The organism is Humibacter soli (assembly GCF_054779035.1).
This window is the reverse complement of the sequence record NZ_BAAGYX010000001.1, coordinates 1,648,129-1,705,799: the sequence shown is the minus strand read 5'-3', so window position 1 is coordinate 1,705,799 and position 57,671 is coordinate 1,648,129. Positions and strand designations below refer to the sequence as shown.

Sequence of the window (57,671 nt, the reverse complement as noted above, 5' to 3'; positions counted from 1 at the left end):
TGGCTGAGCGGCAAATACGAGCGCGACGTGCCGCCGACCGGTGCGACCAGGCTCGGTGAGAACCCGCAGCGCGGCATGGAGGCGTGGCAGGCACGCAACGACGACCCGCGCACGTGGCGCATCCTCGACGTCGTCACCCAGATCGCCGACGTGCTCGACGCGTCGAGGTCGCAGGTCGCACTGGCGTGGCTCCTCGCGCAGCCGGCGGTGACGAGCGTCATCCTCGGTGCCCGCACGGTCGAGCAGCTGCACGACAATCTCGGAGCAGGTGACCTCGAGCTGACGGATGACCAGCTCGCAGCCCTCGACGAGGCGAGCGCGCCCCGCGTCGAGCCCTACCCGTACGGCGAGCCCGCCGTTCGGCAGCGTGACCGCCGCATCGAGGGCGGTCGCTGAGCCGGCGCCCCTGACGTAGCCGCAACGGCCGACGTCTCTCCCTCCCGAGAGGCGGCGGCCGTTGCGTTGTGCACAGCTCCGCGGGATGACGGTGGCCGGCGCTAACGTGGCGGCATGTTCCTCCTCGACGACGCCACCGTGGTTCTGAGCCCGAGCGATCTCACGACGGCGTCGACGTGCGAGTTCGACTTCCTCCGACGGCTCGACGGTCGGCTCGGCTGGGGGCCGCAGGTCGTGCGGCCGGCCGACGCCATGCTCGAGCGCACGTCCCGGCTCGGCGACGAGCACGAGCGCCGCGTGCTCGATCGGTACGTCGCGCAGTTCGGCGAGGGCGTAGCGCGTTTCGAACGGCCGGAGCACCCGGACGCGGCCCAGCTGACCGCGGCGGCGGCTGCTACGGCCGAGGCGTTCCGATCGGGCGCTCCCGTCGTGTACCAGGGCGTGTTCTTCGACGCGTTCGATGACGCCCCCGACGACTCGGCCGATCAGGATGCAACGCCGATCGCCTTCGTCGGCTACGCGGACTTCATCGTGCGTGAGCCCGACGGCAGCTACCGGGTGGAGGACACCAAGCTCGCCAGACGGGCCAAGGTGACGGCGCTGCTGCAGGTCGCCGGGTACGCGGGCCAGCTGGAGCGCATCGGTATCCGTCCGGCAGACGAGGTGCTCCTTCTGCTCGGCGACGGGAGCGAGAGCAGGCACCGGCTCAGCGACATCGTTCCGGTCTATCGCAAGCGCATCGAGCGGCTGCACGGCATCGTCCGCGAGCACCTCGCCGATGGCGTGATGGTGCGGTGGGGCGACGAGCGGTTCGCGGCGTGCGGCCGTTGCGACACGTGTGCGGCCGAAGTCGAAGCGACCCGCGATGTGCTGCTGGTCGCCGGGGTGCGCGTCACGCAACGACCGCACCTGCTGGCGGCGGGCATCCGCACCATCGACGATCTTGCCGCTCGCGACGATGGAACGGAGGTCGAGGGCATCGCCACTGCGACGCTCGACGCCCAGAGCGAGCAGGCCAGGCTGCAGCTCTCTGCGGTCCCTGGCGGTCCGCCGCCTGTCCGCGTCTACAACGCTCCGGCGCTGGCCGCGCTCCCGGAGCCCGACCCCGGAGACATCTTCTTCGATTTCGAGGGTGACCCGCTCTACACGGAGCCAGGATTCGAGGGTGGCTCGTCGTCACGAGAGCAGTGGGGATTGGACTACCTCTTCGGTGTGCTTCAGACAGACGGCGCGTTCCTGCCGTTCTGGGCGCACACCTTCGCGGAGGAGCGCGAGGCGCTGATCGCCTTCCTCGACGATGTCTCGCGGCGTCGCAGCGAGCATCCCGGCATGCACATCTACCACTACGCGTCGTACGAGCGAACACACCTCCTGCAGCTGGCTGCACGGCACGGCGTCGGCGAAGACGCAGTGGATGACCTGCTTCGCGACAACGTGCTCGTCGATCTGTACCCGATCGTGCGCAAGGCGCTCCGAGTGGGTTCGAGGTCGTACTCGATCAAGAAGCTCGAGCCGCTCTACATGGGCGCGCAGCTGCGCAGCGGCGAGGTGCAAGACGCCGGAACGTCGATCGAGGAGTATGCAGCGGCGCGCAGGCTCATGCTGACGGGTGACATCGCGACCGGGCAGCGCATGCTCGACGCGATCGCCCACTACAACGAGTACGACTGCCTGTCGACGCTGCGCCTTCGCGACTACCTGCTCGGCCATGCCAGAGAAGCAGGAGTGCCGATCGGGCTTCCTGCTCCCGAGCGTCATGTGCAAGAGCTGGAGCCGTCGACACTGCGCGACGACCTGCTCGCGCTCGCCGGCGAGCCCGCGGCGCCGCACGAGTGGGGCCCGGATGCCACGCGGCCGCACGGAGCCGATCTCGCGCAGTCCCGCGGCGCCGACCAGACGGCGGCCGCATTCGCAGCGGCGACGCTCGACTACCACCGCCGCGAGCAGAAGAGCTTCTGGTGGGGACACTTCGCCCGGCTGGCCGAACCCGTCGAGGCCTGGGCGAACACGCGAGACGTGCTCATCGTCGACGGCGGTGTCGTCGAGCGGGACTGGTACCAGGAGCCCGGTCAGAAGGTCGACCGACGGCTGGTGCGGCTGCACGGGCAATTCGGCCCTGGCAGCACTTTCAAGGCGCGAGCGGAGCCGTACGCCGTCTACGAGTACCCGGGGCCGTTCCCGGCGTACGGCGGCGAGCCGGGGGCGCGGAGCGCGCGGTCGGTGACCGCCGTCGAGGTCGGCGACGACTGGGTGCTGATCGAAGAGAGGCTGCCTGCCGGCACGGATCCGTACGACGTGCTGCCCAGCGCGCTGACCCCTGGCCCTCCGCCTCGTGCCGGCGCACAAGACCAGGCCATACGGTCGTGGGCGCAGTCGATCGTGGATGCTCAGCCGGAGTGGCCGCGCGACCCGGTGACCGATCTGCTGCGGCGGGTCCCGCCGCGGCTGAACGGAGCACCTGTGGCGGACCGTGCAGAAGGGGCAGCCGCAGACTCACTGGTGCGCGTGGTGACGGATGCCGTCGGCGGCCTCGACAACTCGTACCTTGCGGTGCAGGGCCCGCCCGGAACGGGCAAGACGTACCTCGGTGCGCACGTCATCGCGGCGCTCGTTCGAGACCGGCACTGCAAGATCGGTGTCGTGGCGCAGTCTCACGCTGTCGTGGAGAACCTGCTCGCCGAGGTCGTCACGACGGCCCAGCTTGACGCGGATCTGGTCGGCAAGGTGCCGCAAAGCGGTTCGGAGCCAGACGCGTCGACGCCCTTCACCGTGCTGGAGAAAGACGGGCATCTGGATTTCGCCCTCGACCACCTCGAAACGGGCTTCGTGATCGGGGGAACGGCCTGGGACTTCAGCAACCCCGCACGCGTTCCTGCCCGCAGCCTCGACCTGCTGGTCATCGACGAGGCCGGCCAGTTCTCGCTCGCCTCCACGTCGGCGGCAGCCGTCGCCGCGCGCAACCTGCTGCTGCTCGGCGATCCGCAGCAGCTTCCGCAGGTGAGCCAGGGGCTGCACCCCGAGCCCGTCGACCAGTCGGCGCTCGGCTGGATCAGCGCGGGCCACGATGTGCTCCCCGGCGAGCTCGGCTTCTTTCTTCCGCAGACCAGACGCATGCATCCAGCACTCGCCGAGCCCGTCTCGCGTCTGTCCTACGAAGACAGGCTCAGGGCGCACCCCCACGCCGAAGCCCGCCACCTCGAGGGCATCGAGCCCGGTCTGCACCCGCTGCCCGTCGTGCACGACGGCGACTCCACGTCGTCACACGTGGAGGCCGAGCGTGTCGTCTCCCTGGTCGCCGACCTCGTCGGGAGACGTTGGCGATCGGAAGACGGCGAACGGATGCTCGCCGATGACGACATCATCGTCGTGACCCCCTACAACGCCCAGCTGAGCCGCGTGCACGACGCCCTCATGGCCGCCGGATACGACGGCGTGCGGGTCGGCACGGTCGACAAGTTCCAGGGCAAGGAGGCCGTGGTCGCGATCGTCTCGCTCGCGGCGTCGTCAGCACTCGACGCGCCCCGTGGCATGGGATTCCTGATCATGAAGAATCGGCTGAACGTCGCGATCTCGCGTGCGGAGTGGGCTGCGTTCCTGATCTACTCGCCGCAGCTCACCGAGTACCTGCCGCACCGGCCGGAGGGCGTCGCGGAGCTGAGCGCGTTCATCACGCTCGTCGAGGGATGATCAGCGAGGTCCGTTGCCCGCGTTGCTGCGCTGCTTGCGACGGCGACCGATGTAGATGCCGATCAGAACCGCGCCAAGCGCCGCGACGACGAACCCGGAGGTCTGCAGCCAGCCGACGCCCTTCGTGGGCAACCCCGTGCTGATCGCGACGATGATCTGGTAACCGAAGCCGCCGAAGAGGCCGATCACGACGAGCACGATGCCGACGGGAAGGAGCGCTTTCACGGCTCACAGCCTAGGTCACGCCGTTCTCACGTGCTTTCAGACACCGAGCCCTCAGAACACAGGACTGCAGAACACCAGGCCCGTCGACCTCAGGCCGCTGCCGCGGGCAGCGCTGCCTCGATGGCTCCGATCACGGACGGGTCATCCGGCTCGGTCTTCGGGCGGAAGCGGATCACCTCGCCGTCGGGGGTGAGCAGGAACTTCTCGAAGTTCCACGTGACGCGGCCGGCCTTGCCTGCGGCATCCGGTGTCTTCTTCAGCTCCTGGTAGAGCGGGTGCGCCGACTTGCCGTTCACCTTGATGCGCTCGAACATCGGGAAGGTGACGCCCCAGGTCGTCGAGCAGTACTCCTTGATGGCATCCTCACTGCCCAGCTCCTGCAAGAACTGGTTGCTCGGGAATCCCAGAACGGTGAAGCCGCGATCGGCGTACTCCTCCTGCAGCGCCTCGAGCTTGCCGTACTGCGGCGAGAGCCCGCAGCGGGAGGCGACGTTCACGATGAGGAGCGCCTTGTCGTCGTAGGCACGCAGCGAGGTGGTCTCGCCGTCGATGGTGGTGAGCGGGATGTCGCGCACGGAGTCGGTCACGTTGGTCATGTTCGCCAGCGTAGGACGCGTGCCCCGAGAAGTGGCACGGGGTGACACATGGGAGCATGAGACCCATGGCATCCCCCTTCCTCGAGGACTTCAGCGCGTTCGTCCAGGCAGCACCGTCGTCGTATCACGCAGCAGCAGAAGCGGCGAGGAGGCTTGGAGAGGCCGGGTTCGCCCGCGTCGACGAGTCCGGCGCCTGGCCGGCGCAAGAGCCGGGCGTCGCCTCCCGCGGCGTGCTGGTGCGAGACGGCGCCGTGATCGCCTGGGCGATCCCCGCGGACGCCACACCGACGACCCCGTTCCGCATCGTCGGCGCGCACACGGACTCGCCCGGATTCAAGCTCAAGCCGCTTCCCACCACGGGCACGGCTGGATGGCTGCAGGCGGGCGTCGAGGTCTACGGCGGTCCGCTCCTGAACTCATGGCTCGACCGCGAGCTCGAACTCGCCGGCCGAGTCGTGACCGCCGACGGCACGGAGCACCTCGTTCGCAGCGGTGCATTGCTGCGCATCCCTCAGCTCGCCGTGCACCTCGACCGCGGCGTCAACAACGACGGCGTGAAGCTCGACAAGCAGCGCAACACGGCCCCGGTCTGGGGCGTCGGCGAGGTGCACGAGGCCGATCTGCTCGCGCAGATCGTGCGGGAGAGCGGAGTAGAGGCATCCGACATCGCCGGATACGACCTGGTGACCTGCGACACGCAGCCGCCGCGCGTGTTCGGAGTGGACGGCACCCTGTACGCGTCGCCGCGCCTCGACAACCTCAGCTCGGTCTACGCCGGTCTGCACGCGTTGATCGAGCAGGCAGGCGACGGGCGTGACCCGCAGCCCGGCCACATCAGCGTGTTCGTCGCCTTCGATCACGAGGAGCTCGGCTCGGAGTCGCGCTCCGGCGCGAACGGGCCCATCCTCGACGATGTGCTGACCCGCATCGGCGCTTCGCTGGGCGTTGCGAGCGGAGCGGATGCCGGCACGACGGTCGAGGACAGGAATCGGGCGTTCGCGGCGTCGTGGTGTGTCTCGGCGGATGCCGGCCACGCCGTGCATCCGAACTATCCGGAGAAGCACGACCCGGTGAACCGACCGATCGCCGGCGGCGGGCCGCTGCTGAAGATCAACGCCAACCAGCGCTATGCGACGGATGCCCACGGTGCGGCGCTCTGGGCACGCCTGTGCGACGCGGCTGACGTGCCGTACCAGGAGTTCGTCTCCAACAACGACGTGCCGTGCGGCACGACGATCGGCCCGCTGACGGCGACGAGGTTGGGCATCCGCACCGTTGATGTCGGGGTCGCCCTGCTCTCGATGCACTCGGCCCGCGAGATGTGCCATGTGGACGACCCTGAGCGACTGGCTCGGGCCCTGTCGGCGTTCTTCGGGGGGCGCTGAGGCTCAGCGGATCTCGAAGCCGGACGCGCCTTCCGGCGGCTGCTCGGTGAGCTCGACCGAGAGCACCTGCGCTCCGGCTGGGCCGTGTCGCAGCCATGACGTCATGGCGTCAACTGCGGAGGGGGAGCCCTCGAACGCGGCTTCTACGCTGCCGTCCGCCCGATTGCGCACCCATCCGGCGACGCCCGCCTCGCGAGCCGCCAGCACGCAGGAATAGCGGAATCCGACGCCCTGAACACGGCCGACCACGCGGGCGAGAATGCGCCTGCGTTCTTCCGCCATCCGACGTTCCTTCCCTGTGCGCGCCGCCTCCGCAAACGACTCCAGATGTGCCTCCGCCCGCTTCGACGGGGCGCTCGCTGCGAGCTCTGACGCACCGCCTTAGGCGGTCCTCTTGAGGGGGATCGAAAGATAGGGCATCCGCCCGATCCGGAGCCCCTACCTTAGCCGCGAGCATCGTCTCATAAGCACAAGACGAAGGTGAAGACGATGTACAACGATGCTCATGTCGCGGCTCTGAACTCCGACCGCGAGCGGTACTACGCCCAACTGGAGCGCGAGCGCATGCAGCGCGAGACCCTGGCTCAGCGGGTCGCGGCGGACGCCGAGCCGGAGGCCGGAACGACCCGCAAGTCGGGCTTGCGAGTGGGTGGGCGGCTTCGGATCGCCCACGCCTCGAGGTGAGCCCTTCTGCGCCGAAGCCGCGACTCGGTTTGTCGGTGGTCCGTGGCACCATCGACTATGTGAGAACACCGATCAGCAGCGCAAGAATGATCGGGCGAGAGGCCGATCTGGAGGCGCTCCGGGCAGAGTACCGGCGCAGCGCTGACGAGCCACGAGCCGTCGCGCTGGGCGGTGAAGCCGGCATCGGCAAGACCCGGCTGGTCAGCGAGTTCGCTGCGGAAGTCTCGGGCGAAGCGATCGTACTCACCGGCAGGTGCGTCGACTTCGGCGCGGAGAGCGCGCCGTACGCGCCATTCGTCGCGATCATCAGAGAGCTCGCCGCCGCCATCGGCACCGACGCGTTGCTCGAGGCCGCGGGTCCGGCGAGGGGTGTGCTGACGATCGTGCTGCCCGAACTGTCCTCGGCAGAGGGCATGCCGCAGCGCACCGGCTCCGAACGCCTGTACGAGCTGATCGCCGTGCTGTTCGAGAACGTGGCGCGTGAGCACAGGCTGGTGCTCATCGTCGAAGACATCCACTGGGCCGACCGGGCCACCATCGAGCTGCTGCGGTTCCTGGTGGGCATGCTCACGGGGGCAGGCATCCTGATCATCGCCACGTACCGCAGCGACGAGATCGTGCGCGGGCATCCGTTGCGCCCGGTGCTCCCCGAGCTCGAGCGCACCCGGCGGCTCACTCGCTGGGAGCTCTCCAGGCTGACTCGCGAGCAGGTCGCCGCCCAGGTGGCGGAGATCGTGTCATCTGAGACCGGCATCGAGGCTTCGGAGATCGACGAGCTTTTCGAGCGTAGCGAGGGCGTGCCGTTCTTCGTCGAGGAGCTGGCGGGCATCGAGCGTGGGCGGCTGCACTCCGGAAACCTCCCCGAGACGCTGAGAGAGCTCTTGCTCGCTCGCTACGACCGGCTCGACGAGCCGACGCAGAGGATGCTCCGCCTGCTCGCGGTCGGCGGTCTCTGCGTCGACCACGATCTGCTCGACCTCGTGCATCAGGGTTCCGCCGACGAGCTGGATGCCGCGGTCCGCTCAGCGGTAGACGGCGGCCTTGTGGTGGTCTGCGAGACGGGCTACGACTTCCGGCATGCGCTCGTGCGAACGGCCATCCTCGGCGAGGTGCTGCCGGGGGAGCGGGTGCGCTACCACACGGCATTCGCGGACGCCCTCGAGTCGATCGATGCCGGGGGTGGCGCGGTCGCTCACGAGATCGCCCAGCATCGGCTTCAGGCGCACGATCCGATCAGCGCGTTCCCTGCGACGCTGGACGCGATGCGTCAGGGGCGCAAGGCATACGCGTTCGCGCGTGCGGCGAAGATGGGTGAGCAGGCGCTCGAGCTGTGGGAGCACGTTCCCGATCCGGCATCCGTTGCCGGCATGAGCCATGTCGCGCTGCTCGAAGAGACGGCGCTGTCGCTGCGCGACGCGGGCGACGGCGAACGTGCGCTCGCCGTCATCGACGAAGCCTTGCGCGAGTGCGATCCGGCCGATGTGGAACTGCGCGCCGAGCTGCTCGCCGACAAGGCGCGCTACCTCGCGGCCTTGAGCCGTCCGGGATCGACAGCACTGCTCGAAGAGGCGCTTGCGAGCCTCGACGACGACTCGTGCTCCGACACGACGGCCGTGGTGCTCAACGATCTCGCGGGGCGCCTGATGCTCGAGGCCCGGTATCTCGAGGCTGTCGACGTGGCGTCCCAGGCGCTCGAGCAGGCGCAGCGCGCCGGGTCGCTGTCGAGGCAATCCGTTGCGCACAACATCCGGGGTGTCTCGCTCGTCGGGATGGGACGGATCGACGACGGCCTCGCCGACCTCCAGCTGGCGGGCGAGCTTGCCGCGACCCGCGACGGTGCGATGCTGCGATATCGCGTGAACACGTCAGACGTCATGCACCTGATCGGCCGCTACGGCGACGCCGTCGAGCTCGGCAACGCAGGGGCGGAGCGGGCGAAGCAGCTCGGCGTGCAGCGCACCAGCGGGGTCATCCTCGCCTCGAACACCGTCGAGCCGCTTGCCGCGCTCGGAAGGTGGGAAGAAGCCGTCGCGCTGCTCGAGCCGGCTCTCGCGCTCACGCCGCCGCCAGGGTTCCGCGTTCACCTGCAGCGCATGAAGCTGTGGTTGCTCACCTGGTCGGGCGATCCCGAGGGTGCCGACGAGTTGTTCCGGGTGTGGAATCCGACCATGAGCGTGCAGTCGGAGATCGAGGTGCAGTCCCGTCTCGGCGGTGCCCGGGTCGAAGCGGAGATCGCGCTCGCGCTTGGAGATGTGGAGCGCGCCTGGCGAGCCGTCAGCGTTCTGCTGCACGATCATCGCGCCATGAGCGGATACGACCTGCCGCTGCTTGCAGACGCCGCACGGGCACTGACACTGCTCCGCTCCGCTGCTCGTCGCGAGTCAGCGGGGTCGAACGGCGACGTCGTTGAACACATCGACCTCGATTCGGCGGAGTCGGGGCTTCGAGAGGTGCTGGCATCGGCAAGCCAGTGGCCGACCGCGCCGGTGTGGGTGCCGTTCTTCGAGGCGGAGCTCGGTGACGGGGGAGCACATGTCGAGGCATGGCGGCTTGCCGTCGTAGCTGCGATGTCGCCGCTGGCTCCCGCGCACCTCGAGCCGTACGCGAGATTCCGTCTTGCTCAGGCACTGGTCGGGCGCGGTGATCGCCACGCGGCGCAGGAGGAGTCGTCGAAATCGCGAGTTCTCGCGCAGACACTCGGCTCAGGGCTCATCGTGCGCTGGCTCGACGAGTTCGCCGATCGCGCGGGGCTAGAGTCCGGAAGCGAGCTGGTGAATGCTCGCGACGTGACATCGCAGTTGACCGATCGTGAGCGCCAGGTGCTCGATCTGATCGCGCAGGGGATGACCAACAAGCAGATCGGCGAACGCCTCTACATCAGCACCAAAACCGCAAGTGTGCATGTGTCAGCCATCCTGCGAAAGCTCGGTGCCACGAGTCGTACCGAGGCGGCCTATCTGGCACGCAGGGAGCCGACGCCTGCGTAGCGAGCGGTGCCCACCATTGGTTTTTGCCTAGCGCTCCTGGGCGCGGCGGGCGTCATCCGCCTTCTGCTGCTTCACCCTGGCGTTCTCGGTGCGCACCGCGGCCTGCGTCGCCCGCTCGCGTACGAGCCACTCGGGCGGCGCGGCGAGGAGCGTGCGGATCTGCTCGGTGGTGAGGGCATCCGTCATGTCTGCGCGGGCGAGCCCGCTCGCCGACACGCCGAGCTTGCGTGCGACGACGTCGCGGGGGTGCGGTCCGTTGAGGCGCAGCTCGACGAGCCACTCCGGCGGGTCGGACTGCAGCGCGGCGAACTGCTCGCGGGTGATCGCGGACGCCTGGAAGTCCTCGGGTGTCGCCGGCAGGTACACGCCGAGCTTCTTCGCGGCGGTCGCGGGCTTCATCGCGCCCGGCCCGGGCTGCAGTTGGTCGCTCATCCCTCAAGGCTACCGAGGGTGAGGCCCGTCCCACTCGTCGAGTTCTGCTCCGCGCCCGGTCGAATTGTGGCCCCCAACTGTCGCCTCGCCGCTGCATGACGACGATTGCGACCCACAATTCGCAGGGCCGCGCCGAATTGTGGACCCGTCGTGCCGTCACTCCGAGGCATTCCGACGAGAAGCGACCCGACGTCGAAGTCCTCTCGTGGCGACGGAGGGCGCGATATCGTGGGCGGGCCGCCGCGCTCAGCGGGCGGGCGGGTATCGCGACAGGGGAGGCAGTAGTGGCGCCGTTCCGGTTGGCGTATGTGCGCGGCGTGACCCCTGCCAAGTGGGCGCGCATCTGGGAGGACCGGATGCGGCGTGTGCCGCTGGAACTCCTCCTCGTCGACGAGCCGGATCAGATCGCGGTGCTGCGCGACGGACGCGCCGACATGTCGTTCGTGAGGCTCCCTATCGACCGGGTTGGGCTGCACGCCATCCCGCTCTATGAGGAACAGCCCGTTGTCGTCGTACCGAAGGACCACGCGATCGCGGCCGCAGACGAGGTAAGTCTCGCCGAGGTGCGCGAACTCGGCGGGCCCGTGCATCCGTTCGATCCGCAGGTCGAGGACACGCTCGCACTCGTCGCGGCCGGGGTCGGATGCACGGTGCTGCCGCAGTCCGTGGCGCGGCTGCACGCCAGGCGAGACCTCGTCGCCCGATCGGTGAGGGATGCCGACCCCACCACGATCGCACTGGCTTGGCTGAGCGATCCGAGCCCGGCGCGCACCGAGTCGGAGCAGTACCGCATCGACACCTTCATCGGCATCGTGCGGGGTCGCACCTCGAACAGCTCGAGGCGCTGAGGTCCAGAGCTCCGATGTCAAGTCTCCTTGACTCGCGCCGCGAGCCGACCTACCATAGAGACATGACAAGCGACCTTGACACCGGCGGAGAGTCACCCACCGAGCTCCGTCGACGGCGCGTGTTCCGCATCCGCATCTGGGTCGGCGCGGCCTGCTACCTGCTCGCGAATCTCGCGCTGTACCAGTTGGGGCACACGAACAGCCCGTGGCGCGTCGTCTGGGTGGTGCTGCCGCTGCTCTTCATGGCGTGGATGGTCGTCGTTGTGGTGCTGCGCGTTCGTCAGCTGGACGAGTACCAGGTGAAGCTGTTCTTCCCCGGCTTGGCCGTGGGCTTCACCGTGACGGTATTCGCCGCCGTGACGGTCGGCACCCTCAGCGCGGCCGGACTCCCTGTGCCCAACGCGGGATGGCCCGTCGCCCTGCTCGGAATCGTCGCGTGGGAGTTCACCAACCTCCTGACCGGTGCTCCCAAGGCCTGATCGAGCACGACCGAATGGAGAATCTGATCCGCTCGGAACGGGAAGCACGCGGCTGGACCCAAGCGGCCCTAGCGGAACATCTCGGGGTGTCCCGGCAGACGGTCGTCGCGCTGGAGACCGGGAAGTACGATCCATCGCTTCCGTTGGCGTTCCGCATCTCGCACCTCTTCGACAAGCCGATCGAAGGGCTCTTCACCCCGCCAGGAGGCTCGGCGGCGTCCGGCCGGTAGCGGACGCGGCTTCGGACCGGTAGCCGGGGAGAGCGTCGGGTCGGTAGTCGGGACGGAGTCAGTAATCTGAGGGGGTGAGCCCGGCCGAGAGCATCCGCGTCGACGGGGAGACAGGGCTCGAGGAACGCGTCAGGCTGGATGAGCGGGTAAAGGGTCTCGCCTCGCCCGACGAGGTCTTCGACGTGTTCGGCGAATGGGCGGCCGAAGGCGGCATCACTCTGTATCCCGCGCAGGAAGAAGCCCTGATCGGCATCGTTTCCGGTGCGAACGTGATCGTCTCCACACCGACAGGCACTGGCAAGTCGCTTATCGCGGTCGGAGCGCACGCTGCAGCGCTCGCCGACGGCAGACGCACCTTCTACACGGCGCCCATCAAGGCCCTCGTCTCGGAGAAGTTCTTCGCGCTCGCCGACACCTTCGGGGCGCAGAACGTCGGCATGATGACCGGCGACTCGCAGGTGAATGCGGATGCCCCCATCATCTGCTGCACCGCGGAGATCCTGGCCAACCTCGCCCTGCGCCTCGGACCGGATGCACCGGTCGACCAGGTCGTCATGGACGAGTTCCACTTCTACGCCGACCCCGACCGCGGATGGGCGTGGCAGGTACCTCTGCTCATCCTGGAACGCGCACAGTTCGTGCTGATGAGCGCGACCCTCGGAGACGTGAGCGGTCTCGCGGATGATCTGTCTCGGCGCACCGGCCGGGAGACCGTTGCGGTCACGGGCGTCGAACGTCCGGTACCCCTCGACTACGAATACGTGCTGACGCCGGTGCACGAGACGATCGCCGAGCTGCTGGATGACGGCAAAGCACCCGTCTACGTCGTGCACTTCTCCCAGAAAGAAGCACTCGAGCGGGCGCAGGCGCTCGCAGGGGCATCCATCGCCAGCCGCGAGCAGAGGGATGCCATCGCAGACGCGATCGGAGGATTCCGGTTCTCCTCGGGATTCGGCCAGACTCTGTCGCGGCTGCTGCGGCTGGGCATCGGAGTGCACCACGCCGGCATGCTGCCGAAGTACCGCAGGCTCGTCGAGCAGCTCGCCCAGCGAGGCCTGCTCCGTGTGGTCTGCGGAACCGACACGCTCGGCGTCGGCATCAACGTGCCGATCCGAAGCGTTCTGCTGACCGCGCTCACCAAGTTCGACGGAACGCGCATGCGGCAGCTCACCGCTCGAGAGTTCCACCAGATTGCAGGCAGGGCAGGTCGTGCCGGCTATGACACCGCAGGCACGGTGGTCGCGCAGGCTCCGGAGCACGATATCGAGAACGCGCGCGCCGCGGCGAAGGCGGGCGACGACCCGAAGAAGAAGCGCAAGATCGTGCGCAAGAAGGCCCCTGAGGGGTTCGTGTCGTGGGGTGAGCCCTCGTTCCAGCGCCTGATCGCCGCCGAGCCCGAGACCCTCACGCCGCACATGCAGATCACGAGCGCCATGATCATCAACGTCATCGCGCGCGGCGGCGACGTGTTCGGCAACGTGCGGGCCCTGATCTTCGACAGCCACGAGCCGTGGAAACGACAGCTCGAGCTCGCGAGGCGGGCGCTCGGGATCTACCGGACGCTCGTGACGGCCGAGGTGGTCGAGAAGGGCCACGACGGAACGCCCCGTCTCACTGTCGATCTGCAGCCGAACTTCGCGCTCAACCAGCCGCTGTCGCCATTCGCGCTCGCCGCCTTCGAGTTGTTCGCGGCCGAAGAGGATGTCGAACGCTCGGCGACGACGGGGGAGCGGTCGACTACCGCCGGTGTGGGCACAGGCGACTACGCGCTCGACGTCGTCTCGGTCGTCGAGGCGACCCTGGATGACCCACGACCCGTGCTGATCGCCCAGCAGCACCTCGCACGGGGTGAGGCCGTCGCCGCCATGAAGGCCGAGGGCATCGAGTACGAGGAGCGCATGGAGCTGCTCGAACAGGTCACCTGGCCGAAGCCGCTCGCCGACATCCTGCAGCAGTCGTTCGAGACCTACAGCGCCAGCCAGCCGTGGGTGCGCGACTTCGAGCTGAGCCCCAAGTCGGTCGTTCGCGACCTCTTCGAGCGGGCGATGACGTTCGCGGAGTTCGTGTCGTTCTACACGCTCGCCCGCAGCGAGGGCGTCGTGCTGCGCTATCTCTCCGACGCGTTCAGGGCGCTACGCCAGACCGTGCCGGACGAGGCCAAGAGCGACGAGCTGCACGACGTGATCGAGTGGCTCGGCGAGCTGGTGCGCCAGGTGGACTCCAGCCTGCTCGACGAGTGGGCAGAGCTGGTGCATCCCGACGCCGCCCGCCACGCGGAGGAGACCGCGATCGTCCCCCCTGCACCGCGCACCGTCACGGCAAACCGGCGGGCCTTCATGGTGCTGGTGCGCAACGAGCTGTTCCGCCGGGTGCAGGTGGCCGCGCTCGATCGCGCGGACGAGCTCGGCAGGCTGGATCCGGAATTCGGTGAGGATGCCTGGGCCGATGCCCTCGACGCGTACTACGCCGAGCACGACGAGATCGGCACCGACGCCGATGCCAGGAGTGCGGCGATGCTCATCGTCGACGAGACCGATGCCCGGGCATCCGACTCGGGCGCCGACCGGGTGTGGCACGTGAGGCAGATCCTCGCCGACCCCGCTGGGGACCACGACTGGGGCATCGCTGCCGACGTGGACCTCGCAGCGTCGGACGATGCGGGCGCCGCGGTGCTGCGCGTGACCGCGGTGAACCGTCTCTAGCGTTTTACGACCGTCCACTCCGATGGTCGAAGGGCGCGCCGGAATGCCCCAGATATGGCGGGTGGACAGGAACGTCTGCGTGCATTCGGAGGAGAGCCGGGTCTACGCTTTCCCGCGTATGACCGCCTGACGCCCGTCGTGCAACGCCGCCCGACCCGGATCGGCAGCGTGCGATCCCGGGACCAGTGTTGGCTCCGGCATCCCTTCTGGAGGAGCGATGAGTGAGCATGACAATCTCCGCGTCAGGCTGAGGTTCGAGCGATGGTTCGAAGCCGAGGTCATCGAGCCGATGAACGACTTCGCAAACCCGCGGCAGGAGTGGCGACGTCTGTTCTCGGAGGTGTACGGCACGTTCCTGCTCGTGATCGTCGCGGCGGGCGGCGGCATGATGAGCCAGGCGTTTCCCGGCACGATCAGCCGCACCGCAGCGGTCGTCGCACCCGGGCTCATGGTGCTGGGCATCATCCTCTTCATGGGCAAGGTCTCGGGAGCACACCTGAATCCCGCGGTCACCCTCGCGTTCTCGTTGCGCGGCGACTTCCCCTGGCGCCGTGTGCCGGGCTACATTCTGGCGCAGCTCGTCGGGGCGACCCTCGCGGCGTGGCTGCTGCGCGGCGTGATCGGGGTGTCGGCGAGCTATGGCTCCAACTATCCGGCGCATGGGTACTCGTCGGTGCAGGCGTTCCTCATGGAGGCGCTCCTCACCCTCGGACTCGTCAGCGTCATCCTCGGCACCGCGTCGGGCGCCCAGAACCTCGGTGTGATCGGCGCTCTCGGTGTCGGCGGATACATCGCGCTCGCGGGCCTCTGGGGGAGCCCGATCTCGGGCGCGTCCATGAACCCGGCTCGCACGTTCGGTCCCGACCTCGTCGCGCTGAACTTCAGCGACTACTGGGTCTATGTGGCCGGTCCGGTGCTCGGCGCCTGTGTCGCCGTCGTGCTGGCGTTCGTGCTCCGCGGCTACGGCGGCGGCCGCAGTGGTTCCGCGGCCGCTCAGGGCGGTCTCGACACCGAGTTCGAGCGGCCGGACCAGGCGTGAGTTCGACCCGCACGCCTCACGTGCTCCACCCGCTCCCCTGAGAGAAAGGCATGCTCATGCGCTCGCCCGACCGCAGCCAAGCACTCGATCACGTCGTGGTCGTGATGTTCGAGAATCGCTCCTTCGACAACCTGCTGGGGAGGCTCTACGAGCCCGGTGAAGTCGACTCGTTCGAGGGGGTGATCGGCCGAGACCTCTCCAATCCGATTCCCGAGTGGGCCGAAGATGGCGCCGAGCGCGGATCCGTCCCGTATGGGATCGCGGCGACGATGGACACCCCGAACCCGGATCCGGGTGAGGAGTATCAACACGTCAACACGCAGCTCTTCGGCCTGATCGATCCGCCGGACAACCGAGAGGTGCTGGCGGAACGGATGACCGCGCCGTACAACCTGCCCTCCGGCACGCTGCCCACGCCGTCGATGGACGGGTTCGTCATCGACTACATCAGCGCCTTCACGGCGGAGAACGGCAGACAGCCCACCTACGAGCAGTACGCGCAGATCATGCAGGGCTACACCCCGGAGCAGATGCCCGTCTTGTCGACGCTCGCACGAGGCTTCGCAACGTTCGACCACTGGTTCGCCGAGGTGCCGTCGCAGACGTTCACGAACAGGTCGTTCTTCAACGCGGCGTCGGCCTCCGGACTGGTCGTCAACTCGCCGTACAGCAGCTTTCCCGGCAGCAACACGGCCGAGACGATCTTCGAACGACTCGAGTCCAAGGGGCTCACCTGGAAGGTCTACGTCGATCCCGGCAACCCCGTCTCCTTCACGGCGCTCATCCACGCGGCCCGCCTCAAGAATCGCTTCGCGACCAACTTCGTCACGACCGATCAGTTCTACGAGGATGCCGCGAACGGCACTCTGCCCACGTACTCCTTCATCGAGCCGAACCTGCTGCACGGCCACAACGACATGCACCCGCCGTTCGCAGCGCTCATCCCCGGCCTCGTCGTCGACGCACCGTCATCCCTGCTGGGCGGAGAGGCACTGCTGGCGAAGGTCTACAACGCCGTGCGCGACTCGTCGGGCGACGAAGGCTCCAACTGGTCCAACACCCTGCTGATGGTCGTGTTCGACGAACACGGGGGCACCTACGATCATGTACCGCCGCCCGCCGCGCCGATCCCCGACCAGGATGCCGGACCAGGGCAGTTCGGATTCGCGTTCGACCGCATGGGAGTCAGGCTTCCTGCGATCGCGATCTCGCCGTGGATCGACGAGCGAACGGTGATCAACGGATTCCACCAGCACACCTCGGTGATCCGCACGCTGCGCGAGCGCTGGGACCTCGGCGCACCCCTCACGGCGCGTGATGGGAACGCACCGGACCTGCGACCGATCTTCACCCGAGACCGCCCCCGACGGCCGGAGGATTGGCCGCGCGTGCTGCCGCAGCCGGTTCCGGACTTCGACGAAGCCATGCTTCCCCCTGATCTGCCGCTCTCTCCGCTCGCAAAGGCATATGTCGGTGGGGCCGACACGCTGATCCACGGACTTGATCCCGACGCACCGAAGATCGGCAACCTCAGCCATCTGAGCGGTGCGGAGGCCATCGCCAGGCTCCGCGAAGCCCTCGCGTACATCTTTCCCTTGCTCGCCCGAGACCGATGACGACGAGCCTCGAGGCTCAATCCAGCTCGCGCGCTCGCTCCCAGTCGTCGACCACCGTCGCGAGGCTCGTGTCGTCGCCCACGTTGCCGGCGAAGACTACGTAGGGGAGCCCGGTCGCGGGGCCGGAGGCCGCCTGCCAGACCGACACGATGCCTGGCAGCATCGAGCCAACGACTCGGGCGCGGGAGATGCCGAGCGCGTCGGTCGCGATATCCGACGAGGTGATGCCGCCCTTGGCGATCACGTAGGCGGGACGGCGCTCGTCGACGACCCTGCGCACCGTCTCGGTCAGCGCTGCGCTCACCCGACGGGAGAGGTCGAGGCTCGTTGCGGCATCCGCGCCCCTGCGCAGGCCTCGCGAGGTGCTGATCATGGTGACGCAGTCGTCGAGCCTCGCGGCCGCGAGGGAGGCGATCTCCGTGATGTGCGCCTGCGCGTCGTCGCCCAGAATCCGCTCGACATCGAGCTCGATGGCGTGCACCTCACGGGACGCCGTGAGGGCTGCGAGCTGCCTGTTCGAGAGGTCGACGTGGGATCCGACCGCGACGAGTCCGTGTCGAGCGACGGTCGCGGAACCGCCTGCCGTCTTGAGAAGGTGCGCGAGCTCGAGGTCGTCGAGCGGTGGCTGCGATTCCTGGCCGAGCCTGGCGCGCACGAACGACGGTCCTACGCGGTAGACGATGCGGATGCCGGAGGATTCGGCATCGAGCGCCGACAGGACCGCCGACCGCAGGTCGTCATCCGTGACGGCGTCGATCACGACGACGGCTCCTCCACGGGATGCACGCAACACCGATGCCAGCGGCGCCCCGGCAGACCGGATCGCGTCCAGCCCCACGACGGTCACCGCGTCGGCTGCGATACGGCCGTCGCTCTTCTCGGCGACCCACTCCGGCAGCCACGATGAGCGGTAGCCGAACGTCGCGTCGCGGGCGAACTCGCTGTCGCCCACCGGGTGCAGGCCCTCGGCGTCGCGAAGCCAGTGCGTGCCGTTCAGGGTGATGCGCCCGGCGTCGAGGTAGGCAGGGGCGAGGAGCACGGCATCGACGGGCGTGCCCGTGCCGGCCGAGATCTCGGAGAGCACGTCGGTCTCGAGCGGGAAGTGCCCGCGCAGGGTCGAGTCCCCGCGGCTCGCGAAAGCGATGTCGATGCCGCGTCGCCGGGCGGCCGCGTAGCAGGCGGTCGCGACCTCGCGGTTGCGCTCGGCGGCGTCGCCCTCGCCGAGGCTCCGCGTGTTGGTCAGGATGAAGAACCCGGCGCCGCCCTGGTCGAGCGCCCACTCGACATCCTCTGCGCGCCACGAGGTGAGCACGGGTACGTCGCGCACGGTCTGGGTGCCGGTGGGGTCGTCGTCCAGCACGATCAGCCTGCGGGCGCCGCTGAGGCGGGCACGTACGTCCTCCGCGGAGACGGACAGCGGATCGGGAAGATGCTCGGCCCAGGCCGGACCCCGCTCGGTGGGAATGTCGTCGCGCATGGGCTCAGCCGACCTCGGTGTTGACGGACGCGTAGCGACCGACGGCGGACGATGAGAGGTCGGGATGCACGAGCTCGGTGATCCCGCGCGCGGCGAGTGCAGCCGCATCTGCGGCATCCGTCGAGGTGACGAACGCCGGGTCGGCCCCCGACTCGCACAGGTCGACCCAGGTCTGGAAGATCGCCCCGCCGGGGCTCATCGCGGTGCGGCTCACCGGGACCCCCGCCTCGTCGACGTCGACGACGATGCCTGTCGACCGCGTCGCGAACGCCGGACGGCTCTCGCGCAGCTCTGCCGCGACCTCGGCGAACCGGCGCCCGATCGCCTTCACGCGGTGCTGCTGGTCGATCAGTCCGAGCGAGTACTCGAGCTCGGGGAAGTCGGCGAGTCCGCGGCCGACGTCGTGGGAGCACCACCACGTCACTCCCCAGAGGTCGGCGCATCGGGCGACCGCACGCACGGTTGCCTCGAGGAAGTCCGGCGTCTCCTCGTCGCGCAGACAGTTGGACGGCGCACCGACCTCCTGCAGCCAGATCGGATGCCCGGGCGAGGCGCCGGGGGAGGACTGGAACGCACGTGACAGCTCGACCAGGTACTCGGCGTGACGGTCGGATGCCGTCGAGCGTCCGCCGTAGCGCTGGGCCGTGCCGTTGAAGATCCACGAGTGCACGGTGGTCAGCGCGCCGAGACGGCTGGCGTGCTCCGGGGTGAACGGATGGTCGTCGAGGTACCAGACCGCGTCGTACTCGCTGTGCACGTGCTGCGCGGCGGGGGCGGCCTCGCGCGCGGCGCCCAGCAGCGTCTCGAGCCATCGTGCGGCATCCTGCTGCGTCGCCGGCCATGGCGAGGGGTGCGGGCGGTCGGAGAACTGGTTCACCTCGTTGCCGAGGGTGAGGCCGAGGAAGTTCGGCGCATCGGCCAGCCGAGCGCCGAGGGCGCGCACGAGATCGGCCTCTGCCGCGACGACCTCGGGGTCGGTGAACATGTTGCGGTCGTGCCAGGTGAAGAGCCACGACGGAATGAAGTCGAAGCTCGACAGATGCCCCTGGATGACGTCGACATTCGCATCGAGGCCGAACTCCGCGGCGATGTCGACGACGGCGCGCACATCGTCGAGCGCGGCCTGGCGGATCAACGTGCGGTTGGGCTGCAGGAGAGTCCAGAGCGGGAAGAGGCGCACGTGGTCGAGTCCCAGCTCGGCGATGTCGGCGAAGTCGCGCCGCACGTCGTCGGGGTTCAGCGACAGCCAGGAGTGCATCCAGTCGTGCGACGGCGTGTAGTTGACGCCGAAGCGCAGGGGAGCCGGGACGTTCGCTGTGCGGGGCATGGCTTAACGCTACTGAGAGCGGGATGACCCGGCGAACGCGCTGCGCGGAAGAACCGCTCGCGCGATAAGCAACACGGGTTGCTTCCTGACGATATCCTGAAATTAGGCAACTTGAGTTGACTACATTGGATGAGCAACCTAGGTTGCTTAATGTGAATCCAGTACGCATACCATCGCCAGTCGGCGGCGCAGCCGATCGGCTCGCCGCTGTCGTCGCCCTGCGCGACCTCGCGGACCGCCTCGAAGACGCCGCCGTGGAGAACGCTCTGCGCGACGGCTGGAGCTGGGGTCAGGTCGCCGAGGCGCTCGGCGTCACCCGGCAGGCCGTGCACAAGAAGCACCTCAAGCGTCTCGACGACGCGGACATCGACCTGAGGAGGCGTCGTGGACGTTGATGTCGATCGCATTCCGCAGCCGCTGCGTCCCGTCGTCGCCGCGGCGGTGGAGGAGGCTGCTCGCCGCAGCTCGTCCGAGGTCGGGCCGGAACACCTCTTGCTCGCACTCGCACGCCTCGAGGACAGCCCGGCGGCAGCCATCCTCGCCGACGCCGGTCTGTCTCACGCTGCGCTGGATGCGGCGCTGGATGAGGAACGCACGCGGGCGCTCGCGGTGTTGGGCATCCACGACCTGGATCCCGAGCTCCTCGCCGCGACTGCCGACCTTCGCCGCCCGTCATGGGCGTCGTCGACCAGGGAGGCGCTGCGACGTTCCCAAGGGGCCGGCGCCCGTGGCCGTCGCCGTCGCACCTTCGACCTCGACGTGCTCTACGGCATCGTCACCGCGAACGTCGGCACCGTCCCTCGCGCGCTCGAGTACGCGGGCGTCGACCGGGATGCCCTGATCGGAAGGGTCGAACGCGAGCGACTGGCGGCGGAGCGCGACCTGCCGCGGGGTTCTCGCTGACCGCGCCTGTAAGCGCCGTGTAAGCAGCACGAAAGTGCCTGCTCGCATCCTGATCAACGACTTCACACGCAATCGCATACGAAGGGATTTCAGTCATGAACGCACAACGGCACAACGCCGGCGCGGTCGCGGACTGGGCCATCGAGGCCCACGGTCTCGTCAAGACGTTCGGCAGCAACCGGGCGGTCGACGGCGTCGACCTGCTCGTGCGACCCGGCAGCGTCTACGGCGTGCTCGGCCCGAACGGCGCAGGCAAGACCACCACCATCAACATGCTCGCCACCCTGCTCAAGCCCGATGCGGGCAGCGCTGCGGTGTTCGGCCACGACGTCATGAAGGAGGCGCAGATCGTGCGCCAGCTCATCGGCGTCACCGGGCAGTTCGCCTCCGTCGACGAGACGCTCTCGGCCACCGAGAACCTGGTCATCTTCTCGCGGCTGCTCGGTCTCGGCCGTGCCCAGTCCAAGGCGAAGGCTGAAGAGCTGCTCGAACGCTTCGGACTGACGGATGCCGCGAAGCGTCCACTCAAGAAGTTCTCCGGCGGTATGCGCCGTCGCCTCGATCTCGCGGCGTCGCTCATCGCGCAGCCTCCGCTGATCTTCCTCGACGAGCCCACGACGGGTCTCGACCCGCGCACCCGCGGTCAGATGTGGGACACCATCCGTGAGCTCGTCTCCAGCGGATCGACCATTCTGCTGACCACGCAGTACCTCGACGAAGCGGATCAGCTCGCCGACCGCATCGCGGTGATCGACCGCGGACGCGTGGTGGCCGAGGGCACAGCCGACGAGCTGAAGGCATCCGTCGGAACCTCCGCCCTGCAGCTTCGGATCGAAGATCCTGCAGACACGGATGACGCACTTCGCGCCATCGAGCAGGTGCTCGGCGTGCGGGGAACGCTCTCGCCAGAGGCAGCTCGCATCACGGCCCCGATGGCCGACCCCGACCGCGTCACCGACCTGCTCGTGACGTTCCGCGAGGCCGGCATCCACCTCACGGAGATGAGCGTGCAGAAGCCGAGTCTCGACGAGGTCTTCCTCACCATCACCGGCCACGACGCGGCCGATCAGAACGAGTCGACGCCGGACGCCGACGAGAAGGAAAAGGTGAACGCATGAGCACCATCACTCAGCCGGCTGGGACGCGATCACGCATCACGCCGCCGTCGGAACGCAAGCTCAAGAACTACACCAGCCTCGCCCAGACCGTGCGCAACACGTTCACGATGGCGTATCGCGGCCTCGTCAAGATCCGTCGCACGCCGGAACAGCTCGTCGACGTCACGGTGCAGCCGATCATCTTCACGCTGATGTTCGCCTACCTGTTCGGTGGCGCGATCGCCGGGAACGTGCAGAACTACCTGCCGACGCTCATCCCCGGCATCCTCGTGCAGACAGTCATCACCACCTCCGTCGTCACAGGCGTGCAACTTCGCGAAGACATGGACAAGGGCGTGTTCGACAGGTTCCGCTCCTTGCCGATCGCCCGTATCGCCCCGCTGTCCGGAGCGCTCCTGGCCGACACCGTGCGGTATGCGATCGCCACGACCGTCACGTTCGTCGTCGGCTACATCATCGGCTACCACCCGGCGGGCGGCATCGGACCTGTGGTGCTCTCCGGCCTGTTGGTCATCGCATGCTCGTGGGCGATCAGCTGGATCTTCGCCTTCTTCGGCGTGATCGCACGAACGGCATCCAGCGTTCAGGGCATCTCGATGCTCATCCTGTTCCCCTTGACGTTCCTCTCGAACGCGTACGTGCCGGTGAACAGCCTGCCTCCGGTCCTCCAGTGGTTCGTGAACGTGAACCCGATCTCGCATCTCGTCACCGCGGTGCGCGATCTCGCTAACAATGGGACTGTCGGCTCCGATCTGTGGATCTCACTGCTCGGGGCAGCCATCATCGTGGCGGTCTTCGCGCCGCTCACGGTGCGCGCGTACATGCGCAAGGCGTAGAACGTCGACATCAGCGTTCAACAAAGGAGCGACATCATGACCTCCGCCGAGCCGGCAGGGCGCATCTCGCGGATCATCCACGACCCTGTCGGCCGCCCGAGCACCCGCGCGGTGGCGTTCTGGACCTGGAACGCCATCGTCGGGTGGGTCGTGTTCGTGTGCCTCCAGCTGGTGTGGATGCTCATCGCGAACGCCTGGACCGCGCCTCTGCACCTCGCCGGTCTCGCGCTGACATTCGTGGTGGCGGTCGTGCACGTCTCGATCATGCCGAAGTGGCGCTATCGGGTTCACCGCTGGGAGATCACGGATGACGCCGTCTTCGTTCGCAGCGGATGGCTGACCCAGGAAACCCGCGTCGCGCCGATCGCGAGGCTGCAGACGGTCGACACGCGGCGCGGGTTCCTTCACCGCATCTACGGACTCACCACCGTCACCGTCACCACCGCGTCGTCGGCCGGGGCTCTCAGCATCCACGCGCTCGACGACGCGGTGGCGCGCGACGTCGTCGCCACCCTCGCGGCCGTCGCCCAGCAGACCAAGGGCGATGCGACGTGAGCGACCCGCTGGCCGCCGAGCCGGCCGAACCGGAGACGGCGGGGCCGGAGAACGCGGCGCCGGTCGAGGGCGCGCATGACGACGACGCGACGCCATGGCGCCGCCTGAACGCCCGCATGCTGCTCGTGCACCCGGTACGCGAGCTCATCAGGTACCTGCCGATCCTGCTGCTCGCCGTTGTGGCGGGCTCGGTCGGCGGTGAACCGTGGTGGACCTACGCGCTGTCCGCCCTCGGCGTCGTGGTGGGCATCCTGCGCTGGGTCACGACGAGCTATCGCATCACGCCGACCCACGTGCAGGTGAGACGGGGGCTTTTGAACCGAAGGATGCTGTCGGTTCCGCGCGAGCGCGTTCGCTCGGTCGACGTCGATGCCACCCTCCTGCACCGCATGGTCGGCCTCGCCGTCGTGAAGGTGGGCACCAGTGCCTCGCACGGACAGGACGGCCTCGACTTCGACGGGATCGCCGCAGGTGATGTGCCGGCTCTGCGTTCGGAACTGCTGCGGGCGCTGGAGCTAGGAGGGGAGGCCATTTCTGGCCTCCCCCGCGACGCCAGCGCCGACCGCCGTCTCGGCGGTCGGGTGATCGCGGACGACGAAGGCCCGGCTGAGGCGGCCGGGCGGAATTTCAGCGGGTGGCGCTGGTCGTGGGCACGATACGCCCCGTTCACACTCACCGGGGTGGCATCCCTCTTCGTCGCAGCGTTCTTCGTGCTCGAGCTGCAGTTCTTCGATGGCGGCCTGCTGCTGAGGCTGCAGGTCGTGCGCGACTCGATCCACACCGTGTCGCGCATCCCGCTTCTCGAGGCGATCATCGGCGGTGCCTTCGTGCTCGTCGTCGCCGCGTCGATCATCGCCCTGGTGCGCTACGTGCTGGCGTTCAGCGGCTTCGCGATCTGGCGGTCGGATGCCACGACGCTGCACGTCAGCCACGGTTTGCTGCGCACGCGCCAGGTCACACTCGACGAGCGGCGCCTTCGGGGCGTCAGCCTGGGGGAGCCGCTGTCGCTGAGGGCGGTGCGCGGGGCGTCTGCTCACGCGATCATGACAGGGCTCGGCCGAGAGCGCGCCGGTATCATGGTGATCGAACCGGCCGGACCGCGCGACGACGCGATGCGCGTCGCAACGGCTGTGCTGGGCGACGAGACTCCGCTCACGTGCGAGCTCACCCCGCACGGGCCGCGCGCACACCGCAGGCGATACACGCGTGCGACGACCGGCGTCGTGCTGATCGCCGTGATCGCCCTCGTGTTGCAGCTGCTCGGCTACGTCGGCCCGCTCGTCTGGATCGCGTTCGCCCTGATCGTCCCTGCCGCGATGCTGCTGGCCGAGGACAGGTGGCGCGGGCTCGGGCACGGGCTGATGCCCGGGCTGCTCATCGCTCGATCCGGGTCGTTGAGCCGCAAACGCGTCGTGCTCGAGACCTCGGGAATCATCGGCTTCACCGTGCGGCGCTCCCTGTTCCAGCGTCGCGCAGGGCTGGCGACACTCATCGCGACGACCGCCGCAGGGCGGCACAGGTACTCGATCCCGGATGTGCCGATCGAGACCGCGTGGAGCATCGTCGACGAGGTGATGGTGCGCGAGCCGGTCCCTGCGCAGCGGGCCTGATCGGCACGCGGTCCTGACACGCACATCCGGCACTGCGTGCAGGATGGAGGGCGAACCTTCGACAGCAGGAGTCGCATGCCCGAGCCGAGACAGCTCTTCGTCAACCTCTTCGAGATGGCCTGCGTGAGCCACATCACGCACGGTCTCTGGCCGCTGCCCGGCAACAACCGGGAGCGCTTCGCCGACCTCGACTACTGGCTGGAGCTGGCTCAGCTGGCAGAGCACGGCGGATTCGACGGCATCTTCCTCGCCGACGTGGTCGGTGCGTACGACGTCTTCCGCGACGGGCCGGAGACGGCTCTGCGCGAGGGACTGCAGATCCCCAATCTCGACCCGCTGCTGCTCATTCCCGCCATGGCGGCGGTCACCGAGCGACTCGGCTTCGGCGTCACGTTCTCGACCAGCTACGAGCCGCCGTTCGCGTTCGCCAGGCGCATGTCGACTCTCGACCACCTGACGAAAGGCCGCGTCGGCTGGAACGTCGTCACGTCGTACCTGCCGAACGCCGCCCGCAACTTCGGCCTCGAGGGCGAGATCCCGCACGACGACCGCTACCGCTACGCCGACGAGTACCTCGACGTGCTCTACAAGCTGTGGGAGGGATCGTGGGATGACGGCGCCGTCGTCGCCGATCGCGAGGCCAAGGTCTTCAGCGATCCGACGAAGGTGCGGTACATCGACCACGTGGGGGAGCGGTACCGCGTCGCCGGACCCCACCTCGTGCATCCCTCGCTGCAGCGCACGCCCGTGCTCTTCCAGGCGACCGGGTCGCCCGCCGGCATCGAGTTCGCGGGCAAGCACGCCGAGGTCGTCTTCACGGGCGGACGCACCAGTGCGGACTTCCGTCGGAACGCCGACGGGATGAGGGCGGCAGCCGTGCGCAACGGACGAACGGATGACGCGGTGAAGTTCATCGCGATGGCGGGCGTCATCGTCGGTCGCACGCAGGAGGAGGCCGAGGACAAGTGGCGGCTGTACCGCGAGAACGCCAGCCTCGACGGCATTCTCGCGCACAGCAGCCTGCCGGTGGATCTCACGGCGTTCCCGCGTGACATCACGGTCGCAGAGGCGCTGGAGCGCGCCGCGTTCCCCGCTGAGAAGGTGCCGTTCCTGCCCATGGACAAGACGGTGGGCGAAGCGCTGGACTTCATCGCGGGCAACCGCAACGACCGCTTCCTGGTGGTCGGCGACGTGAAAACGGTCGCGGACGAGATCGAGCGCTGGCTCGACGAGGACGGACTCGACGGCATCAACCTTCGCCAGTACCACACGTTCGACACGGCGCGGGATTTCGCCGAGCTGGTCATCCCTGAGCTGCGGCGTCGAGGACGGATGCCCGCAGAGGGCGAGCGCAGCGGCACGTTGCGCGAACGGCTGTTCGGCCCGGGGAACGCGCGACTGCCCGAGTCGCACTTCGGCGCCCGCTACCGCGGCGGCGCCCACCTGCACGACCGGGCAATGGATACGACCGCCTAGCGCTCCCACCGGCGATCAGCGGAAACTCGCTCCGGTTCACTGAAAATGGGTGGTGTCGGGGCAACCTCCCCCTGCCATACTGACACCGCGCGAAAGTGCCGCGCATGCAAGGGGGAGCCTTCCATGACGACCACGACGGACGCGCCGGCGAAAGCCGGCGGCATTCTGGCGACACTCATCCTCGTGGCCGCGGTGGCCAACCTGCCGCTCTCGGTCGCCAACGTCGCCCTCCCCGACATCGGCAAGTCCTTCGACGCCTCGCAGACCGAGCTCAACCTCGTCGCCGTCGGCTACTCGCTGGGACTCGCGGCATCAGTGCTCTGGCTCGGAGCAGTCGGCGACCGCTACGGACGCAAGATGATGCTGCTGATCGGCGTGCTGCTGTCGCTGCCCGCGTGCCTGCTGGCGGCGTTCGCGTGGAACGTCGACGTGCTCATCGTCGCTCGCATCATCGGCGGGCTCGCAGCCGGCATGGCATACCCGACGACGCTGGCGCTCATCACCGCACTCTGGTCGGGGGCGAAGCGCACCAGGTCGATCGCGCTGTGGTCCGCCACCGGTGGCGCGATCTCCGCGCTCGGACCGTTGCTGTCGGGCATCCTGCTCGAGTTCTTCCACTGGGGATCGGTGTTCCTCGTGACGCTTCCCCTGATCGTCGTCGCGGTTCCGCTCATCATCAGACTGGTGCCGAGCCATGTGAACGAGTCCAGCGACCGGGTCGACAACCTCGGCGGCATCCTCTCCGTGCTCGTGGTCGGCGGCATCATCCTTGCCATCAACTTCGCGGCCGTGCCGGACTCCGGCACGCTCGTGCTCGGCCTGACCATCATCGGCGTCGCCGCCCTGATCGCCTTCGTCATCCGCCAGCGCCTCGCGAAGAACCCGCTGTACGACCTCAAGGTGGCGGCGCGGCCGATCTTCTGGGTCGCCGCGTGCGCCGGCATCATCGTGTTCGGCTCCCTGATGGGCGCGATGTTCGTCGGTCAGCAGTACCTGCAGAACGTGCTCGGCTACTCGACGCTCGAGTCGGGCTTCGCCATCCTGCCCGCCGCGATCTTCATGGTTCTGCTCGCGCCGCGCTCCGCGAAGCTCGTCGAGGCCCGAGGCGCGCGCTTCACTCTGCTGCTCGGGTACACGGCGGTGCTGCTCGGCTTCCTCACGATGCTGATCCTCTGGACGTCGAACGTCGGCTACTGGGCCGTGGGACTCGGCTACGCGTTCGTCGGTGCGGGGGTCGGGCTGGCGGGCACTCCGGCGTCCCGATCGCTCACCGGAGCCGTTCCGGTGCGTCGCGCCGGCATGGCGTCAGGGACCGCCGACCTGCAGCGCGACCTCGGTGGCGCGATCATGCAGTCCATCCTCGGTGCCCTCCTCACTGCCGGATACGCGTCCGCTGCCACCAACCTGATCAGCACCGCCCCGAACAAAGACCAGATCACGTCGTCGGTTCAGGCCCAGCTGACCCAGTCGTTCGCGGGCGCCGAGAACATCGCTCAGCAGTACCCGCAGTACTCGACAGCCATCATCAAGGCCGCGCGCGAGTCGTTCGAGCAGGGACAGGACTGGGCATACCTCGCGGGATGCATCGCCGTGGTCCTCGGCGGTGTTCTGGTGTTCTTCGCGTTCCCGAAGTTCGCGCGTGAGAAAGAACTGCTTGCGAAATACCACGACGAAGACGAGGCGGCCGCCGCGGCAACGGCTGCGACGCAGTCGTAACTCGCCTCGTCAGGTCACGCGATGTCGCGTCAGGCCACGGCGTCGCGCAGCGTGCGGATGACCACGTGCAGTCGCTCCGTGCGTTCGACGAGTGACAAGGCTTCCACCCCTGCCCATGCAGTGTCGAAGTCCAGCGCCACGCCGTCACCCGGCTGAACGCGATCGCCCAGCTCGTCACGATTCCCCAGCTCGTCGGCCGCACGCCGCCAGCTCAGCGACGGGAAGTCCTGCCTGGCGCGGATACCCCGACCGAGTGCCAGTAACTCCATCGCGATGACGCGCTGTGCGTCATCCGCCCCCTCCCGCTCGGGTGCGAGCAGCCAGACGGCGAGCCCGATCGCTGCGATGCCCGTGATCGGCCTGTCGATCATGCCAGCCCTGACCCGGTGGTCGCGCAACAGCCTGCTGCGGATGCGCCGAGCGACGCGGAGGTTGCGCGGATCATTCACGTGCCCAGCGCGCACCGACGCGACGAGCAGTCCGGCACCGGCTCCGTAGTACCACGGGGCAAACCCGCCTGGCGGATCGCCCCACACCTGCTCCGCGATGGCGTAGAGCCGCTCCGACTCGCTCTGGTCGTCCTGCTTGGCGGCGATCTCGGCCAGTCCGGCGTATCCGATCGCTTGAAGGTCGCGCCAGTCGAAGCTCTCGGCGTCGCCCTGAAGCCGTGTCAGCGACTCGAAGGTCGTCCGCGCTGAATCGAGTCGTCCGAGCGAGACCTCGCTGATCGCCTTCAGCCAGTCCAGCTGGCGCAGATCCTCGCTCGCGCTCAACGCGCTGAGGTTGGGGCGGGCCCGCTCGGCCCACTCGAGCGCCTCGGCCGCGTCACCGCGCTCGCTGTGGAACTGGGCCATCGCCTGGGCTGCGGTGCCGACGGTCCAGGCATCCTGTGCGAGCTCGGCCTTGGTGTACGCGACCGACGCGAACCTCAGCCCTTCGTCGACCTCGCCCGCGTTCTCGGCGAGCTGCGCAGAGATGAGGTTGGCGAACGACGCGATCGCGGGATCGTCGCTTCGTCGCAGGCGCTCCACGGTCGTGGTGGCTGCGGCGAGATCCGGCATGGTGAGCAGCACGGAGACCATCGCGTCGAGCTGAGGATGCCGGGGCGTTGATCGCTCCCGCAGCTTGCGCACCCTCACCAGGGCCCTGATCCCGCTGTACGTGTCGGAGACGAGGGAGGTTCCGCCGATCAGAGCGAGCGACACCATGGCTGAGTCGATGTGCCGCTCGTCGGGTTCCATCCTGCCGATCAGGTCGAGCACCGCAGGAGCGAACCCCAGCACCTCCGAGTGCGCCCCACGGAGCGTCCAGTGCATGCCGAGAGCGGCATACACGCTCGCTGCGGTGGCGGCGTCGCGCACGGCGATGGCGTCGCGCATCGCGGAAACGAGGTTGTCCTGTTCCTCTTCGACCCGGTGGAACGTCTCCAACTGGTCGGGGCCGTACGTGAGGTCGAGGGCCGTGAGGCCGGCGGCGTCTGCCCACGCTCGGATGCGCGCTGCGACGTCATCCTGTTCGCCCGCCTCGTGAAGCCGCTGGTCGCCGAACTCGCGCACCGTCTCGAGCATGCGGTAGCGCACGCGTCCGGTCAGCCGGCTCTCTGCCGCGGTCAGGAGGGACTGGTTGACCAGGCCTTCGAGATCGGCCTCGGTGTCGTCGGCTCCGGCGACCGCCTCAGCTGCATCGGCGCCGAACCCGTCCACGAAGGGGGAGAGCCTGCGCAGGGTGCGCTGCTCGGAGTCGGTGAGCAGGTTCCAGCTCCAGTCGATGACGGCGAGCAGGGTGCGATGGCGCTCCGGTGCCGCGCGATCGCCGCCGCGCAGCAGCACGAACCTGTTGACGATGCGGCGTTCGATCTCCTCGACCGACATCGTGCGCACCCGTGCAGCGGCGAGCTCGATGGCGAGCGGGAGGCCGTCGAGGCGCTCGCACAGTCGCTCGATCGCATCGACAGGCAGCACGACGGACGGCCGCGCGGCGCGTGCACGCTCCATGAAGAGCGTGACCGCCGGCCCTGGGTGAGTGTCGTCGCCGGCAAGTGAAGCCAGCGGCTCGAGCTGGTAGACCTGCTCCGCCGAGATCATCAGTGGCGAGCGGCTCGTGGCCAGCACACGCACGTCGACGGTCGAGGCGAGGATGTCGGCGATCCACTCTGCTGCCGCGTCGATGAGGTGCTCGCAGTTGTCCATCACGAGAAGCGTCGGCCGCTCGGAGAGTGCGGCGAGGATGCGTCCCCGCACGTCGACCCGTACGGCTGGATCGCTCAGCGAGAGCCGGGTGCCTGTGTACTCCCGAATGCCGAGGGTGGATGCCAGCGCGAGCGGAACGTCGTCGCCGGCGCGCACGCTGGCGAGCTCGACGACGACCACGCCGGGCATCCGTTCGGTGGCGCGCGCAGCGAGCTCTTGCGCGAGACGTGTCTTGCCCAGTCCGCCCGCGCCGAGGATGGTCGTGAGGCGCGATGCACGCATGATCGCCTCGACCGCATCTAAGTCGCGCTCGCGGCCGACCAGCTCGTTGGGTGCTGTGCGCAGACCGATGCGTACGGTGCGCGATGGTGGGGCATCCACGTCGGGCGCTCGCAGCAACTCGGCATTGAACGCGACCAGATCTGCGGAGGGATCGGTGCCGAGCTCGTCGCGCATCCGCTCACGGAATTCGCCGAACTCCCTGATGGCGTCGTTGCGCCTGCCGCCGGCCGCGATCGCGCGCAAGCGGAGCAGCTCGAGGTCTTCGTCCAGCGGGGAGGCTTCGATCAGCGGGCCGAGATCGGAGAGCGCTCCGAAGGTGTCGCCGGTCGTGACGCGGGCGTGGGCCCTCAGTACGGTGAGACTCGAGCGCAGTTCGGCTGCCGCCGACCCGAGCCGTTCGGCGAGCTCGCTCTCGCCGAGGTCGACCCCCGCCTCGCCGCGCCAGAGGGCGAGACCGGCGGATGCCCGGGCATCGGCCCCCTGCGAGTCGCCGCGCTCCAGTGCGGCCCTCGCCGCATCGCGTTCCGCAGTGGCCGCGCCCAGGTCGGTGTGATCTGTCGCGATGCCCAGCGAGTATCCGCCCGGCGTCGACACGATGAGGCCGTCCGCGGCGGTCGCACGCACCCTGGACACCAAGGTCTGGAGTGCGGCCTTCTCGTTGCGGGGCGGGTTGTCCTGCCAGAGGTCGTCGACGATGCCGCGCACCGACAGAGGTCCGCGGGCGAGCACGAGGGCGGCGATGAGCGCCTTCGCCGTCGCTCCGCCGGGCTCGACGGCCTCACCGGACGGCGACTCCACCACGATCGGACCGAGCACCCCCACCCGATGCGCGGTCGTGCGCACGCTCGCCCCGGTCACCGTGCCGAGTCTAGCCACCGTCGTATGCCGCGCCGGCGTCACCGCCCCGCCGTGGCCCGCCCCCTCCCGCCATCACCCCACCCTGGCCATCATCCCGACCAGGGCCGTCATCCCGACCCGGGCCGTCATCCCGACCCGGGCCGTCATCCCGACCCGGGCCGTCATCCCGACCCGGGCCGTCATCCCGACCCGGGCCATCATCCCGACCCGGGCCATCATCCCGACCCGGGCCATCATCCCGACCCGGGCCATCATCCCGACCCGGGCCATCATCCCGACCCGGGCCATCACCCCCAACCGCGCGCGACTATCCCCACCTCTGCGCTGCTGAACTTCGGAGATCCGCCGGTCTGGCCGGCGTGTCGCGCCCGTTCACCGGCGTGTCGCGGTGAATCTCCGAAGTTCGGGCGGTGATTGATGACTGTAGGGTCGACGGATGCCCGTGCCGAACGACTGGATCGAACATCGCCGTCACGACCGCGAGCTGCTCGGTTGGATGCGCGCGGAGGGCGACGGCTTCGTGGTGATCGACCTTCTGGGCAGGGAGCGCACGGATGCCGTCGACTGGCTGGAGGCCGAGGAGACGCTCGACGGGCTCGGCATCGGATACCTCGCCGATCCCTACGAGCTGCTGCTCGACGACGGACGCTGGCTACGGGTTCGCATCACCGAGGTGTCGACCGACGTCATCCGCGTCAAACGGGATGACTGGGGTGCGATCGACATTCCGCTGCTGGAGTACACGGTCGGGTTCCCCATGCCGTACACGCTGCGCACCATTGACCCGAACGCGCCGGTCATCCTGGACTGGGACTGACGGCGAGCCACCCACTTCGCGTCGAGCCACCCACTTCGCGTCGAGCCACCCACTTCGCGTCGAGCCACCCACTTATCCGCGCGGGTTCGGTGGTGGCTCGGCGGCAGGGTGGTGGCTGGAGGGCAGGGAGATGGCTGGAGGGCAGGGTGATGGCTCGCGCTACGCGGCGGTGAGTCGGCGCGGGGTCGTGCGCGGCGGGTGGTGGGGCTCAGCGGCCCGGCGGGTAGTGGCGGTGCAGGGCGGTGGGGCTCAGCGCACGGTCTTGCGAGCGGAGATGACTCCCGTGTCGAAGCCGAGCAGGTGGAGGCCGCCGTGGAAGCGGGCGTGCTCGATCTTGATGCAGCGGTCCATCACCACGTTGAGGCCCTTCTCCTCGCCGTAGTAGGCCGCATCCTGATTCCAGATTCCGAGCTGTACCCAGATGGTCGGCGCGCCGATGGCCACGACCTCGTCGATGACCTGAGGGATGTCGCTGCCTCGCCGGAACACGTCGACGATGTCCGGCACCTCGGGCAGGTCGGCGAGCGACTTGTAGGCGGGCTGGCCGAGGATCGTCTCCGCGTTCGGGTTCACGAAGTACACCCGGTAATCGCTGGACTGCTGCAGATAGGTTCCGACGAAGTAGCTCGAGCGGGCCGGATTGGGGGACGCCCCGACGATCGCAACCGACTTGGCGGCGCGCAGCAGCTTGAGGCGCTGCTTGGCGTCCGGTCCGTTCCAGGTGCGCTGCGAGCGCAGAAGCTTCGCGAGCGGTGAGTCCGCGGGCACACCGCAGGTGAGGCCATTGGCGAGCTGCACGATGGCCTCGTCGTCGGCGGCCGGTGCGACATCCGTGCTTGTGATGTCGGTGACTGTGCTCATCAGTCCTCCTTCGTGGCCGCGGCCAGCGCCTGGTCGAGGTCGTAGATGATGTCTTCCGGGTCCTCGATGCCGACCGAGAGGCGCACCGAGCCGGGCAGAACGCCTGCGTCGATGAGCTGCTGCTCGGTGAGCTGGGCGTGCGTCGTGGACGCCGGGTGGATGATCAGCGTCTTCGCATCCCCGATGTTGGCGAGGTGGCTCGCCAGGTCGACCGACTCGATGAGCTTCTGTCCGACCGAGCGACCGCCGGCGACCTCGAACGTGAACACCGAGCTCGGACCCTTCGGCAGATACTTCTTCGCGCGCTCGAAGTGCGGGTGAGACTCCAGACCCGCCCAGTGCACCGCCTCGATGCGCGGGTCGGCCTCGAGCCACTGCGCGACGGCGCGGGCGTTGTCCACGTGCGCCTGCATGCGGAACGGCAGCGTCTCGACGCCCTGCGCGAGCAGGAACGCGGAGTGCGGCGCGAGCACCGGGCCGATGTCGCGAAGCTGCTCGGCGCGCAGCCTGGTGAGGAACGCGTACTCGCCGAAGTTGCCGGACCACTGCAGGTCGCCGTAGGTGGGAACGGGCTGGCTGAAGAGCGGGAAGCGGTCGGAGTTCCAGTCGAAGCGTCCGCTCTCGACGACGACACCGCCGAGGGTGGTGCCGTGTCCGCCGAGGAACTTGGTCGCAGAGTGGATGACCACGTCGGCGCCCCACTCGATCGGCCGGTTCAGATACGGGGTCGCGATCGTGGAGTCGATGATGAGCGGGATGCCCGCAGCGTGCGCAACGTCGGCGAGGCCAGCGATGTCGGCGATCTCGCCCGACGGGTTCGCGATCGTCTCCGCGAAGAGCAGCTTCGTCCTGTCGGTGATGGCTGCCGCGTAGTCGGCAGGATCCGAACTCTGGATGAACGTGGTGTCGACACCGAATCGCCGCAGCGCGACGTCGAGCTGGGTGATCGACCCGCCGTACAGGTTCGCGGAGGCGACGATGTGATCGCCCGCCCCAGCGAGGGAGGCGAACGTGATGTACTGCGCGGACAAACCGGACGCCGACGCCACCGCACCGAGTCCGCCCTCGAGGCTTGCGACGCGCTCCTCGAAGCTGGCGACAGTCGGGTTGGCCAGGCGGGAGTAGATGTTGCCGTACTTCTGCAGCGCGAAGCGCGCTGCGGCATCCGCCGTGTCATCGAACACGAAGGCGCTCGACTGATAGATCGGGAGCGCCCTGGCTCCGGTCACCTGATCGGGGATGTTGCCGGCATGGATCGCACGCGTGCGAAAGCCGAATTCGCGGTCTGCCACCCGGCTACCGTAACGGAGTGTCACACAGTGTCGCTGACGACCGCGTAACACTGCGTCGCGGCGGGGGTTTCGAGACGCGCGCGGCTGCGACGCGAGCTCCTCAACTCGCGGGGGCCTCGCCGCGCAGCGCGGCGAGGAGCGCGTCGCCGTCCGGGACGCCGAGGCCGGTGCAGGCATCCCATCCCGCCCGCGCCCGGTAGACGCCGTTGTTGCCGGTGACGATGTCGCGAAAGCCGGGGGCGGTCGCCGTATTGGTCGCTTGCGGGTACATCGTGAGCTGCAGCAGTCCGATGCGCTTGCCGGTGGCCTCCACGAGACGAGCCGCGAGTGCCGCCCAGAGCGGAGCGACAGCGCTGGTGCCTCCGATCACCGTGTCGGTTCCATCGACGCGAACCTGATAGCCGGTCTGCGGATCGGCGTCGCCCGCGACGTCGGGCACACCGCGGCCATCGAAACCGGATGCGGTCGCCGGCACACCCACTGCCGCCTGCCACGAGGGGATCGGGAAGGCGTCGCTCACTCCGCCACCCGTGGCACCACGGCCCACACCGTCGTTCCAGACCGTCTCCGAGGTGACCTTTCCGGTCGAGGTGTCCGCTTTCAGACTGGTTCCCCCGCAGGCCAGGATGTGCGGGCTGGAGGCCGGGAAGTCGACGTGCGGATTGCCGTCGGTGACCCGGTCCGAGCTGCCGTCGTCTCCTGCCGCCGCCGTGACGGTCACCCCGAGTGCGGCGGCGTCGACGAGCGCGTCGTCGAACGCGGAGCGCGCCTGGGCGGTCCAGGCGTCTTCGCTCTCGCCCCAGCTGATGCTCATCGCGTCGGGCGTCGGCTCGGCATGGGCGGCCTGCGTCACCGCGTCGACGAAGCCTGCGTCGGTGTTGGGTGCGAAGTACACCAGGATGTTCGCGGCCGGGGCGAGTGCGCCGATCACCTCGATGTCGAGCAGTACCTCGCCGTCCGCTCCGTTCGGGTCGCCTCCCGGGACGTTCTGCGCGCCATCCACTCCGACGGCCTTCACGGTCGGAGTCGGCACACCGATCTCGCCGAAGTAGGCGTCGAGGTCGGCCTGGTCGAATCCGCCCCCGAGCTCGATGATGGCGATGGTGCGGCCCGAGCCGTCGGTGCCCGCCGGGAAGTCGTAGACGGCCCCCACCTGCACCGGCGTGTAGCTCACGGCGGCGGAGGCGCCGGGCACGGCCACGAAGTGAGCCGTGGCCTGCGGGCGGTCATCTAGCCCGAGCACGGCGACCACACGCTCGTGCATGCTCTCCGGCACGCTCAGCGACCCGGTGCGCTGTCGGAACGTGGATGTCGCACCGTCGGCATGCTCGTGCGAGACGTTCTGCAGGTCGGCCCCGAACAGTTCTCGCACCACGCTCGCCGTGGCCCTGATGCGGATGCGTCGCTCGCCCGGATCGACGCTCAGCACCTCGGCGCCGGCCGCGCGCGCTTCTGCGACGACGGCGTCGACATCCGCCGGATCCGCCCCGTATCGCCGCACGAACTCGTCGCGAGGTATCGGGTTCTGCAGCACCTCGTCGGGAACCGGCTCTCGCCGGCGGAGCACCAGTGTCGCCTCGACCTGTTCGTCGTCGCCGAGCGGTGCTGTCGGGGTGGCCGCTGGGACGGCCTCACGATGGCTTCCGGGGAGTTCTCGTCGCGTCATGCTTCCGGAGTATCACGCACGCCCGACATCCGACACGGCTTGACGGGCGCGGCGTGACCGGGGAAGCCGAACTCAAATCCAGCCCAAGGTCCCGATCCCCGTCGACACGTTCGGCAGCCACATGTGGATCTGCCAGAACCAGAACGGAATCTGCATACCCGTCCAGATCGGGTAGAAGAACACGGAGACGGCCGTGATCACGACGACGAACACCGCGAGCAGGCTGAGGCCTCGTGTGCGCCGATAGGTGTCATCCGTCGGTTTGCCCACGATGAGGGCGAACACCGCAGCGAGCGCGAGGAACACATAGGGCGCGAAGGCGATCGAGTAGAAGGTGAAGATGGTGCGGCCTGCGTAGAGCATCCAGGGCAGGTAGCCGGCGGCGAGGCCGGTGAGGATGAGGCCGTAGCGCCAGTCCCGATACCTGATCAGCCGGTAGATCAGGTAGATGACGGCCGCGGTGCCCGCCCACCAGATGATCGGGTTGCCGAGGTCGGTGATCGCAGAGGCGCAGCCGCCCGGCGCCGTGCATCCGTCGACGCCGTACTTCGTGCCGACGTAGTACATGCTCGTCGGCCGCAGCTGCAGCAGCCACGTCAGCGGGTTGGACTGATACGGGTGCGGGGTGTGCAGGTTGATCGAGTACCCGTACATCTCCTGCTGGTACTTCCACAGGTTCTGAGCCCAGTCGGGCACCCACGACAGCAGGCCGGTGGCTCGCGCGCTCGGCGTCGTCTGCACGTAGTCGCGGTAATAGCCGCCGCGGTTCAGGAGCCATCCGCTCCACGTCGCGATGTAGGTCGCGAAGGCGAGCGGCACCATCAGCACGAACGTGACGATGCCGCCTTTGACGATGCCACCCTCCGGCCACAGTTGGATGCCCGACCGACGTCTCCCCAGAACGTCCACCAGCAGCACGTACACCGCGAAGAAGGCGAGAAAGTAGAACCCGGTCCACTTCACACCGGCGTCGAGCCCGAGCAGGATGCCCGCGACGATGAGCCACGGACGCCACCACAGCCACGGCCCCCAGCCGATCCTGAGCCCGTCGGCTTCCCTGGCGGCGATCCACGCCGCGAGCCGTCTCTCGCGCCACGACCGATCCAGGAGCACGCACAGGAAGGCGAGCAATGCCAGGAACATCACCGAGTTGTCGAGGATGGCGACGCGACTCATCACGATGGCGTTGCCGTCGACCGCCATGATGAAGCCGGCGAGCGCGGCGATCATCGTCGAGCGGAACAGCATCTTCGCGATCACCATCAGCACGACGACCGCGAGAATGCCGACGACCGCGGTGCTGATGCGCCAGCCCACCGTATTCTGGGCGCCGAAGATCGCAAGCCCGACCGCGATCATCCACTTGCCGAACGGCGGGTGCGCGATGAACTCCGGATCGTTCGTGTAGGAGTTCACATCGCCGTCGGCGAACTTCGTGTCGATGTTCGCGGGCCAGGCCGCCTCCCAGCCCTTGTGCAGGATGGTCCAGGCGTCCTTCACGTAGAACGTCTCGTCGAACACGAGAGCGTGCGGGTCGGCCAGCGCCCACAACCGGGCCACGGCTGCGATCAGCGTGACCAGGACGGGCAGTCCCCAGTTGTACCAGCGCAGCTTCGCCGGCGTGTTGACGACCCTGGCGAACCATCTGTCGAGGCGTGTCCCTGTGGGCTCGTGGTGCCACGTGGCACGCTCGCCGGTGGTCCGTCGGTCGGCAGTCACGACGGCAATGCTATGACTGGACACGTGATCATCCTCGCGGCGACGCCTATCGGAAATCTGGGCGACGCCTCTCGACGGCTCGTTGAGGCACTCGAGACGGCCTCGGTGATCGCGGCTGAGGACACCCGTGTCGCGAGCAGGCTTCTGCAGGCCCTCGGCGTGGAGAACCGGCCGCGTCTGGTCGCCATGCACGACCACAACGAACGGGAGCGTTCGGCGGAGCTGGTGGAGCAGGCCCACGACGCCGACCTGCTCGTGCTGTCGGATGCCGGCATGCCGACGGTCTCCGACCCCGGATACCACCTGGTGGTCGCCGCGATCGAGGCCGGTGTCACGGTGACGGCGCTCCCCGGCCCGAGTGCCGTGCTCATGGCGCTCGCCGTCTCCGGGCTGCCGACCGACCGCTTCACGTTCGAGGGGTTCCTGCCGCGCAAGGCCGGAGAGCGGGCATCCACGTTGGGCGCGCTGGCCGACGAGCGGCGAACGATGGTGTTCTTCGAGTCACCGAACCGGCTTGCGGATTCACTCGCCGCGATCGCGCACGCGCTGGGGGCATCCCGCCGGGTCGTGGTGTGCCGTGAGCTCACGAAGCTGCACGAGGAGGTCAAGCGCGGCACGGCACGAGAGCTGGCGGCATGGGCCGCAGAGGGCGTGCGCGGCGAGATCGTCGTCGTGGTCGCCGGCGCCCAGCCGCGCACCGTCGACCTCGGCACCGCCGTTCAGGAGGTGCTTCTCCTCACCGGCACCGGCGAGAGTCTCAAGGATGCCTGCGCGTCCGTCGCCGCGGCCACCGGCCTCTCACGTCGTGCGCTCTATGAGGCGGCACTCCGCGAGCGCGGGGTGCGCTGAGCGCGGCGCACCCCTCCTCGGCAGCGTGGCCGCCGCTCAGCCGACGGTGAGCGACCAGCTCCACTCGTAGACACCCGGCCGAACGATGAACGGCGCGAGGGCATCCGGACCGACGGACGCGCTGCCGAGACCGCGGTGAGCGATGTCGGCTCGCACGATCGTCTCGTCGCGTCGCGGCAGCTCCCACGAGTGGCCCGTCTGCTCGAGGTCGGCGACCGAGTGATGGGATGCCGTGAACACCACAGGCTGCGCGAACCGCAGAAGCACCGTTCGCGATCCGTCGCCGAGCGACGCGGCTGTGACCCCGGTGCGTCCGGCGTTCTCCTGCGGGCGCACGTACGGCGTCTGCAGGTCGTCGACGCTCGACTCCCAGCGCCCGAGCAGCCCGGATGATCGCCGGTCCGGATACGTCTCGTGCGGTCCGTCGCCCAGCCAGGTCACCTGCTCGAAGCCCGGCGCGATGGCGAACTCGACTCCTACGCGCGGGATGTCGGGCAGCGCCTCCGGCACGACGATGCGCTCGTGGAACTCGAGGTCATAGCCGGTGTCCACGACGGTCTGTTCGTGCTCGATGATGTGGCCGGTCGAGCTCGTGTACGTCGCCCGGACGCGAACCGTGCCGCCATCCCGATCGACGGAACCCACGGTGCGGGTCACCTCACGCAGACCTGTCGCCTCCAAGCGCTGCAGCAGCGGGATCGACTTGTCGTTGTCCGTCAGTGCGCGCCAGAACTGCAGCCGCGGAGGCGAGGCGAGCAGCGGATGACGCAGCAGACCCTCGTCGTCGACCTCGGCGCCCGCTACTCGACCAGCGGGGGTGATACCCGCTGGGATGCTGCCGGCGCGCACCTCGAGCACGGCGAGTCCCGTGCCGGCGGGTGCCCACCCCAGGTCCGCCGCGGTGCGAACGGTCACCCGCAGGGCAAGCGCACCCGGCTCCGAGAATGCCCGCACGATCGACTCCGGCAGGGCGACCTCGGCGGTCTCACCGGCCGAGGCGGAGGCATCCAGCCGCACGGCCTCCGTCTCTCCGTCGATGCGTGCCACCGATGCCTCGAGAGCCAGACCCTCCAGCGATGCGAAGGTCTGGCGGTTGAGCAGACGCAGCACGCCTCGGCGCGCCGAGTCGGCATCCGACACGATCTCGACGGGGGAGAAGACCCTCCGCACCTCCCAGATCGCCGGGTGCGGAGACCCGTCGGGGAACAGCAGCCCGTCGATGCAGAAGTTGCCGTCGTTCTGGGCGGCGTCGAGGCCGGCGAAGTCGCCACCGTAGCGGTAGCGGCCGTCGCCCTCGGGGTCGAGCCCGTGGTCCTTCAGCTCCCAGATGAAGCCTCCCTGCAGCCCGGGAGTGGAGCGGATGGCCGTCCAGTAGTCGTCGAACGAGCCGTTGGAGTTGCCCATCGCGTGGTTGTACTCGCACATGATGAGCGGGCGGTCCGCACGGTCATCCTCGGCGTACGAGACGATCGCGTCGATGCCCGGGTACATCGGGCAGACGATGTCGGTCTGCGCGTGTCCGCCGAACCAGTCGCGCGAGATCGCGCCCTCGTAGTGCAGCGGGCGGGTGGAGTCGTAGCCGCGCACCCAGCCGGCGGCGGCATCCTGATTCGCGCCGGAGCCCGCCTCGTTGCCCAGCGACCAGACGATCACGCTCGGGTGGTTCTTGTCGCGCAGAACCATACGTGAGACGCGGTCGACGAACTGGTTCAGGTAGCGCGGGTCGTCGCAGAGCGACCACGCCCAGTCGTGCGTCTCGAGGTCGGCCTCGTCGACCACGTAAAAGCCGTACTCGTCGGCGAGGTCGTAGAACGCAGGGTCGTTCGGGTAGTGCGACGTGCGGATCGCGTTGAAGCCCCATCGCTTGAGGTCCGCCAGCTCGCCTGCGATCTGCTCGCGCGTGAGCGTGCGGCCGGTGCGAGGGTCGAACTCGTGCCGGTTCACCCCCTGCAGCAGGATGCGCCGCCCGTTGACGAGCAGGTCGCGGCCGACGATCTCCACACGACGGAAGCCGACGCGAACCCGGGCGGTGTCGAGCACCGTGCCCTTGGCATCCACCAGCTCGACCTCGACGTCGTACAACGTCGGCGCCTCAGCGCTCCACGGGGCGACGCCCTGCACGGGGAACGAGATGTGCGCACGGCCGTGCGGCTCTGGGAGGTTCGCCCACGTCGCGGCACGAGCGAGAGTGCCGAGCGGCTCGGGCAGGCGCATCCCGGCAGCGTTCTTGCTGTGCAGCGAGAACACGTTCTCGTCGAGCGGGATCTGCGACAGCTGCTGCCGCACGGTGTCGTCTTCGAGGTCGACGGCCGCCCTCGTTGAGACGGATGACCGTCCCTCGCCATCCTGCCCGCCGCCAAGTCGCACCCGCACGGTGAGCCCGGGAGGGGTGACGTCTTCCGGGGCGCCCACCACGGCGTCGACGTCGAGTCGCGCGTGGCCCGATTCGGCGTCGTAGTCCGCAACCACCTGCACGTCGCGCAGGAACGTCGGCGAGGTCGCGTAGAGCACGACGCTGCGGGTGATGCCGCCGTGCCACCACTGGTCCTGGTCCTCGATGTAGCTCGCATCCGACCACTTCACGACGGTCAGCTCGACATCGTTCGTGCCCTCGTGGATGAGCGACGTCACGTCGAACTCCGCGGCGAGCCTGCTGCCCTTGCTGACGCCCGTCTGCACGCCGTTCACCGTGGCCAGCAGCACGCTCTCCGCCGCGCCGACGCTGAGCACGACGCGGCGACCGGCCCACGACGCGGGCACTTCGATGGTGCGTCGGTACACGCCCGTCGGGTTCGCATCCGGCACCCGAGGGGGCGAGAACGGGAACGGCATCGTGATGTTCAGGTACTGCGGCAGGTCGCGGGTGTCACCCGACGTTCCGGCATCCTGCATCGTCCAGGCGCCGGGCACGTGGATGTCGTGCCATTCGTCTCCGGGCGCGGCGTCGGGGCTCGGCAGGAGCTGGAACGACCAGGTGCCATCCAGGTCGAGGACGTCGCTCGGCGCGCCGTTCCCGCTCGCGGCGCCTGCACGCGACACGGCGTGCATGGGTTCCCGCCCGATCGAGGTGATCTCGGGATGCCGCCACACGGCCGACGCCGATCCTCGTGCCGATCCTGGCGTCGATCCCTGGGCGGATGCCTGCATGCGTCTTCCTTCGGTCGGGTACGGTTCCGAGTGCGAATCTATGCGATTGACGAAGCGCAGATGGAATGGGGATGTCTGGTGAACGATCGGCTGTACCTGCGGCAGGCAGGCGTGAGCCTTCTGCTCGACCTGCGAGACGACGACGTGCGCGTCGTGCACTGGGGAGCAGACCTCGGCGAGGACGCTCCGGATCCTGCGCTGTTCGACGGGTCGGAGCCGCCGTCGTCGTTCGGCGACCCGAAACCTGTCTCGTTGATCCCGCAATCCTCACGCGGCTGGCGCGGAACCCCAGGCGTCGCGGGCGACCGAAGCGGCCGCGGCTTCTCACCGTTGCTCTCGGGGGTGCAGACGTCCACTGCTGAGGCATCCGCTGCGGCCTCCGCTTCCGAACCCACCGCGGCATCACGCGCCGCCCTCGTGCTGAGCGACGACGCCGCCGGACTGCGCGTCGACATCACGCTGAGCTTGGATGACTCCGCCCTGCTGCTCGTCGACCAGACGATCACGAACGTCGGCGACGACCCCTACACCGTCGGGGCGCTCGACGTGATGCTGCCCGTTCCCGCCCACGCGACCGAGTCGCTCGACCTGACAGGGCGCTGGGCGAGGGAGAAGCATCCGCAACGCCGTCGCATCGACCAGGGAACGTGGAGCCGCACCGGCAGGCACGGCCGCACCGGGCACGACTCCACCCTCGTGATCGCGGCCGGAACTCCGGCCTTCGGCTGGCGCTCGGGCGAGGTGTGGGCGCTGCACCTCGGCTGGAGCGGCGACCACACCTCGAGGGTCGAGCGCACGGGCGACGGGCAGACCGTGCTCGCCGTCGGAGAGCTGCTGCAGCCGGGCGAGGTCGTCCTCGCGGCGGGGGAGAGCTATGTCGCACCGACCGTGTACGCGGCGTACTCGGCCGTGGGGCTCGACGGCGTGAGCGCACGCTTCCACGAGTGGGTGCGGGCGAGGGACGGGCATCCGTCGACTCCGCGTCCCGTGGTGCTCAACACCTGGGAGGCGGTCTACTTCAATCACGACCTCGGCGCGTTGACCGGTCTCGCGGACGCCGCTGCCGAGCTGGGCGTCGAGCGGTTCGTGCTGGATGACGGCTGGTTCCTCGGCCGCCGCAACGACACGAAGGGTCTCGGTGACTGGTTCGTCGACCCTGAGGTCTGGCCGCACGGGCTCACGCCGCTCATCGACCACGTCAAGGGTCTCGGCATGCAGTTCGGACTCTGGGTCGAGCCGGAGATGATCAACGAGGACTCCAGGCTGGCGCGCGAGCATCCCGACTGGATCTCTCGGCCCGCCGGTGCTCACGGACGTACCTCGCTGCCGTGGCGCAATCAGCAGGTGCTCGACCTGGTCAACCCTGACGCCTGGAACTACGTCTTCTCGCGCATCGACGCACTGCTCACCGAGAACGCCATCGACTACCTGAAATGGGATCAGAACCGCGACCAGCTCGAGCTCGGCCACGACGGGCGAGCGTCGACTCACGAGCAGACCCTCGCCGCGTACCGGCTCTTCGACGCTCTGCGCGCCGCGCATCCCGGGGTCGAGATCGAGAGCTGCTCCTCGGGTGGCGGGCGTGTCGACCTTGGCATCCTGCAGCGCACCGACCGCGTGTGGGCGTCCGACACGAACGACGCGCTCGAGCGGCAGACCATCCAGCGCTGGACCGGCCTCGTGCTGCCGCCGGAGCTCATCGGCGGGCACGTCGGCCCTGGCACCTCGCACACGACGCGTCGTACCCACGACCTCTCGTTCCGTGTGATCACCGCGATGTTCGGACACTTCGGCATCGAGTGGGACGTGCGAAAGACGACGGATGCCGAGCGCGACCAGCTGCGGGCGGCGATCGAGTTCTACAAGGAGAACCGTTCGCTCATCCACGGCGGACGCGCGGTGCGGGTCGATCGTCCCGACGAGACGGATGTCGCCTACGGCACGGTCGCCCACGACCTCTCCCGCGCCGTGTTCGCCTACGCGATGCTGGCGACGTCGCCGAACGAGCGGCCGTCGAGGCTCCGGCTCCCTGGGCTCGACGCCGAGCGGCGGTATCGCGTCTCGCTCGCCTTGCCGCTCGACCCGCACGCGAACGCGCACCCCTCGCTTCCGGCGTGGCTCGTCGCCGGCGGGCAGGGCGAGCTGACGATGTCGGGTCGGGCGCTTGCCGAGGTGGGCATCCCGCTGCCCGGCCTGCACCCCGAGCACGCCCTGCTGCTCGCGGTCGACGCAACCCACTAGCCCCCTTCCGCGGGCGCTACTCGATCAGCGGAGGTGCGTCCGCTGCGCGGGCGCCACTCGATCAGCGGGGGTGCGCACATCGCCGCACCCGTATCGAGACCCTGTCTGACCGCACGCCGCAATAGTGTGGAACGCGGACGCGAGGAGGCGTGGATGAGCGATCAGCACGACGACCGGTATGAGGCAGGCATCGTCACCGACTTCGCGGAGCGCATGAGCTACTCGTCGTATCTGGGCCTGGATCGCCTGCTGTCGGCGCAGCATCCGGTCAGCGAGCCCGAGCACCACGACGAGCTGCTGTTCATCATCCAGCACCAGACGACGGAACTCTGGTTCAAGCTCGTGCTGCACGAGCTCACCGACGCCTGCCGGCTGCTGCGCGACGACCAGTTGCAGCCGGCTCTCAAGCGCATCGCGCGCGTGAAGCACATCCAGCGCACGCTCACCGACCAGTGGTCGGTGCTGGCGACGCTGACGCCGACCGAGTACTCGCAGTTCCGCGGATTCCTGGGCAACTCCTCCGGCTTCCAGTCCTGGCAATACCGAGCCGTGGAGTTTGCGCTGGGAAACAAGGACGAGCGGATGCTCCGGGTGTTCGACAGCGACCCGCATGCCACCGCCGTCCTCGCCGACCTGCTCGCTCGGCCCACCCTGTACGACGAGTTCCTGCACGGCCTCCATCGGGCCGGCTTCGCCATTCCCGCCTCGGTGCTCGAGCGCGACGTGACGAAGCCCTACCGGTTCGACCCTGCACTGATGCCGGCCATCGTGGAGATCTACCGCAACGCCGACGAACACTGGTCGCAGTACGAGGCCTGCGAGGAGCTGGTCGACCTGGAGGAGAACTTCCAGCTCTGGCGGTTCCGCCACCTGCGCACCGTGCAGCGAACCATCGGCATGAAGACGGGCACTGGCGGGTCTAGTGGCGTCCCCTTCCTGCAGAAGGCGCTCGACATCACGTTCTTCCCCGAGCTGTTCGCGGTGCGCACCGAGATCGGCACACCGCAGTGAACCGGAGACCAGGCGTGATCCGCGGGGGCCGCGCGTGATCGATGAGGGCCAGGTCATCGCGTTCGACGACTACTGGGTCGGCTCCTTCCGCGGGCCGACGACGTTCATCGTGCGGGAAGGGCTGCTGCGCCAAGTCGATCCATTCGGTCCTGAACGGAACGCCCGCCCCGACCTCGAGCTGCATGGCACGCTCTTCTCGCGACTCACGGACCACCACGTGCACCTCGGCCTGATCGACCCGAGCGGGCTTCTCGGCGGGGGCATCACGAGCGTGGTCGACCTCGGCTGGATCCCGGCGGAAGCCTCGCGGATGCGCAGGGACGCCGCGTTCCCCGGCTCCACCCTCCCCGAGGTGCACATCGCAGGCGCGTTCCTCACCTGCGTCGGCGGCTACCCGAAGGGTCGCGACTGGGCGCCAGACGACGCGGTCGTCGAACTCGCGAGGCCGTCAGAGGCGGAGGCGGCCGTTCGCGCGCAAGTGGGACTCGGGGCATCCGTCATCAAGGTCACGCTGAACAGCGACGCCGGTGCGGTGCCCTGCGACGAGCTGCTCGAGGCGATCGTGTCCAGCGCTCGTGCCAACGGCGTTCCGGTCGCCGCGCACGTGCAGGGCGAAGGGATGACCGAGCGCGCGCTCGATGCCGGTGTCAACGTGCTCGCCCACACGCCCTTCACCGAGCGGCTCGATGCCGACCTCGTCGCACGCATCTCGCGGGCGCGCACAGGGGTGATCTCGACCCTCGACATCCACGGCACCGGCCATGCCGCCGAGATCGCGAACGAGAACCTGCGCCGCATCGCGGCGTCGGGCGGCCGCGTGCTCTACGGCACGGACCTCGGCAACGGCGCGCTTCCGGTCGGCGTCAACCGGCGCGAACTGGTCGCGCTGGCGGGCGTCGGGCTCGACAGAGACGAGCTCGTGGCGAGCATCGCCGGGAACGAGCATCCCGATGCCGTCGGCCCGCGGCTCGCGTGGGTGCCCGGTGTGCCGCCAGGGCTGGATGCCGACCCTGCCGAGACGGCCGAGTGGCTGGCCGCCGCTCGCGGAACGACCGTCGACTACCTGGAGGAGACCCTGGAAGGAGCGCCATCGTGAGCTCGCCCGATGCCCACCTCGCGTACGCCCGGCGGGCCGACCGCAGCGACGGGCTGGCGCACTTCCGTGCCAGGTTCATCGAGCCGGACGACGAGGTCGTCGCCTACTTCGACGGCAACTCGCTCGGCCGCCCGACCGTCGCGAGCCTTGAGCGGCTGCAGCGGTTCGTCACGCAGGCGTGGGGGAGCAGGCTGATCCGCGGCTGGGACGAGGAGTGGATGTCGCTGCCGTTCACGATCGGCGACCGAATCGGGCGGGTGGCGCTCGGTGCGGCATCCGGTCAGCTCGTCATCGGCGACTCGACGACTGTGCTGCTCTACAAGTTGGCGAGGGCGGCGGTGGATGCCCCGCGCGGCTCCGGCCGGCGCACCGAGATCGTGCTCGACACGGACAACTTCCCGACCGACCGGTACGTGCTCGACGGCATCGCGGCTGAGCGGGGGATGACCCTGCGGTGGATCGAGGCGGACCGGTCATCCGGGGTCACGCCCGAGCAGGTGGCCGCCGTCGTCGGGCCGCAGACCTCGCTCGTGGTGCTCAGTCACGTCGCGTATCGCTCCGGCTTCCTCGCGGACGCCAGGGCGATCACGGCGATCGCGCACGACGCGGGGGCGCTCGTGCTCTGGGACCTCTGCCACTCTGCCGGCTCCGTCCCCGTCGAACTCGACGCATGGGGCGTCGACCTCGCGGTGGGATGCACCTACAAGTACCTGAACGGCGGCCCGGGCTCACCCGCGTTCGCATACGTGCGGAGCGACGTGCAGGAGGTGCTGGAGCAACCGATCCGAGGCTGGATGGGCACGTCGGATGTCTTCGCGATGGGCCCCGAGTACCGACCGGCTGACGGGATGCGTCGCTTCGTCAGCGGCACTCCGCCGATCGTCGGCATGCTCGCGATGCAGGACACGCTCGACATGATCGAGGAGCGCGGCATCGACGCCGTTCGGGCGAAGTCGGTGGCGCTCACCGAGTTCGCGATCGCGCTCGCCGACGAATGGCTGGCTCCGCTGGGAGCGGTGCTGGCGTCCCCGCGCGAACCTGCCCATCGTGGAGGCCACATCACGGTGTCGCACCCTGCGATGCGCGAGGTCACCGCGACGCTGTGGGAAAGGGGCGTCATCCCGGACTACCGCGACCCTGGCGGGCTGCGCATCGGCCTCTCGCCGCTGTCCACGAGCTTCGAGGAGACCTATCACGGCATGGCAGCGGTGCGCGACGCCCTGCGGGAGCACCTCCTCGCGGCCTCCGGGCTGGGGTAGCGGCCCGACTGCCGTACGGGTCGCGAGCCAGATTCCGTTTCGAGTGCAGAAAACGCTGTTGCCGGACATCCGAACAGCGTTATTTGTAAACGAAACAGCATCTCGCTCGTTCGGTGGGCGGCAGTGCGGCGGCAGCGACGGCGGATGACGGGGAGGCGTAACACGACGGGGCGGGTACGCACCGCCGCCTAGGATGGAACGCATGTCCGACGGCTCCTCGTTCTACCTCACGACGCCCATTTTCTATGTGAATGACGTCCCTCACATCGGGCATGCCTACACCGAGGTCGCGGCCGACGTTCTCACCCGCTGGCACCGCCAGTCCGGCGACGACACCTGGCTGCTGACGGGTACGGACGAGCACGGACAGAAGATCCTCCGCACGGCGACCGCCAACGGGCTCGAGCCCCGCGAGTGGGCTGACCGACTCGTGGCATCCGCGTGGAAGCCGCTTCTGGAGACCGTCGACATCGCCAACGACGACTTCATCCGCACCACGGACGAGCGGCACGAAGAAGCCGTCACCAAGTTCCTGCAGAAACTGCACGACGACGGTCACATCTACGCCGGCGAATACGAGGGCTACTACTGCGTCGGCTGCGAGGAGTACAAGCAGCGCGACGAGCTCGACGAGGCGCTCAGCGGTGAGTACCAGGGCCAGCTGGTCTGCAAGATCCACTCGCGGCCCATCGAGATCCTCAAGGAGAAGAACTACTTCTTCCGTATGAGCGACTTTGGCCAGCGGCTGCTCGACCTGTACGAGTCGCAGCCCGACTTCGTGCAGCCGGAGAGCGTGCGCAACGAGATCATCCAGTTCGTGCGGCAGGGGCTCAGCGACCTGTCGATCTCGCGCTCCAGCTTCGACTGGGGCATCAAGGTTCCGTGGGACCCGTCGCACGTCGTCTACGTGTGGTTCGACGCCCTGCTCAACTACACGACGGCGGTCGGCTACGGCGACGACCCCGAGCTGTTCGCCCGCCGCTGGCCCGCCTACCACCTGGTCGGCAAGGACATCGCGCGGTTCCACGCCGTGATCTGGCCGGCCATGCTGATGGCCGCAGGGCTCGAGGTGCCTCACCGCGTCTTCGGGCACGGTTGGCTTCTGGTGGGCGGCGAGAAGATGAGCAAGTCCAAGCTCACCGGCATCGCGCCGTCGCAGATCACCGACACGTTCGGGTCGGACGCCTTCCGTTACTACTTCATGCGCGCCATCAGCTTCGGACAGGACGGCTCGTTCAGTTGGGAAGACCTCTCCGCCCGCTACCAGGCGGAGCTCGCCAACGGCTTCGGCAACCTCGCATCACGCGTGATCGCGATGCTGCAGCGCTACTTCGACGGTGAGATCCCGGCCACCTCCGACGAGCAGAGCGAGCCGACCGAAGCCGACCTGAGGGTGCGGAAGACCGTCGCGGATGCCGCAACGAACGCCGACGCAGCCATCGAGCGCTTCGCGATCCACGAGGCGGTCGCGGCGATCTGGACCATCGTCGACGAGCTGAACGGCTACATCACCGAGCAGGAGCCGTGGACCCTCGCCAAGGACGAGGCCGACCGGGAGCGCCTGCAGACCGTGCTCGCCACGGCGGCCGAAGGGCTGCGCGCGCTCGCCGTGCTGCTCTCGCCGGTCATCCCGAAGGCGACGGGCAAGCTGTGGGAAGCGCTCGGTGCGCAGGATGCCCTCGGAGACGTCACCGCTCAGCCGCTCCGCGACGCGGGGCGGTGGGGCCAGCTGCCCGCAGGCATCCGCGTGTCGTCCCTCGAGGCGCTGTTCCCGCGCATCGAAGCCGCCGTCGTGGCCTGACCCATGCCCAACGATCCAAGCTATCCTCCGCTGCCGACACCCCTCGTGGTGCCGGTGTACGACAACCACACGCACATCGACCCGTCGGCCCGCCCCGGCCGCATCGAGGACGGGCACGCGCTCGACTACCGCGAGCAGCTCGACCGTGCGTCGGCCGTCGGCGTGCGAGGTGTCGTGCAGGTGGGGACCGATGTCGAGTCATCCATCTGGGCGGCCGAGACGGCGGCGATCGAGCCGCGCATGCTCGCAGCGGTGGCCATCCACCCCAACGACGCGCCGCAGCTGGGCGCCGACGGCACGCTCGACGATGCGCTCGCCGTGATCGACGGACTGGCGTCCCGGCCGCGGGTGCGTGCGATCGGGGAGACCGGACTCGACTTCTTCCGCACAGACGAGAACGGCCGCGCAGCCCAGTTCCGCTCGTTCGAAGCGCACATCGAGATGGCGAAGCGCCACGGCATCGCCCTGCAGATCCACGACCGTGACGCCCACGACGACGTCATCGCCACGCTGAAGCGCGTGGGCGCCCCTGAGACGGTGGTGTTCCACTGCTTCTCCGGCGGCGTCGAGCTCGCACAGACCTGCGCCGACAACGGCTGGTACATGTCCTTCGCCGGCACGGTGACGTTCAAGAACGCCCAGAACCTCAGGGATGCCCTCGAGATGGCACCCCGGTCACTGCTGCTCGTGGAGACCGACGCTCCCTACCTCACGCCGACGCCGTATCGCGGCAGGCCGAACGCGCCCTATCTCATCCCTCACACCGTGCGAGGCATGGCGGAGGCGATCGGAACGGATGTCTCCCTGCTCGCGGCTCAGCTCGCATCGAACACCGAGCTGGTGTACGGCAAGTGGGACTCCGAACCCGTCGCAGCGCCGCCGACGACGCCCATCGGCACGATCGCGTAGCGCCATGCAGCTTCTCGGCCCAGCGCACGTTCGGGATCTCGCCGAGCTCCTCGACGTCACACCGACGAAGAAGCTCGGCCAGAACTTCGTGATCGACGCCAACACGGTGCGACGCATCGTGCGCGTCGGCGATGTGGATGCCGGCGACGTCGTGCTCGAGGTCGGGCCCGGGCTCGGGTCGCTGACGCTCGGGCTGCTGGAGGCGGGGGCATCCGTCATCGCCGTCGAGATCGACGGCAGGCTGGCGGCCCAGCTTCCGATCACGGTGACGGAGCTGGCTCCCGAAGCAGCCTCGAGCCTGACCGTCGTGCATCAGGACGCCCTGAAAGTGACCGAGCTGCCGGTCGCCCCCTCGCGCCTTGTTGCGAACCTGCCGTACAACGTCTCGGTGCCCGTGCTGCTGCACCTGCTGCAGACCGTTCCCACGCTTAGCGCAGGCGTCGTCATGGTGCAGGCCGAAGTCGGGCAGAGACTCGCCGCCGCGCCCGGCTCGAAGGTGTACGGCGCGCCGAGCGTGAAGGCTGCCTGGTACGGGTCGTGGCGCACGGCCGGGCAGGTCTCTCGTCAGGTGTTCTGGCCGGTACCGAACGTGGACTCGATCCTCGTGGCGTTCGAACGTCACGAAGTTGCGGGCGACGAGGAGCTGCGCAAGCGTCTGTTCGCCGTCGTGGACGCCGCGTTCGGCCAGCGCCGCAAGATGCTGAGACAGTCGCTGGCCTCGGTGTTCGGCGACTCGGCGCGGGCATCCGCCGCTCTCGAATCCGTTGGGCTGCCGCCGACGGCACGCGGTGAGGAGCTCACGATCGAGCAGTTCACCGACCTCGCGCGGCAGGTGCCCCAGGGCGTGCAAGCGCAGGGGAGCGAGTGAGGGACGCAGGCCATGGAACAACCGCGGCTGCTCTACGTCGAGGATGATCGCGAGATCGCCGACATGGTGGTCGAAGTGCTCGGCGAGACCTACGAGGTCGATCACGTCTCCGACGGCGATACGGCAGTGCGGTTTGCGCTGACGCGCCGCTACGACGCCATGGTCGTCGATCGAAGGCTCCCGGGCTTCGACGGCGTCGAGCTCGTGCGTGCTGCTCGGACGGCACGCATCACGACCCCGATCCTGATGCTCACCGCGCTCGACACGACGCAGGACAGGGTCGAGGGGCTGGATGCCGGCGCGAACGACTACCTGGTCAAGCCGTTCGACTTCGAAGAGCTGCTCGCAAGGTTGCGGGCGCTTCGGCGCGGATTCCGCGCAGAGGGCAACCGCAGGTACTTGGGCGAGTGGCTGTACGTGCCCGACTCGCAGGCGCTCTATTCACCCGCCGGATCACGGGTCACGCTCACCGCGACGGAGAACGCCCTGATGGAGCTGCTCACCGACAGCCCCGAACACGTCTTCACCCGTGAGGAGATTCTCGCAGCGGTCTTCCCCGGCGGGGAGACACCCGGCTCCGTCGACACCTACGTGCACTTCATCCGGCGCAAGTCGGCGAAGGAGGTCATCGAGACGGTACGGGCGCGCGGCTACCGGGCCGGCACCTCATGAGCACGAGCGACGAGCAGCGAGCACGACGGGCAGCGTTGGCGGTCGGAGGCTTCGTCGGGATCGCCTCCGCCGTGATCATCACGGCAGGTGTGGTCATCCTGCTCGTCGTGATCCTGGTGACAGGACACCACGAGGGCGACCACCGCCCGCCACCGCCGGCGAACGGCGCGCCGATGCGGGGCGACAGCTTCGTCGTCGACGTCGATCACGTGCTGCCCTGGGTGATCGGGCTCGGGATCGTCGGGGTGGCGCTCCTGACGCTCGTCGCCTGGTTCGCCGCACGACGGGCCGCCGAACCGCTTGCGGAGGCCCTTCAGCTGCAGCGCAATTTCGTCGCCGACGCGAGTCACGAGCTCCGCACCCCGCTGACCGCGCTCAGCGCACGCATCCAGTTGCTGCAGCGCCGTCACCAGCGCGGTCAGCCCATCGACGACACGCTCCTCGACCTGCGCCGCGACGCCGACGCGATGACGGCACTGCTCACCGACCTGCTTCTGACGGCGGAGGGCACGAACGTGGTGCCCGACGTCCCGACCGTGGTGGCGGATGCCGCGCACGACGCCATCGAGGCCATGACACCGCTCGCGTCGGATGCCGGGGTCATCCTCGAGCTGCGTGCCGAGCCGTCCGTGCTGGTCGACGTGCCGAAGGTCACGGTGGCGAGGGTCGCGATCGTGCTGCTCGACAACGCCATTCAGCACGCACCGACCGGCAGCGCGGTGAGCCTGACGGTCGGCCGTGAGGGCCGGGCGACCACCCTGCGGGTCGCCGATCGAGGCGGCGGAATCGTCGGGATCGACCCCGAGCGCGTCTTCGACCGGTTCGCACGCTCGGGCGAGACCGGCCGCCGGCGCGGATTCGGCATCGGGCTTGCGCTGGTCAAAGAGGTCGCCACCAGGTACGGCGGCGATGTCACCGTGGAGAGCACCTCGTCAGAGGGGACGGTGTTTCTGCTCACACTTCCGGCAGCTCGGAGAGCCACGAACGATTCGAGGGCGTGAGCTCGACACCGCGCGCCCATCTGCGCACCCGGCCGTCGGAGGCGACCAGCATCCCCGACCGCAGTTGCGAAAGCGGCCCGGGCTGCGCGATCCATCCGAGGTCGTCGAATCCGGCGATGACGGCGGCGGTCGCCCAGAGGTCGGCGGCCTCGAGGCGGTCGGCGACGACGGTGGCGCTGGCGGTCGGTGTCGACCTCGCCTTCGACCGAGAGGCGGGATCGTGGGCGCGGGGGTCGACGATGTGCGAGCCACGCTCCGCCGTGCCCGACGTGGCGACCGCGCCGTCACGCACCGCGAGGGTGGCGACCACACCTCCGGGGTGCGCCGGGTCGGCGATGCCGACGCGCCACACCCAGTCGGAACCCGGGGAGGTGAACAACTGCATGTCGCCGCCGACGCCGATCCCGACCGCCTCGACGCCCGGCACTCCGAGCAGGGGAGCCAGGGTTCGGTGCGCCGCGAGGTCGGTCGCCCACCCCTTCACGTAGCCGGTCGGGTCGAACCAGCCGGCGTGCCACGCGTCGAAGAGTCCGTCGGTGGCATCCAAAGCCGTCTCGCACGCCCGATGCACCACTGACACCCGGGTGTCGGCATCCTCGAGCTCGAGCTCCCCGCGCCGCATCCGCGAGATGTCCGACTCCTGCAGGAACGGCGAGAAGACCCTCTCGACATCGGCCAGCTCGTCGAAGCAGTCGTCGGCCGCCGCGTCGACGAGGTCGTCGTCGACCGAACCGATGAGGTGGACGCTCGCGACGGTGCCCATCAGCGTCGCGGTGCGCACCGATCGGGCGGCATCGTGCTGGGTGCTCATGCCGGGGCCGCTCACGCGTGCGCCTCGTCGATGGCGCTCTGCAGAGACTGCAGGTAGCCGTCGCTGGTGTAGGTGGCACCGGAGACCATGTCGATGTGCGCGCTCTGAGCGTTCAGCGACTCGGAGACGAGCTGCGGGATCGCCTGCTGGTTGATCTCCTGGTCGCGAAAGCTCTCCGTGGGGTACTCGGGCACGGCGACATTCGTGATCTTGCCGCTCGACACGGTGATCTGCACCTGCACGGGGCCGTACCTGGTGTCGACGGCCTGCCCGGTGAAGATGCCGTCCTTGAGCGAGCTGCCGGACGTGCCGGACGACGGGGAGGCCGATGGCGACGAGGACGCGGTCGAGCCCGATCCGCCCGAACCCGACGTGCCGGAGCTCGATCCGCTCGACTGGGTGCCGCTCGACGAGCCGGTCGACGACGAGCCGTTCGACGACGCCGTTCCCGTTCCGCTCGTCTCTCCCGTCGACGCCGTCGGCGCGACGCTCTGCAGCGACGTGCGGTAGCTGAACAGCAGCACGACCCCGGTCAACGTCGCCAAGAGTCCGTAGACGATCTTCTTCATCGTTCTCTCCATCTGTCCGTTCTGCCGCCGGCGCTCAGACCGTGAACCGCTCAGTGTGGATGCGGGATGACGGCAGCCCGGCCTCCCGCAGGTCGCTCGTCACGCTCTTCATCCAGGCCTCAGGTCCGCACACGAAGACGTCGTAGTCCTCAAGGTCGGGCGCGAGGTAGTGCAGCAGGTCGTCGCCGCCCCATGCCGCATGCGTCTGCGGAAGCCACGGCGACGCGCCGTGAGATCGTGGCCCGTCGAGTCGCGCGAATCGGATGCCCCGCCGCTGCACCAGCTCGGTGATCGCCGAGCCGCGAAGCCCAGCGCTGCGCTCGCTGTCCCGTGCGAGCAGGATCGCGTCCCCCGGCGCATAGGGCTCCGCCTCGAGAATCGACACCAGCGGTGCGACCCCTGCGCCTGCCCCGATCATGAGCAGCTTGCGCCCGGTGCGCGCTCGGCCGGTCATCCGTCCGAACGGTCCCTCGAAGACGACGCGGGTGCCGCGCTTCAGCGAGGTGAGGCGTTGAGTGCCGTCCCCGAGGATGCGTGCCGAGATGGTCAGCTGGTCCCCTGAGGGGGCCGCCGCGAGGGAGAACGGATGCCCGCGCATCCATCCCGGTCCGTCGAGGAACCGCCACACGAAGAACTGCCCCGCTTCTGCACGAAGCCGCGAAAGGGCGTGTCCCTGCATACGCACGAGAACACCGCGGTCGCCGTCCGGCTCGACGGACACGACGCGCACGCGGTGCCGCATCGAACGCACAGCGGGCACGAGCACTCGGTAGACCACGATCGCGAGAGCCGCCGCCGCCCACAGCGACCACCAGTACACGGTCGCGAGCGGCGACGAGAGAAAGTCCGCACCTGTCCAGAGCATGTGCGGTATCGACAGGCCGACGCCCAGGTAGGCGTAGAGGTGCAGCAGGTGCCACGACTCGTACCGAAGCCGGCGACGCGCGCGCCGCATCGACAGGATGACCACCATGATGAGCAGCCCGGTGCCGGCCGTCGCGAGCAACATGCCGGGGTAGTCCCAGACGAACTGCCACGCCTGCACGAGCACGTTGACATTGCTCTCGATCGCGTAGCCGAACGTGATCAACACGATGTGCGCCAGCATCAGCCAGAACGACCAGAAGCCGACGAGGCGGTGCATCCTGGTGATGCCCTCGCGCCCGAATCCGCGCTCGAACAGCGGAATGCGCGCCATCAACAACACCTGGTACAGCAGCAGGTTGGCGGCGACAAGGCCGCTGATCCTGCCGAGCGTGTCGAAGGCGCCGCCCGCGCCGCTGGTCAGATCGTGCACCACGCCGCCCGAGATCCAGAGCGCGACGACGAACAGGCTGGTGAGCCAGATGACGGTCACGGCTGAAAGACGCCACCAGTCGGTGTCCGGCCGCAGGCGCGTCTCGGCCACGCCGGGGAGCGAGACGGTGGTGTGCGGCGGCGGCCCTGCGACATCCTGCTGATAGGTGGCCATGATGCGATCGTCCAGGCCGTCTTTTGAGACCAGCACAAGAATCGAGCCTCCTCAGGAAGCTTCGGGAAGACACATAGCTGCGCCAGAAGTCGGCGGCTGCCGGGTGGCCTCTGAGAGCGATCTTGGAGCAAGTCGCGAATATTCTGGAGGTCCAGCAACCAGGAGTCTTCGTGAAGTCACCCGTCGTCCGCATCCGCCGTCAGCTCACGCGCGCGCGTCGAGCCGCGCAGTTCGACCACCACGCGTATTGGCGCAAGCGGCCGGTGCGGCAGGGCAGCGTGCTCTACGAGTCGTTCTCGGGCAACGGCGCGCTGTGCAACCCTGAGGCGATCTTTCGCGGACTGCTCGCCGACCCCGAGTTCGCCGAGTTCGAACACACCTGGGTGCTCGCCGACCCCGAGTCGGAGCGCGACCTGCTCGCCGAGTTCGCAGGCGATGACAGGGTGCGGTTCGTTCGCTACCGCAGCGCCGGCTACTACCGGGCGCTCGCGACGAGCCAGTACCTGATCAACAACGCGACCTTCCCTGCGGAGTTCAGCAAGCGCGCGGGCCAGGTCTACCTGAACACCTGGCACGGCACGCCGCTCAAGCTGATGGGGTTCGACATGCCGGACGGCGCGCTGGACTCCGCGAACACGCTGCGCAACTTCCTCTGCGCCGACTATCTGCTCGCCGCCAACGACTTCATGGCGGAGCAGATGTACGAGAGGGCCTACCGTCTGACGAACGTGTACCAGGGCCGCATCATCACGGAGGGCTACCCGCGCATCGACCGGCAGCGGCTCACCCCGATCGAGACGGCGAGCGCGATGGCCGCGCTCGAGCGCGCAGGCGTCACGACAGAGGGTCGCGGCATCGTGCTGTACGCGCCGACCTGGCACGGAGAAAGCTTCTCCACGCCGGAGGATGACATCGACGACCTCGTCACCACCGTGAAGCAGCTGCAGAACGAGCTCGGGTCCGACCACATCGTGCTGCTGAAGACGCACCAGATCGTGCACGGGTTCGCGGCGTCGCGGCCGGAACTGCGTCGCATCCTGGTGCCCAACTCGGTGCCGACGAACGTGATCCTCGGCCTCTGCGACGGCCTGATTACCGACTACTCGTCGATCTTCTTCGACTACCTGGCGACGGGAAAGCCGATCGTCTTCTCCACTGCCAATGCCGCCGGATACTCGGAGACCCGCGGCACGTACTTCCCGCCGGAGGAGCTGCCCGGCCCGGTCGTCGACGACCCGGCCGCTGCCGGCCGCGCGATGTCGGACCTGCTCGGCGGCGCCGAGCAGTGGCCGTCGTACGAGGAGTGGCGGCAGCGGTTCGCGCCGCGCGAGGACGGCTCCGTGACGCAGCGCGTGATCGACATCGTCTTCAAGGGTCTGACCGAGGGCCGCGAGGTACGCCCCGCCCGTCGCGACGGGCGCGAGCGGCTGTTGTTCTTCGTCGGCGGCATGAGGTCGAACGGCATCACCACAGCCGCGCTGAACCTGCTGCGCGCCATCGACCACGAGCGATACGACGTCACGGCTTTGATGACGTATTCGCGACGCGAATGGCATCGTGCCAACCAGTCGCTGGTCCCGCCGGAAGTGAGGCAGGTCTTCCGACTCGGCGGCATGAACGGAAGCAAGCTCGTGCAGCTGCGCCGCAAGCTCGACGAGCGGCGCGGCGACACCACGCTGCACGCCGACCCCGCCAGGTACAAGGCGCTGTGGGACGACGAGTGGGCGCGCGTCTTCGGCGACGCTCGCTTCGACTGGGTCGCCGACTTCAGCGGCTACGGGCCGTTCTGGGCGACCCTGCTGCTGCACTCGCCCGATGCGCCCCGTGCGATCTGGCTGCACAACGAGATGGCCGCCGACCGTCACCGCGAGGTGAACGGCAAGAAGCGCATGCTGCGCAGCCTTGGCCGTGTCTTCGAGCTGTACTCGTCGTTCGACCGACTGGTCTCCGTCTCGCCG

Annotated in this window: 47 protein-coding genes (2 of these 47 only partly in view); 31 read left to right on the top strand and 16 right to left on the bottom strand. The window is 68.7% G+C overall.

Translation table 11 applies throughout. The annotated features are described in order from the left end of the window. Positions 1 to 396, top strand: partial view of an aldo/keto reductase gene (locus ACYVDN_RS07970; protein WP_460570154.1) — the 3' end only. 636 nt of this gene lie to the left of the window's left edge; the window shows 396 of its 1,032 coding nt (coding positions 637–1,032); its start codon lies beyond the left edge, outside the window; the stop codon is at positions 394 to 396. Positions 397 to 510: 114 nt separating this feature from the next. Continuing rightward, positions 511 to 4,083, top strand: a complete 3,573-nt coding sequence (locus ACYVDN_RS07965) for a TM0106 family RecB-like putative nuclease (RefSeq protein ID WP_460570152.1) — start codon at positions 511 to 513, stop codon at positions 4,081 to 4,083. Here ACYVDN_RS07965 and ACYVDN_RS07960 read toward each other — a convergent pair whose 3' ends face one another. Together ACYVDN_RS07960 and ACYVDN_RS07955 are read right to left on the bottom strand one after the other, a co-directional pair. Then, positions 4,084 to 4,308: a hypothetical protein gene (locus ACYVDN_RS07960; protein WP_460570150.1), complete on the bottom strand. Its 225-nt coding sequence runs from the start codon at positions 4,306 to 4,308 to the stop codon at positions 4,084 to 4,086. It abuts the gene before it with no gap. An 89-nt stretch (positions 4,309 to 4,397) separates the two neighbouring features. Continuing rightward, the gene (locus ACYVDN_RS07955; protein WP_460570148.1) at positions 4,398 to 4,904 is read right to left on the bottom strand and encodes a glutathione peroxidase; all 507 of its coding nucleotides are present in this window, start codon (positions 4,902 to 4,904) and stop codon (positions 4,398 to 4,400) included. Between the two features lie 65 nt (positions 4,905 to 4,969). On the opposite strand from ACYVDN_RS07955, the gene ACYVDN_RS07950 reads away from it, so the two are divergent. Next, positions 4,970 to 6,289 (top strand): M18 family aminopeptidase, encoded by a 1,320-nt coding sequence (locus tag ACYVDN_RS07950; RefSeq protein ID WP_460570146.1) that lies wholly within the window; start codon positions 4,970 to 4,972, stop codon positions 6,287 to 6,289. Between the two features lie 3 nt (positions 6,290 to 6,292). On the opposite strand, the gene ACYVDN_RS07945 is transcribed toward ACYVDN_RS07950, so the two are convergent. Further along, positions 6,293 to 6,571 carry an acylphosphatase gene (locus ACYVDN_RS07945; protein WP_460570144.1) on the bottom strand — a complete coding sequence of 93 codons (279 nt, stop codon included), beginning with the start codon at positions 6,569 to 6,571 and terminating at the stop codon, positions 6,293 to 6,295. Positions 6,572 to 6,778: 207 nt separating this feature from the next. Between ACYVDN_RS07945 and ACYVDN_RS07940 the strand changes: the two genes are divergently transcribed. Further along, the gene (locus ACYVDN_RS07940; RefSeq protein WP_460570142.1) at positions 6,779 to 6,973 is read left to right on the top strand and encodes a hypothetical protein; all 195 of its coding nucleotides are present in this window, start codon (positions 6,779 to 6,781) and stop codon (positions 6,971 to 6,973) included. Between the two features lie 86 nt (positions 6,974 to 7,059). Further along, positions 7,060 to 9,960 (top strand): helix-turn-helix transcriptional regulator, encoded by a 2,901-nt coding sequence (locus tag ACYVDN_RS07935; RefSeq protein WP_460570140.1) that lies wholly within the window; start codon positions 7,060 to 7,062, stop codon positions 9,958 to 9,960. Between the two features lie 27 nt (positions 9,961 to 9,987). On the opposite strand, the gene ACYVDN_RS07930 is transcribed toward ACYVDN_RS07935, so the two are convergent. Next, on the bottom strand, positions 9,988 to 10,359 hold the full coding sequence (locus ACYVDN_RS07930; RefSeq protein ID WP_460572289.1) for a DUF5997 family protein: 372 nt from the start codon (positions 10,357 to 10,359) through the stop codon (positions 9,988 to 9,990). A 350-nt stretch (positions 10,360 to 10,709) separates the two neighbouring features. Here ACYVDN_RS07930 and ACYVDN_RS07925 point away from each other — a divergent pair, with 350 nt between their 5' ends. From ACYVDN_RS07925 to ACYVDN_RS07900, 6 genes are all read left to right on the top strand, one after another. Further along, positions 10,710 to 11,240 (top strand): LysR substrate-binding domain-containing protein, encoded by a 531-nt coding sequence (locus ACYVDN_RS07925; RefSeq protein WP_460570138.1) that lies wholly within the window; start codon positions 10,710 to 10,712, stop codon positions 11,238 to 11,240. 62 nt (positions 11,241 to 11,302) lie between these two features. Further along, positions 11,303 to 11,719, top strand: coding sequence for a hypothetical protein (locus tag ACYVDN_RS07920; protein ID WP_460570136.1), 417 nt, complete (start codon positions 11,303 to 11,305; stop codon positions 11,717 to 11,719). After that, the gene (locus tag ACYVDN_RS07915; protein ID WP_460570133.1) at positions 11,647 to 11,949 is read left to right on the top strand and encodes a helix-turn-helix transcriptional regulator; all 303 of its coding nucleotides are present in this window, start codon (positions 11,647 to 11,649) and stop codon (positions 11,947 to 11,949) included. Before ACYVDN_RS07920 ends, ACYVDN_RS07915 begins: the two co-directional genes overlap by 73 nt. 74 nt (positions 11,950 to 12,023) lie before the next feature. After that, positions 12,024 to 14,651: a DEAD/DEAH box helicase gene (locus ACYVDN_RS07910; RefSeq protein ID WP_460570131.1), complete on the top strand. Its 2,628-nt coding sequence runs from the start codon at positions 12,024 to 12,026 to the stop codon at positions 14,649 to 14,651. Between the two features lie 217 nt (positions 14,652 to 14,868). Continuing rightward, a complete protein-coding gene (locus ACYVDN_RS07905; RefSeq protein WP_460570129.1) occupies positions 14,869 to 15,690 on the top strand; it encodes an MIP/aquaporin family protein in 822 nt (273 codons plus the stop codon). A gap of 56 nt (positions 15,691 to 15,746) precedes the next feature. Next, a complete protein-coding gene (locus tag ACYVDN_RS07900; protein ID WP_460570127.1) occupies positions 15,747 to 17,306 on the top strand; it encodes an alkaline phosphatase family protein in 1,560 nt (519 codons plus the stop codon). A gap of 16 nt (positions 17,307 to 17,322) precedes the next feature. Here the strand turns inward: ACYVDN_RS07900 and ACYVDN_RS07895 are convergent, their stop codons facing one another. Next, positions 17,323 to 18,783 carry a four-carbon acid sugar kinase family protein gene (locus tag ACYVDN_RS07895; protein WP_460570125.1) on the bottom strand — a complete coding sequence of 487 codons (1,461 nt, stop codon included), beginning with the start codon at positions 18,781 to 18,783 and terminating at the stop codon, positions 17,323 to 17,325. Positions 18,784 to 18,787: 4 nt separating this feature from the next. Beyond that, positions 18,788 to 20,110: a glycoside hydrolase 5 family protein gene (locus ACYVDN_RS07890; RefSeq protein ID WP_460570123.1), complete on the bottom strand. Its 1,323-nt coding sequence runs from the start codon at positions 20,108 to 20,110 to the stop codon at positions 18,788 to 18,790. A 152-nt stretch (positions 20,111 to 20,262) separates the two neighbouring features. Between ACYVDN_RS07890 and ACYVDN_RS07885 the strand changes: the two genes are divergently transcribed. The 8 genes from ACYVDN_RS07885 to ACYVDN_RS07850 all read left to right on the top strand — a co-directional run bounded on the left by ACYVDN_RS07885 (position 20,263) and on the right by ACYVDN_RS07850 (position 28,324). Then, on the top strand, positions 20,263 to 20,505 hold the full coding sequence (locus ACYVDN_RS07885) for a hypothetical protein (protein WP_460570121.1): 243 nt from the start codon (positions 20,263 to 20,265) through the stop codon (positions 20,503 to 20,505). Then, a complete protein-coding gene (locus ACYVDN_RS07880) occupies positions 20,495 to 21,013 on the top strand; it encodes a Clp protease N-terminal domain-containing protein (protein ID WP_460570119.1) in 519 nt (172 codons plus the stop codon). Before ACYVDN_RS07885 ends, ACYVDN_RS07880 begins: the two co-directional genes overlap by 11 nt. Before the next feature lie 95 nt (positions 21,014 to 21,108). Continuing rightward, a complete protein-coding gene (locus tag ACYVDN_RS07875; protein WP_460570117.1) occupies positions 21,109 to 22,131 on the top strand; it encodes a DrrA family ABC transporter ATP-binding protein in 1,023 nt (340 codons plus the stop codon). After that, positions 22,128 to 22,967 carry an ABC transporter permease gene (locus ACYVDN_RS07870; RefSeq protein WP_460570115.1) on the top strand — a complete coding sequence of 280 codons (840 nt, stop codon included), beginning with the start codon at positions 22,128 to 22,130 and terminating at the stop codon, positions 22,965 to 22,967. Before ACYVDN_RS07875 ends, ACYVDN_RS07870 begins: the two co-directional genes overlap by 4 nt. Positions 22,968 to 23,003: 36 nt before the next feature. After that, positions 23,004 to 23,522: a PH domain-containing protein gene (locus ACYVDN_RS07865; protein ID WP_460570113.1), complete on the top strand. Its 519-nt coding sequence runs from the start codon at positions 23,004 to 23,006 to the stop codon at positions 23,520 to 23,522. Then, on the top strand, positions 23,519 to 25,132 hold the full coding sequence (locus tag ACYVDN_RS07860; protein WP_460570111.1) for a PH domain-containing protein: 1,614 nt from the start codon (positions 23,519 to 23,521) through the stop codon (positions 25,130 to 25,132). Before ACYVDN_RS07865 ends, ACYVDN_RS07860 begins: the two co-directional genes overlap by 4 nt. A 75-nt stretch (positions 25,133 to 25,207) precedes the next feature. Continuing rightward, the gene (locus tag ACYVDN_RS07855; RefSeq protein WP_460570109.1) at positions 25,208 to 26,608 is read left to right on the top strand and encodes an LLM class oxidoreductase; all 1,401 of its coding nucleotides are present in this window, start codon (positions 25,208 to 25,210) and stop codon (positions 26,606 to 26,608) included. A gap of 123 nt (positions 26,609 to 26,731) precedes the next feature. Further along, positions 26,732 to 28,324 carry an MFS transporter gene (locus ACYVDN_RS07850; RefSeq protein WP_460570107.1) on the top strand — a complete coding sequence of 531 codons (1,593 nt, stop codon included), beginning with the start codon at positions 26,732 to 26,734 and terminating at the stop codon, positions 28,322 to 28,324. A 29-nt stretch (positions 28,325 to 28,353) separates the two neighbouring features. On the opposite strand, the gene ACYVDN_RS07845 is transcribed toward ACYVDN_RS07850, so the two are convergent. Both ACYVDN_RS07845 and ACYVDN_RS07840 read right to left on the bottom strand, forming a co-directional pair. Continuing rightward, positions 28,354 to 31,653 (bottom strand): ATP-binding protein, encoded by a 3,300-nt coding sequence (locus tag ACYVDN_RS07845; RefSeq protein ID WP_460570105.1) that lies wholly within the window; start codon positions 31,651 to 31,653, stop codon positions 28,354 to 28,356. A 72-nt stretch (positions 31,654 to 31,725) separates the two neighbouring features. Then, positions 31,726 to 31,941, bottom strand: coding sequence for a hypothetical protein (locus ACYVDN_RS07840; protein ID WP_460570103.1), 216 nt, complete (start codon positions 31,939 to 31,941; stop codon positions 31,726 to 31,728). A gap of 148 nt (positions 31,942 to 32,089) precedes the next feature. On the opposite strand from ACYVDN_RS07840, the gene ACYVDN_RS07835 reads away from it, so the two are divergent. After that, positions 32,090 to 32,470, top strand: a complete 381-nt coding sequence (locus tag ACYVDN_RS07835) for a hypothetical protein (protein ID WP_460570101.1) — start codon at positions 32,090 to 32,092, stop codon at positions 32,468 to 32,470. Between the two features lie 249 nt (positions 32,471 to 32,719). Here the strand turns inward: ACYVDN_RS07835 and ACYVDN_RS07830 are convergent, their stop codons facing one another. The 4 genes from ACYVDN_RS07830 to ACYVDN_RS07815 all read right to left on the bottom strand — a co-directional run bounded on the left by ACYVDN_RS07830 (position 32,720) and on the right by ACYVDN_RS07815 (position 38,008). Next, positions 32,720 to 33,331: a CoA-binding protein gene (locus ACYVDN_RS07830; RefSeq protein ID WP_460570099.1), complete on the bottom strand. Its 612-nt coding sequence runs from the start codon at positions 33,329 to 33,331 to the stop codon at positions 32,720 to 32,722. Beyond that, positions 33,331 to 34,623, bottom strand: coding sequence for an O-acetylhomoserine aminocarboxypropyltransferase/cysteine synthase family protein (locus ACYVDN_RS07825; RefSeq protein ID WP_460570097.1), 1,293 nt, complete (start codon positions 34,621 to 34,623; stop codon positions 33,331 to 33,333). Before ACYVDN_RS07825 ends, ACYVDN_RS07830 begins: the two co-directional genes overlap by 1 nt. Positions 34,624 to 34,723: 100 nt before the next feature. Further along, positions 34,724 to 36,289, bottom strand: a complete 1,566-nt coding sequence (locus tag ACYVDN_RS07820) for a S53 family peptidase (RefSeq protein WP_460570095.1) — start codon at positions 36,287 to 36,289, stop codon at positions 34,724 to 34,726. 72 nt (positions 36,290 to 36,361) lie between these two features. Then, entirely contained in the window at positions 36,362 to 38,008 is a 1,647-nt protein-coding gene (locus ACYVDN_RS07815; RefSeq protein ID WP_460570093.1) for a dolichyl-phosphate-mannose--protein mannosyltransferase, read from the bottom strand. A 24-nt stretch (positions 38,009 to 38,032) separates the two neighbouring features. On the opposite strand from ACYVDN_RS07815, the gene rsmI reads away from it, so the two are divergent. After that, entirely contained in the window at positions 38,033 to 38,857 is an 825-nt protein-coding gene (gene rsmI / locus ACYVDN_RS07810) for a 16S rRNA (cytidine(1402)-2'-O)-methyltransferase (RefSeq protein WP_460572287.1), read from the top strand. Between the two features lie 36 nt (positions 38,858 to 38,893). On the opposite strand, the gene ACYVDN_RS07805 is transcribed toward rsmI, so the two are convergent. Next, complete coding sequence (locus ACYVDN_RS07805; protein WP_460570091.1) at positions 38,894 to 42,004, bottom strand: glycoside hydrolase family 2 TIM barrel-domain containing protein; 3,111 nt, start codon at positions 42,002 to 42,004, stop codon at positions 38,894 to 38,896. Positions 42,005 to 42,082: 78 nt separating this feature from the next. Between ACYVDN_RS07805 and ACYVDN_RS07800 the strand changes: the two genes are divergently transcribed. From ACYVDN_RS07800 to ACYVDN_RS07760, 9 genes are all read left to right on the top strand, one after another. Next, on the top strand, positions 42,083 to 44,245 hold the full coding sequence (locus ACYVDN_RS07800; protein WP_460570089.1) for an alpha-galactosidase: 2,163 nt from the start codon (positions 42,083 to 42,085) through the stop codon (positions 44,243 to 44,245). Positions 44,246 to 44,398: 153 nt separating this feature from the next. After that, on the top strand, positions 44,399 to 45,256 hold the full coding sequence (kynA, locus tag ACYVDN_RS07795) for a tryptophan 2,3-dioxygenase (protein ID WP_460570087.1): 858 nt from the start codon (positions 44,399 to 44,401) through the stop codon (positions 45,254 to 45,256). A 34-nt stretch (positions 45,257 to 45,290) separates the two neighbouring features. Beyond that, entirely contained in the window at positions 45,291 to 46,352 is a 1,062-nt protein-coding gene (locus ACYVDN_RS07790; protein ID WP_460570085.1) for an amidohydrolase family protein, read from the top strand. Next, entirely contained in the window at positions 46,349 to 47,611 is a 1,263-nt protein-coding gene (locus ACYVDN_RS07785; RefSeq protein WP_460570083.1) for a kynureninase, read from the top strand. Before ACYVDN_RS07790 ends, ACYVDN_RS07785 begins: the two co-directional genes overlap by 4 nt. A gap of 202 nt (positions 47,612 to 47,813) precedes the next feature. Then, positions 47,814 to 49,412, top strand: coding sequence for a methionine--tRNA ligase (gene metG / locus ACYVDN_RS07780; RefSeq protein ID WP_460570081.1), 1,599 nt, complete (start codon positions 47,814 to 47,816; stop codon positions 49,410 to 49,412). 3 nt (positions 49,413 to 49,415) lie between these two features. Continuing rightward, entirely contained in the window at positions 49,416 to 50,321 is a 906-nt protein-coding gene (locus tag ACYVDN_RS07775; protein WP_460570079.1) for a TatD family hydrolase, read from the top strand. Between the two features lie 4 nt (positions 50,322 to 50,325). Then, complete coding sequence (gene rsmA / locus ACYVDN_RS07770; RefSeq protein ID WP_460570077.1) at positions 50,326 to 51,189, top strand: ribosomal RNA small subunit methyltransferase A; 864 nt, start codon at positions 50,326 to 50,328, stop codon at positions 51,187 to 51,189. A 12-nt stretch (positions 51,190 to 51,201) separates the two neighbouring features. After that, positions 51,202 to 51,861: a response regulator transcription factor gene (locus ACYVDN_RS07765; protein WP_460570075.1), complete on the top strand. Its 660-nt coding sequence runs from the start codon at positions 51,202 to 51,204 to the stop codon at positions 51,859 to 51,861. Beyond that, positions 51,858 to 52,862 (top strand): sensor histidine kinase, encoded by a 1,005-nt coding sequence (locus ACYVDN_RS07760; protein ID WP_460570073.1) that lies wholly within the window; start codon positions 51,858 to 51,860, stop codon positions 52,860 to 52,862. Before ACYVDN_RS07765 ends, ACYVDN_RS07760 begins: the two co-directional genes overlap by 4 nt. Here ACYVDN_RS07760 and ACYVDN_RS07755 read toward each other — a convergent pair. From ACYVDN_RS07755 to ACYVDN_RS07745, 3 genes are read right to left on the bottom strand one after another with little or no spacing between them, the layout of a single operon-like run. Beyond that, positions 52,816 to 53,673 carry an FAD:protein FMN transferase gene (locus ACYVDN_RS07755; RefSeq protein WP_460570071.1) on the bottom strand — a complete coding sequence of 286 codons (858 nt, stop codon included), beginning with the start codon at positions 53,671 to 53,673 and terminating at the stop codon, positions 52,816 to 52,818. The two genes, ACYVDN_RS07760 and ACYVDN_RS07755, sit on opposite strands and share 47 nt — an antisense overlap. 11 nt (positions 53,674 to 53,684) lie before the next feature. After that, complete coding sequence (locus tag ACYVDN_RS07750) at positions 53,685 to 54,242, bottom strand: FMN-binding protein (RefSeq protein ID WP_460570069.1); 558 nt, start codon at positions 54,240 to 54,242, stop codon at positions 53,685 to 53,687. 34 nt (positions 54,243 to 54,276) lie between these two features. Beyond that, positions 54,277 to 55,713, bottom strand: coding sequence for a ferredoxin reductase family protein (locus ACYVDN_RS07745; protein ID WP_460570067.1), 1,437 nt, complete (start codon positions 55,711 to 55,713; stop codon positions 54,277 to 54,279). Between the two features lie 170 nt (positions 55,714 to 55,883). Here ACYVDN_RS07745 and ACYVDN_RS07740 point away from each other — a divergent pair, with 170 nt between their 5' ends. Further along, positions 55,884 to 57,671: the 5' portion of a CDP-glycerol glycerophosphotransferase family protein gene (locus tag ACYVDN_RS07740; RefSeq protein ID WP_460570065.1), read on the top strand. Its footprint extends 717 nt past the window's final position; the window shows 1,788 of its 2,505 coding nt (coding positions 1–1,788); the start codon lies at positions 55,884 to 55,886; the stop codon falls past the right edge of the window.

Excerpts from the sequence above, each read along its gene's own strand:
- ACYVDN_RS07965 (WP_460570152.1), top strand. The coding sequence starts at position 511 with ATGTTCCTCCTCGACGACGCCACCGTGGTTCTGAGCCCGAGCGATCTC.
- ACYVDN_RS07955 (WP_460570148.1), bottom strand. The coding sequence starts at position 4,904 with ATGACCAACGTGACCGACTCCGTGCGCGACATCCCGCTCACCACCATC.
- ACYVDN_RS07950 (WP_460570146.1), top strand. The coding sequence starts at position 4,970 with ATGGCATCCCCCTTCCTCGAGGACTTCAGCGCGTTCGTCCAGGCAGCA.
- ACYVDN_RS07945 (WP_460570144.1), bottom strand. The coding sequence starts at position 6,571 with ATGGCGGAAGAACGCAGGCGCATTCTCGCCCGCGTGGTCGGCCGTGTT.
- ACYVDN_RS07940 (WP_460570142.1), top strand. The coding sequence starts at position 6,779 with ATGTACAACGATGCTCATGTCGCGGCTCTGAACTCCGACCGCGAGCGG.
- ACYVDN_RS07935 (WP_460570140.1), top strand. The coding sequence starts at position 7,060 with ATGATCGGGCGAGAGGCCGATCTGGAGGCGCTCCGGGCAGAGTACCGG.
- ACYVDN_RS07930 (WP_460572289.1), bottom strand. The coding sequence starts at position 10,359 with ATGAAGCCCGCGACCGCCGCGAAGAAGCTCGGCGTGTACCTGCCGGCG.
- ACYVDN_RS07920 (WP_460570136.1), top strand. The coding sequence starts at position 11,303 with ATGACAAGCGACCTTGACACCGGCGGAGAGTCACCCACCGAGCTCCGT.
- ACYVDN_RS07915 (WP_460570133.1), top strand. The coding sequence starts at position 11,647 with ATGGCCCGTCGCCCTGCTCGGAATCGTCGCGTGGGAGTTCACCAACCT.
- ACYVDN_RS07905 (WP_460570129.1), top strand. The coding sequence starts at position 14,869 with ATGAGTGAGCATGACAATCTCCGCGTCAGGCTGAGGTTCGAGCGATGG.
- ACYVDN_RS07900 (WP_460570127.1), top strand. The coding sequence starts at position 15,747 with ATGCGCTCGCCCGACCGCAGCCAAGCACTCGATCACGTCGTGGTCGTG.
- ACYVDN_RS07895 (WP_460570125.1), bottom strand. The coding sequence starts at position 18,783 with ATGCGCGACGACATTCCCACCGAGCGGGGTCCGGCCTGGGCCGAGCAT.
- ACYVDN_RS07890 (WP_460570123.1), bottom strand. The coding sequence starts at position 20,110 with ATGCCCCGCACAGCGAACGTCCCGGCTCCCCTGCGCTTCGGCGTCAAC.
- ACYVDN_RS07875 (WP_460570117.1), top strand. The coding sequence starts at position 21,109 with ATGAACGCACAACGGCACAACGCCGGCGCGGTCGCGGACTGGGCCATC.
- ACYVDN_RS07870 (WP_460570115.1), top strand. The coding sequence starts at position 22,128 with ATGAGCACCATCACTCAGCCGGCTGGGACGCGATCACGCATCACGCCG.
- ACYVDN_RS07865 (WP_460570113.1), top strand. The coding sequence starts at position 23,004 with ATGACCTCCGCCGAGCCGGCAGGGCGCATCTCGCGGATCATCCACGAC.
- ACYVDN_RS07855 (WP_460570109.1), top strand. The coding sequence starts at position 25,208 with ATGCCCGAGCCGAGACAGCTCTTCGTCAACCTCTTCGAGATGGCCTGC.
- ACYVDN_RS07850 (WP_460570107.1), top strand. The coding sequence starts at position 26,732 with ATGACGACCACGACGGACGCGCCGGCGAAAGCCGGCGGCATTCTGGCG.
- ACYVDN_RS07840 (WP_460570103.1), bottom strand. The coding sequence starts at position 31,941 with ATGGCCCGGGTCGGGATGATGGCCCGGGTCGGGATGATGGCCCGGGTC.
- ACYVDN_RS07835 (WP_460570101.1), top strand. The coding sequence starts at position 32,090 with ATGCCCGTGCCGAACGACTGGATCGAACATCGCCGTCACGACCGCGAG.
- ACYVDN_RS07830 (WP_460570099.1), bottom strand. The coding sequence starts at position 33,331 with ATGAGCACAGTCACCGACATCACAAGCACGGATGTCGCACCGGCCGCC.
- ACYVDN_RS07820 (WP_460570095.1), bottom strand. The coding sequence starts at position 36,289 with ATGACGCGACGAGAACTCCCCGGAAGCCATCGTGAGGCCGTCCCAGCG.
- ACYVDN_RS07805 (WP_460570091.1), bottom strand. The coding sequence starts at position 42,004 with ATGCAGGCATCCGCCCAGGGATCGACGCCAGGATCGGCACGAGGATCG.
- kynA (WP_460570087.1), top strand. The coding sequence starts at position 44,399 with ATGAGCGATCAGCACGACGACCGGTATGAGGCAGGCATCGTCACCGAC.
- metG (WP_460570081.1), top strand. The coding sequence starts at position 47,814 with ATGTCCGACGGCTCCTCGTTCTACCTCACGACGCCCATTTTCTATGTG.
- ACYVDN_RS07775 (WP_460570079.1), top strand. The coding sequence starts at position 49,416 with ATGCCCAACGATCCAAGCTATCCTCCGCTGCCGACACCCCTCGTGGTG.
- rsmA (WP_460570077.1), top strand. The coding sequence starts at position 50,326 with ATGCAGCTTCTCGGCCCAGCGCACGTTCGGGATCTCGCCGAGCTCCTC.
- ACYVDN_RS07765 (WP_460570075.1), top strand. The coding sequence starts at position 51,202 with ATGGAACAACCGCGGCTGCTCTACGTCGAGGATGATCGCGAGATCGCC.
- ACYVDN_RS07760 (WP_460570073.1), top strand. The coding sequence starts at position 51,858 with ATGAGCACGAGCGACGAGCAGCGAGCACGACGGGCAGCGTTGGCGGTC.
- ACYVDN_RS07755 (WP_460570071.1), bottom strand. The coding sequence starts at position 53,673 with ATGAGCACCCAGCACGATGCCGCCCGATCGGTGCGCACCGCGACGCTG.
- ACYVDN_RS07750 (WP_460570069.1), bottom strand. The coding sequence starts at position 54,242 with ATGAAGAAGATCGTCTACGGACTCTTGGCGACGTTGACCGGGGTCGTG.
- ACYVDN_RS07745 (WP_460570067.1), bottom strand. The coding sequence starts at position 55,713 with ATGGCCACCTATCAGCAGGATGTCGCAGGGCCGCCGCCGCACACCACC.